The organism is Paenibacillus sp. FSL F4-0243 (genome assembly GCF_037963295.1).
GTDB lineage: Bacteria > Bacillota > Bacilli > Paenibacillales > Paenibacillaceae > Paenibacillus_AQ.
This window is the reverse complement of sequence record NZ_CP150151.1, coordinates 6,109,043-6,166,713: the sequence shown is the minus strand read 5'-3', so window position 1 is coordinate 6,166,713 and position 57,671 is coordinate 6,109,043. Positions and strand designations below refer to the sequence as shown.

56 protein-coding genes and 1 other annotated feature (2 of these 57 running past the window's edge) are annotated in these 57,671 nt (G+C 44.1%); of the genes, 50 read left to right on the top strand and 6 right to left on the bottom strand.

Annotated elements, in window-relative coordinates:
• From NSS87_RS27370 to arsC, 18 genes are all read left to right on the top strand, one after another.
• A protein-coding gene (locus tag NSS87_RS27370) for a beta-ketoacyl synthase N-terminal-like domain-containing protein (RefSeq protein ID WP_339243551.1) crosses the window boundary here: on the top strand, positions 1-58 show its final stretch. It extends 1,886 nt beyond the left edge of the window; only the last 58 of its 1,944 coding nucleotides appear in the window; its start codon lies off the left edge, out of view; the stop codon is at positions 56-58.
• Between the two features lie 27 nt (positions 59-85).
• The gene (locus NSS87_RS27365) at positions 86-1,018 is read left to right on the top strand and encodes an ABC transporter ATP-binding protein (protein WP_042191992.1); all 933 of its coding nucleotides are present in this window, start codon (positions 86-88) and stop codon (positions 1,016-1,018) included.
• A 10-nt stretch (positions 1,019-1,028) separates the two neighbouring features.
• Positions 1,029-2,150, top strand: coding sequence for an ABC transporter permease (locus tag NSS87_RS27360; RefSeq protein ID WP_339243549.1), 1,122 nt, complete (start codon positions 1,029-1,031; stop codon positions 2,148-2,150).
• Positions 2,147-3,250, top strand: coding sequence for an ABC transporter permease (locus NSS87_RS27355; RefSeq protein WP_042191988.1), 1,104 nt, complete (start codon positions 2,147-2,149; stop codon positions 3,248-3,250). The genes NSS87_RS27360 and NSS87_RS27355 overlap by 4 nt, the downstream gene beginning before the upstream one ends.
• A 181-nt stretch (positions 3,251-3,431) precedes the next feature.
• The gene (locus tag NSS87_RS27350) at positions 3,432-4,238 is read left to right on the top strand and encodes a CPBP family intramembrane glutamic endopeptidase (protein ID WP_149644848.1); all 807 of its coding nucleotides are present in this window, start codon (positions 3,432-3,434) and stop codon (positions 4,236-4,238) included.
• A gap of 119 nt (positions 4,239-4,357) precedes the next feature.
• Positions 4,358-4,585: a hypothetical protein gene (locus NSS87_RS27345; RefSeq protein WP_042191987.1), complete on the top strand. Its 228-nt coding sequence runs from the start codon at positions 4,358-4,360 to the stop codon at positions 4,583-4,585.
• 209 nt (positions 4,586-4,794) lie between these two features.
• Positions 4,795-5,715, top strand: coding sequence for a polyprenyl synthetase family protein (locus tag NSS87_RS27340; protein WP_042191985.1), 921 nt, complete (start codon positions 4,795-4,797; stop codon positions 5,713-5,715).
• A gap of 146 nt (positions 5,716-5,861) precedes the next feature.
• Positions 5,862-6,035 (top strand): competence pheromone ComX, encoded by a 174-nt coding sequence (gene comX / locus NSS87_RS27335; RefSeq protein WP_156113188.1) that lies wholly within the window; start codon positions 5,862-5,864, stop codon positions 6,033-6,035.
• Between the two features lie 29 nt (positions 6,036-6,064).
• Entirely contained in the window at positions 6,065-8,446 is a 2,382-nt protein-coding gene (locus NSS87_RS27330) for an ATP-binding protein (RefSeq protein ID WP_339243545.1), read from the top strand.
• The gene (locus tag NSS87_RS27325; RefSeq protein WP_042191982.1) at positions 8,424-9,080 is read left to right on the top strand and encodes a response regulator transcription factor; all 657 of its coding nucleotides are present in this window, start codon (positions 8,424-8,426) and stop codon (positions 9,078-9,080) included. The genes NSS87_RS27330 and NSS87_RS27325 overlap by 23 nt, the downstream gene beginning before the upstream one ends.
• Before the next feature lie 89 nt (positions 9,081-9,169).
• The gene (locus tag NSS87_RS27320) at positions 9,170-9,697 is read left to right on the top strand and encodes a DinB family protein (protein ID WP_339243543.1); all 528 of its coding nucleotides are present in this window, start codon (positions 9,170-9,172) and stop codon (positions 9,695-9,697) included.
• Between the two features lie 195 nt (positions 9,698-9,892).
• Positions 9,893-11,854 carry an ATP-binding cassette domain-containing protein gene (locus NSS87_RS27315; protein WP_339243541.1) on the top strand — a complete coding sequence of 654 codons (1,962 nt, stop codon included), beginning with the start codon at positions 9,893-9,895 and terminating at the stop codon, positions 11,852-11,854.
• Between the two features lie 27 nt (positions 11,855-11,881).
• The gene (locus NSS87_RS27310) at positions 11,882-12,550 is read left to right on the top strand and encodes a response regulator transcription factor (RefSeq protein ID WP_042191977.1); all 669 of its coding nucleotides are present in this window, start codon (positions 11,882-11,884) and stop codon (positions 12,548-12,550) included.
• Positions 12,551-13,876: a HAMP domain-containing sensor histidine kinase gene (locus tag NSS87_RS27305; protein ID WP_339243539.1), complete on the top strand. Its 1,326-nt coding sequence runs from the start codon at positions 12,551-12,553 to the stop codon at positions 13,874-13,876.
• Between the two features lie 49 nt (positions 13,877-13,925).
• Complete coding sequence (locus NSS87_RS27300) at positions 13,926-14,474, top strand: GNAT family protein (protein ID WP_339243537.1); 549 nt, start codon at positions 13,926-13,928, stop codon at positions 14,472-14,474.
• 82 nt (positions 14,475-14,556) lie between these two features.
• The gene (locus NSS87_RS27295) at positions 14,557-14,883 is read left to right on the top strand and encodes a metalloregulator ArsR/SmtB family transcription factor (RefSeq protein ID WP_339243536.1); all 327 of its coding nucleotides are present in this window, start codon (positions 14,557-14,559) and stop codon (positions 14,881-14,883) included.
• Between the two features lie 99 nt (positions 14,884-14,982).
• Complete coding sequence (locus tag NSS87_RS27290) at positions 14,983-16,272, top strand: arsenic transporter (protein ID WP_339243534.1); 1,290 nt, start codon at positions 14,983-14,985, stop codon at positions 16,270-16,272.
• A 21-nt stretch (positions 16,273-16,293) separates the two neighbouring features.
• Positions 16,294-16,713, top strand: a complete 420-nt coding sequence (gene arsC / locus NSS87_RS27285; RefSeq protein WP_042191970.1) for an arsenate reductase (thioredoxin) — start codon at positions 16,294-16,296, stop codon at positions 16,711-16,713.
• Between the two features lie 98 nt (positions 16,714-16,811).
• Here the strand turns inward: arsC and NSS87_RS27280 are convergent, their stop codons facing one another.
• Positions 16,812-18,020: an oxalate decarboxylase family bicupin gene (locus tag NSS87_RS27280; protein WP_042191968.1), complete on the bottom strand. Its 1,209-nt coding sequence runs from the start codon at positions 18,018-18,020 to the stop codon at positions 16,812-16,814.
• 169 nt (positions 18,021-18,189) lie between these two features.
• Here NSS87_RS27280 and NSS87_RS27275 point away from each other — a divergent pair, with 169 nt between their 5' ends.
• The 9 genes from NSS87_RS27275 to NSS87_RS27235 all read left to right on the top strand — a co-directional run bounded on the left by NSS87_RS27275 (position 18,190) and on the right by NSS87_RS27235 (position 28,309).
• The gene (locus tag NSS87_RS27275) at positions 18,190-19,044 is read left to right on the top strand and encodes a copper amine oxidase N-terminal domain-containing protein (protein WP_339243532.1); all 855 of its coding nucleotides are present in this window, start codon (positions 18,190-18,192) and stop codon (positions 19,042-19,044) included.
• A gap of 49 nt (positions 19,045-19,093) precedes the next feature.
• Entirely contained in the window at positions 19,094-20,650 is a 1,557-nt protein-coding gene (locus NSS87_RS27270; RefSeq protein WP_339243530.1) for a tetratricopeptide repeat protein, read from the top strand.
• A 68-nt stretch (positions 20,651-20,718) separates the two neighbouring features.
• Positions 20,719-20,979 (top strand) — a binding site (T-box leader).
• A 180-nt stretch (positions 20,980-21,159) separates the two neighbouring features.
• Positions 21,160-22,839, top strand: a complete 1,680-nt coding sequence (locus tag NSS87_RS27265) for a glutamine--tRNA ligase/YqeY domain fusion protein (protein ID WP_042191961.1) — start codon at positions 21,160-21,162, stop codon at positions 22,837-22,839.
• A 74-nt stretch (positions 22,840-22,913) separates the two neighbouring features.
• On the top strand, positions 22,914-23,120 hold the full coding sequence (locus NSS87_RS27260) for a DUF2933 domain-containing protein (protein WP_042191958.1): 207 nt from the start codon (positions 22,914-22,916) through the stop codon (positions 23,118-23,120).
• A 267-nt stretch (positions 23,121-23,387) separates the two neighbouring features.
• Positions 23,388-24,647: an Nramp family divalent metal transporter gene (locus tag NSS87_RS27255; RefSeq protein ID WP_042194556.1), complete on the top strand. Its 1,260-nt coding sequence runs from the start codon at positions 23,388-23,390 to the stop codon at positions 24,645-24,647.
• Between the two features lie 81 nt (positions 24,648-24,728).
• Positions 24,729-25,364: a TrkA C-terminal domain-containing protein gene (locus NSS87_RS27250; protein WP_231573348.1), complete on the top strand. Its 636-nt coding sequence runs from the start codon at positions 24,729-24,731 to the stop codon at positions 25,362-25,364.
• 194 nt (positions 25,365-25,558) lie between these two features.
• Entirely contained in the window at positions 25,559-26,698 is a 1,140-nt protein-coding gene (locus NSS87_RS27245) for an ABC transporter ATP-binding protein (RefSeq protein WP_042191955.1), read from the top strand.
• Complete coding sequence (locus NSS87_RS27240; RefSeq protein WP_339243527.1) at positions 26,695-27,351, top strand: ABC transporter permease; 657 nt, start codon at positions 26,695-26,697, stop codon at positions 27,349-27,351. Before NSS87_RS27245 ends, NSS87_RS27240 begins: the two co-directional genes overlap by 4 nt.
• A 43-nt stretch (positions 27,352-27,394) precedes the next feature.
• Complete coding sequence (locus NSS87_RS27235) at positions 27,395-28,309, top strand: glycine betaine ABC transporter substrate-binding protein (RefSeq protein ID WP_339243526.1); 915 nt, start codon at positions 27,395-27,397, stop codon at positions 28,307-28,309.
• Positions 28,310-28,381: 72 nt separating this feature from the next.
• On the opposite strand, the gene NSS87_RS27230 is transcribed toward NSS87_RS27235, so the two are convergent.
• Entirely contained in the window at positions 28,382-29,533 is a 1,152-nt protein-coding gene (locus NSS87_RS27230) for an N-acetylmuramoyl-L-alanine amidase (RefSeq protein ID WP_339243525.1), read from the bottom strand.
• 157 nt (positions 29,534-29,690) lie between these two features.
• On the opposite strand from NSS87_RS27230, the gene NSS87_RS27225 reads away from it, so the two are divergent.
• Together NSS87_RS27225 and NSS87_RS27220 are read left to right on the top strand one after the other, a co-directional pair.
• Positions 29,691-30,698, top strand: a complete 1,008-nt coding sequence (locus NSS87_RS27225) for a TIR domain-containing protein (RefSeq protein WP_042191948.1) — start codon at positions 29,691-29,693, stop codon at positions 30,696-30,698.
• Positions 30,695-30,931, top strand: a complete 237-nt coding sequence (locus tag NSS87_RS27220) for a hypothetical protein (protein WP_076285512.1) — start codon at positions 30,695-30,697, stop codon at positions 30,929-30,931. The genes NSS87_RS27225 and NSS87_RS27220 overlap by 4 nt, the downstream gene beginning before the upstream one ends.
• 370 nt (positions 30,932-31,301) lie before the next feature.
• On the opposite strand, the gene NSS87_RS27215 is transcribed toward NSS87_RS27220, so the two are convergent.
• Positions 31,302-32,387: an LLM class flavin-dependent oxidoreductase gene (locus NSS87_RS27215; RefSeq protein ID WP_339243523.1), complete on the bottom strand. Its 1,086-nt coding sequence runs from the start codon at positions 32,385-32,387 to the stop codon at positions 31,302-31,304.
• Between the two features lie 242 nt (positions 32,388-32,629).
• On the opposite strand from NSS87_RS27215, the gene NSS87_RS27210 reads away from it, so the two are divergent.
• From NSS87_RS27210 to NSS87_RS27160, 11 genes are all read left to right on the top strand, one after another.
• Entirely contained in the window at positions 32,630-33,967 is a 1,338-nt protein-coding gene (locus NSS87_RS27210; protein WP_339243522.1) for a PQQ-binding-like beta-propeller repeat protein, read from the top strand.
• A gap of 168 nt (positions 33,968-34,135) precedes the next feature.
• On the top strand, positions 34,136-35,419 hold the full coding sequence (locus NSS87_RS27205) for an ArsB/NhaD family transporter (RefSeq protein ID WP_339243521.1): 1,284 nt from the start codon (positions 34,136-34,138) through the stop codon (positions 35,417-35,419).
• 181 nt (positions 35,420-35,600) lie between these two features.
• Positions 35,601-36,377 carry an ABC transporter ATP-binding protein gene (locus tag NSS87_RS27200; protein WP_042191938.1) on the top strand — a complete coding sequence of 259 codons (777 nt, stop codon included), beginning with the start codon at positions 35,601-35,603 and terminating at the stop codon, positions 36,375-36,377.
• A gap of 104 nt (positions 36,378-36,481) precedes the next feature.
• Complete coding sequence (locus NSS87_RS27195; protein WP_339243520.1) at positions 36,482-37,285, top strand: ABC transporter permease; 804 nt, start codon at positions 36,482-36,484, stop codon at positions 37,283-37,285.
• 36 nt (positions 37,286-37,321) lie between these two features.
• A complete protein-coding gene (locus NSS87_RS27190; RefSeq protein ID WP_339243519.1) occupies positions 37,322-38,209 on the top strand; it encodes an ABC transporter permease in 888 nt (295 codons plus the stop codon).
• Between the two features lie 23 nt (positions 38,210-38,232).
• Positions 38,233-39,840, top strand: coding sequence for an FAD-binding protein (locus NSS87_RS27185; RefSeq protein ID WP_339243518.1), 1,608 nt, complete (start codon positions 38,233-38,235; stop codon positions 39,838-39,840).
• Positions 39,837-40,169: a ferredoxin family protein gene (locus NSS87_RS27180; RefSeq protein WP_339243517.1), complete on the top strand. Its 333-nt coding sequence runs from the start codon at positions 39,837-39,839 to the stop codon at positions 40,167-40,169. The genes NSS87_RS27185 and NSS87_RS27180 overlap by 4 nt, the downstream gene beginning before the upstream one ends.
• A gap of 48 nt (positions 40,170-40,217) precedes the next feature.
• Entirely contained in the window at positions 40,218-41,276 is a 1,059-nt protein-coding gene (locus NSS87_RS27175; protein ID WP_339243516.1) for an ABC transporter substrate-binding protein, read from the top strand.
• Between the two features lie 39 nt (positions 41,277-41,315).
• The gene (locus NSS87_RS27170; protein ID WP_339243515.1) at positions 41,316-42,926 is read left to right on the top strand and encodes an FAD-binding protein; all 1,611 of its coding nucleotides are present in this window, start codon (positions 41,316-41,318) and stop codon (positions 42,924-42,926) included.
• Positions 42,923-43,264, top strand: a complete 342-nt coding sequence (locus NSS87_RS27165; protein ID WP_076285502.1) for a 4Fe-4S binding protein — start codon at positions 42,923-42,925, stop codon at positions 43,262-43,264. The genes NSS87_RS27170 and NSS87_RS27165 overlap by 4 nt, the downstream gene beginning before the upstream one ends.
• 37 nt (positions 43,265-43,301) lie before the next feature.
• Positions 43,302-43,433, top strand: a complete 132-nt coding sequence (locus tag NSS87_RS27160) for a hypothetical protein (protein ID WP_339243514.1) — start codon at positions 43,302-43,304, stop codon at positions 43,431-43,433.
• Positions 43,434-43,468: 35 nt separating this feature from the next.
• Here NSS87_RS27160 and NSS87_RS27155 read toward each other — a convergent pair whose 3' ends face one another.
• Complete coding sequence (locus NSS87_RS27155) at positions 43,469-44,014, bottom strand: glutathione peroxidase (RefSeq protein WP_042191922.1); 546 nt, start codon at positions 44,012-44,014, stop codon at positions 43,469-43,471.
• Positions 44,015-44,694: 680 nt separating this feature from the next.
• Here NSS87_RS27155 and NSS87_RS27150 point away from each other — a divergent pair.
• The 6 genes from NSS87_RS27150 to NSS87_RS27125 all read left to right on the top strand — a co-directional run bounded on the left by NSS87_RS27150 (position 44,695) and on the right by NSS87_RS27125 (position 50,998).
• Complete coding sequence (locus tag NSS87_RS27150) at positions 44,695-45,771, top strand: bifunctional 3-deoxy-7-phosphoheptulonate synthase/chorismate mutase (protein ID WP_042191920.1); 1,077 nt, start codon at positions 44,695-44,697, stop codon at positions 45,769-45,771.
• A gap of 258 nt (positions 45,772-46,029) precedes the next feature.
• Positions 46,030-47,406 carry a SulP family inorganic anion transporter gene (locus tag NSS87_RS27145; protein ID WP_339248679.1) on the top strand — a complete coding sequence of 459 codons (1,377 nt, stop codon included), beginning with the start codon at positions 46,030-46,032 and terminating at the stop codon, positions 47,404-47,406.
• Positions 47,407-47,593: 187 nt separating this feature from the next.
• Entirely contained in the window at positions 47,594-48,076 is a 483-nt protein-coding gene (locus tag NSS87_RS27140) for an Rrf2 family transcriptional regulator (RefSeq protein ID WP_042191916.1), read from the top strand.
• A 21-nt stretch (positions 48,077-48,097) separates the two neighbouring features.
• Positions 48,098-49,096, top strand: a complete 999-nt coding sequence (locus NSS87_RS27135) for an LLM class flavin-dependent oxidoreductase (RefSeq protein WP_042191914.1) — start codon at positions 48,098-48,100, stop codon at positions 49,094-49,096.
• Between the two features lie 189 nt (positions 49,097-49,285).
• Complete coding sequence (locus tag NSS87_RS27130) at positions 49,286-50,059, top strand: hypothetical protein (RefSeq protein ID WP_042191912.1); 774 nt, start codon at positions 49,286-49,288, stop codon at positions 50,057-50,059.
• 105 nt (positions 50,060-50,164) lie between these two features.
• Complete coding sequence (locus tag NSS87_RS27125) at positions 50,165-50,998, top strand: prohibitin family protein (RefSeq protein WP_042191910.1); 834 nt, start codon at positions 50,165-50,167, stop codon at positions 50,996-50,998.
• Positions 50,999-51,094: 96 nt separating this feature from the next.
• Here NSS87_RS27125 and NSS87_RS27120 read toward each other — a convergent pair whose 3' ends face one another.
• Together NSS87_RS27120 and NSS87_RS27115 are read right to left on the bottom strand one after the other, a co-directional pair.
• Complete coding sequence (locus NSS87_RS27120; RefSeq protein WP_042191908.1) at positions 51,095-52,087, bottom strand: 3-oxoacyl-ACP synthase III family protein; 993 nt, start codon at positions 52,085-52,087, stop codon at positions 51,095-51,097.
• 10 nt (positions 52,088-52,097) lie between these two features.
• Entirely contained in the window at positions 52,098-52,439 is a 342-nt protein-coding gene (locus tag NSS87_RS27115; RefSeq protein ID WP_042191906.1) for a hypothetical protein, read from the bottom strand.
• 322 nt (positions 52,440-52,761) lie between these two features.
• Between NSS87_RS27115 and deoC the strand changes: the two genes are divergently transcribed.
• The 4 genes from deoC to aroB form a co-directional block, all read left to right on the top strand.
• On the top strand, positions 52,762-53,439 hold the full coding sequence (gene deoC, locus NSS87_RS27110) for a deoxyribose-phosphate aldolase (protein WP_143759565.1): 678 nt from the start codon (positions 52,762-52,764) through the stop codon (positions 53,437-53,439).
• A 312-nt stretch (positions 53,440-53,751) separates the two neighbouring features.
• Complete coding sequence (locus NSS87_RS27105; protein ID WP_042131076.1) at positions 53,752-55,044, top strand: homocysteine synthase; 1,293 nt, start codon at positions 53,752-53,754, stop codon at positions 55,042-55,044.
• Between the two features lie 209 nt (positions 55,045-55,253).
• On the top strand, positions 55,254-56,330 hold the full coding sequence (locus NSS87_RS27100; protein ID WP_339243513.1) for a hypothetical protein: 1,077 nt from the start codon (positions 55,254-55,256) through the stop codon (positions 56,328-56,330).
• A 648-nt stretch (positions 56,331-56,978) separates the two neighbouring features.
• Positions 56,979-57,671 carry the 5' portion of a 3-dehydroquinate synthase gene (gene aroB / locus NSS87_RS27095; protein WP_283909112.1) on the top strand. The gene runs 447 nt beyond the window's last position, so the window shows 693 of its 1,140 coding nt (coding positions 1-693); it begins with the start codon at positions 56,979-56,981; its stop codon lies off the right edge, out of view.

Sequence of the window (57,671 nt, the reverse complement as noted above, 5' to 3'; positions counted from 1 at the left end):
GAACAAGCTGAGCGTGCCGGTGTATCCCTTTAACCGTACTCGCCACTGGGCTCAATAATCAATTATCTAAGAGGAGTGAGAGTTAATGATATTGGAACTGAATGGCATCGTAAAACGCTACCAGAATAAAACGGCTGTAAATCAAGTAAGTCTGACGGTAAAAGAAGGCGAAATCTTCGGTCTGCTAGGCCCGAATGGTGCAGGGAAGACAACTTTGATTAGTACTATTTGTGGATTGAGTGATCCTGAGGAAGGCGAGATTCTTCTGTTTGGCAAAACGATGAAATCCGCAGGAACGGAAATCAAAAAGCAAATCGGTGTTGTTCCGCAGGATATTGCCGTAATCCAAGGGCTAACTGCCTACGAGAATGTAACGTTTTTCGGCAAGCTTTATGGATTGAAAGGAAAGCTTCTTAAGGAAAGGGTAGAAGAAGCATTAAATTTCACAGGATTATGGGACCGCAGAAAGGATAAGCCGGGCAAATATTCAGGAGGCATGCAGCGCCGATTAAATATTGCTTGTGCGATCGTACACCAGCCGAAGCTGATTATTATGGATGAACCCACGGTTGGCGTAGATCCCCAGTCCAGAAATCATATTCTCGAATCTATCTGCGAATTAAACCGGAGAGGCTCCACTATCATTTATACCTCCCATTACATGGAGGAGATTGAGGAGATTTGCAGCTCCATTGCCATTATGGATGAAGGTCGTTTAATCGCTTGCGGCACTAGTGAAGAACTAAAGGAACAAATTGCGAATGAGGAAAAGACTTTTATCGAAGTGGCTGCGACGAGTCAAATGTTTGCAGACAGTCTGAAGAATGTAGAAGGCGTAACTGAGTGCTTGGTAGATGAGAACAGGATTACAGTCGTTTCGACAAAAGGCAGCAATAACTTGACCCGTATGATTGAACGGTTAACCAGCGCACACGCCGAGATTATTACCATAGGTGTTGAGCGACCTAGCCTGGAAAGCGTCTTTCTTACTCTAACCGGAAGGACCCTTCGGGATTAGGAGGTACCTTATGAACATTTTATATATCGCGTATTACACGATCATCACGAACGTTAGGGATTACCGGACGTTTGTCAAAAGATTGTTTATGCCGCTGCTGATCACACTAATTCTAGGAACCGCGCTGCAAGGGGTTTTTGAGCCAACTAAGCTGGAGAAGACCTCCGTCGTATACTACAACGCGGATGCAGGGGATGTCTCCCGTAATTTCGATGAGTTTCTTAAGCTCGAAGCGATCACCACATTGCTTAACGTCAAAGAGGTGAAGAGTGAAGAGGAAGGGATGACGAGCGTAAAAGATGGCGATGCTTCCGCATTCATCTATCTGAATCAGGATTACTCGAAGGCGATTATGGATAAGAAAAAGAGCGCTATCTCTATCTATAGCAATAACGTGAAGAACAGCCGGGTAACGATTGTACAGAACATTGTAGACAGCTTTATCATCGGTGCTAATACTACAGAGGCACTTGCTAAGCTGGATTCCAAAATGAATTATGATGTCAAGTCTGGAGGGATAGAAGAGGTTCCCGTTTCTGTTGGTGGTAAGACACCGGGATCTATGGACTATTATGCAGTAACCATGCTCATGCTTACCCTGATGGCAGGGGCATTATACGGTAGTGATGAGATGTCACAGGACTTCACAGGCGCGCTTGGACGTAGGCTTCGCAGTTCGCCGATGAGACCTATGCAGCATTTTTTGGGTAAGATCATCGGTTGTGTCACCCTATTGTTCGTGCAGGCTATGATCGTCTACTTCTTTACTAAAGTAGCATTTGATGCGAACTGGGGAGCAAATCCAGGAATGATTATGCTGGTGGTGCTGACACTGGCCGTGCTTTCAACTGCCTTGGGAGTTATGATCAGCATGTTGTCTAAGGATCAGGCACGCTCCACATCTATTCTAAATATGCTGGTGCCGATCATGACTTTTATTGGTGGAGGATATGTCAAGCTAGACCTTGAGCAGCTCATGTATTTATCGCCTAATTATTTAGGGCAGACAATTATTTTCAATAATATTTATGGAGGTACAATAGGTTCGGCCTCATGCTTTATTGCCTTATGGACCATTATTGCGGTAATCTTTATCATTTCCGGATGGGGAGCTAGGAGGAAGTTAGCATGATCATTTTCCAAAATAATCTCAAGCGGTTGTTCAAGAAGAAGGGTAAGCTTATCACCATGTTGGTTATACCTATTGTGTTCACAATGATTATTATCGGAGGTTCCGTACAGCAGAGTAAATATAAGGTTGGTATTGCCGACGAGGATAAGACGCCTTACACTCAAATGATTCAAGACAAATTATCGAAGGACAGTCGGTTGATTGTACTGAAGAAAGAGGATATACAGGATCAATTAATTAATAACAAGATTGATTACGCGATTCAAATCGATCAAGGGCTCACGGAAAAATTGATTCAAGGGCAGGACGCCAAGATTAAGACCTTTAGTGTGGAGGAATCCGATGCGACGCTCCCCATCAAAATGGATATTCAAAGTTTTACTAATGCTGCTGCAAATATAGGGAAATCCTCTGGAGGGAGCAGCGAGAGCTTTTATGAGGGATTAAAGCTCTATCAGAACGGAAGCTTCACTTCCGAACTAAAGGTCATCGAAGACAAGGGGCGGGACCTCAGTCAATCGTTGCGAGCCTTGGGATTTCTGGTCATGAGCATGGTATTCTTGATTACAACTTCTACAACGATGATTATCGAAGATAAGACCTCGGGTGTATACAAGCGTCTCTTGTATTCACCCATGAAACAGAAGAGCTACATGCTTCAGAATATTCTGAGTTTCTTGGGCTTATCGGTCTTCCAGATTCTTATTGTGTTTTATGTCATGATTAAGGGCTTCAAGCTTGATATGGGAACGCATCTCGTAACACTAATCCTTTTCTTTATGTTATTCTCGCTAGTATGCATCTCCATGGGTGTACTAGTCAGCAGCTTCTCGTCAACAACCAGGCAGGCCAATGCGTTAATCGGTTTGATTAATGTTCCTATTTGTATGCTGGGTGGATGCTTCTGGCCAAGAGAAATGATGCCTTCTGTACTGAAAGGAATCAGTGAGTTTGTTCCGACGACCTGGATCCTTATCGCAGCGGAGAAAATTCTGAACGGCAAAGGTTTCTCTTCCCTTTATCTGGAGACGGGGGTATTGCTATTGTTCTTCCTATTGCTCTTCTTGTTAAGCAGTATTCGTAAGCCGAGAATCGTATAAATAAGCTAATCGAATATGCTGGAAAAGGGCCGTGCTCTAATGTGAATGATGTTCACTTTAGAGCACGGCCTTAATCTATTTTTTCTCTATGAATCTATCTTAATGTATAATTCTATCATATTTTGTATATAATGCATGTGTTGCTTATTCAAAATATAATAGACAAGGGTAGGTGAGGAGATTGATCTCGGATAAGAAACAATCCCTGATATTTATTGCCATTGTATGGGCCATGGCGCTTGGCATGCTGCTGCTCCCGGATTCATTACAAGGCATATACGGGTATACTCCGTTTTTTGCGGTGTGTATCATGATGTTTCTCGTTGTAAGGGATGGATACAGTTCGGCAGGCTGGAGAAGGCTGGGCTTTAAATTTAGAGGAGGACAAGAGTACATATTGGCTTTGCTCATTCCCTTATTTTCACTGGGAGCGGGCTATGCAGTTTATTGGAGTGGATGGAAATCAGGCTTGATTTCTCCCGATTCATGGATCGAGACGGGTGTTTACTTGGCTGTGTATATTGTGCTTGGTTCGCTGTCCGCCTTGGGAGAAGAAATAGGCTGGCGAGGCTGGCTCCTCCCGCGTTTTCAGTGGATGGGCAGAGTGAGCTCAAGTATAACAATGGGCTTCATTTGGGCATTATGGCATTACCCGGCAATTCTTGGCCCTCGTGCTTATCATTCTTCAGGGAACCGTTATATTGTAGTAGGCTTGTTCACCCTATCTGTTGTTTTTGCAGGAATCGTTATAAATGAATTACGCCTGACCTCAGGCAGTATCTGGCCGGCTGTACTTTTACATGGAACTAATAATGCTGTAGACAGCGTGTTTCGTAATATTTCATCTACTTCGTCACCAATGCTGGAATATATTGCGGGGGAGAGTGGGATAGTCCCCGTTATCATATACGGCGCTACGGCCATCTGGATACTTAATCACAACCGAAGAAAGAAGCGGCAAGCAGCTACATCCGATCTGATGATTTAACGAGCTTTGGATAAACGTAAAAGAATGGCGGGAGATTGCAATAAGGTTTTCGGTGTGAAGCAGCTACTTCTATCATATGATAACGGTATAACACTGCTCATTGAAAAGGAAGTGAGTGTATGCCTAGTTTATCGGATGAGGAGGAGCTGGGTGAGTACCAAGGAGATCTGGAGGATCTATCTACCCGGGAATTATTAGTAGGCACCCGCATGAAGATGGTTTACTCGCTAGTATTACAAATGCTGGGGAAATCACTATTTATGAATCGTCAGAATAATAGTCTCCCACAGGACTACTTGGAGGCTCATCCATCTAAGAAGGATGAGTTGAACGTCAGAGAACCCTAAGCCACAGTAAGCGTCATATTTTTCCTAGTCTTCATTATAGGAAAGGTGGCGCTTTTTTTAATATAAGCATTCTTATACTGTGCACTATTATCTTCATGTCGTTTCTTGTATTTTGAACTATAAGGAATAATATGGGTTAGGGTATATTATTTTCAAAATAATTGTTTTAAAATGGTAAAGTGGTTATTTTCTCAAGGGTGAGGGATCGAATGGAACAACTGAGGGAGAATGTTGAGGCTGAACTACGGGAATTACTCAAAAAATACTTTTTAGTAGGATACCTACATGAGACAGCTGTAGCTTTTCTGGAAGTGAAGTTGAAAGAAACCTTATTGTTCAGCAAGTTATGTGTCATTCACTACCGGATGTTTGCTGGTGAACAGACAGATATTTATCGTGCAGCCGCATCCATTGAGTTAATGATACTCGGACTGGACATTATTGATGATTTGCAGGATCAGGATCAACCCTCCACCATATGGTGCCAGACGCCACCTGAGATCTCCTTAAACATAGCGATAGGCTTCCTTACGCTGGCACATCAAGGTTTACTCGATTGTGACTTTCCGCAGGACAGGCTAATGAAGGCATCCGAAATTATGAATCGGCAGATGCTTACGGCCATCAATGGTCAGACCCTAGACCTTATGAATGAATCCAAGAACGAAGAAGAATACATAAGCATAATTGAACAAAAGTCTTCGGCACTGCTTATTTCTGCCTGTATGATAGGCGTTATTCTCGCTTGCGGGGATTGGAACGAAAAGGTAGCGGTTTATATCAATGAAGTGGGCATTGCTGCTCAAATGAAGAATGATCTCCGTGATTTGCTAAACTGGGAAGAGAAAAATGACTTTTTGCATCGCAAGAGAACAGTGCCTACCTTATATTTACTGAAAATGGCTGCTAATGAGGAACAGGATTGGTTGATTGATTATTTTAACGGTAAAGGCACAACAGAAGGGATATTAAGTCGTAGGCAGGAGATCGAGCAGATATGTAATGATTCTGGTACGTTGTTGTATTCGTCCGCTCGGATGCGTACACATTATTACAAATTTCTAGAACTCGTGGATCAGATGGAACTGGAAGCCCATTGGAAAGAGCTTTTACTTCTTCAGTTAAAATAATTACACAAGCTTCCTCACCGAGACCGCAAGTCCACGCAAGTGTAACCGCAATTAAAAACTGCGGTAAATATCAATCACATTGTCGTTTTACATCCCTATTTCTATTGATATATTGAGAGCAAGAAGAAAAAAGGGAGGAATTAACAATGTTGAAAGAATGGATCCAAGTTTTGTTAGAAGAGCCAATGAAGGTTAATGAGCTTCTGTCGGGAAAACTGCAACTTGCTGGTATGCCAGCTGCTGAGCAGCTAGCTTTAAAGGATACATTTCTTCGTAAGAATAGTAAGAGTGATGAATTCATAACGGATGCCTGGTTCTAAAACATTAAGATCAATTCGGGGGACCTCAAATGTCAGCTAAAATTCGTAATTACATCATAGCGGGATTGATTTGTTTGTTTTCTTTTCTTTTGATTCACTCTGTACAAGTAATATACTCTAATGTACTGCTCGGAGTGGGAATAGAGAAGAATACAGAGGGACAATATGTTATCTCTGAAATCAGCGCGTCTGAGGAAGGCTATAAACAGAATTTACGATTAGGAGATATCATAGTTCAGGTCAATGGTGTAGACGTCGAACTAGCGGATAAAGTGGTGCGGTATAATGTCCTGGCGCAGGTCCAATCAGTGGATATTATCCGCACCTCAAACGAAGGAAACTCCATTCATATGCATGTCAATATAAAGAATGAGTATTCACTTTATCACAAGTTTACACAGCTTGTAGTCCCTGGAGTAACGTTACTTTTTCTAATGATATTAAGTCTCTTTTTGTATCGCAAAAGGGCAGGAGAACGTTCGGCTGAATTGTTAATTTTATTTTTTTTGATGGTGAGCGTAACTTACTTTGCGGGTTATGCCTCAAGCAGATCAGATCTCATCGGTAGGATCACTTTAAGTTGTATGCTGCCTTTAATTCCGGTGGTGTTTATCCACTTTCTCCAAGTTTATCTGAAGCGGTTTAATATCCAATTTATATCTACTTTTCTACTCAAGTTATACTATGGATTAGTCATTCTTCTAAGTATACTTACAACCTTTAGTTTAGTCATATATTCGTGGGATAGATCTTTATATTCCTTTATGCGTCTGTTTGTTATCGGGTTCTTTGTGGTTGGCATCCTATACAGCATATTTAAGCTGTTATCTCTATATATCAATAATCGGAAATCAGCATTTAAATCTATGTTCAAAATTATGCTTACCGGACACGTTCTTGCGTTTACACCGTTTGTTCTCTTCTCTGCTGTACCCATTGTTTTTGGGGTTAGCTTGATTCCTTTCGAGGTCACCACAATCTTCTTATTTTTGATGCCGGTTACCTATTTTTATCTGCTAACTGCTAAACAACTATTTGATATTGATTTTGCTTTTAATCGCTTTAAATATTATCTGTTAATTGCCTTTCTTCCAGCACTAATGATTGTAGCTGTACTTGCGATCATACAGAGTAGGCAAGAGTATGATTGGATCAAATGGGTTCAGATGTTCTTGGTGGTTTATTTATCGATTACGGCCTTCTTATTTTTCAAGGAGAAAATAGATTATTATTTCCGACCTAGGCTTTTTCGTGAACTTTATCATTATCAAGGCAGTCTGGAGAGATTCTCCAAGCAAATTTCCAAAGTGATGAAGCGATCTGATTTGGAGGCTGCACTTTACAAGGAAATCAATGAGATTCTACCGGTTAATCGGTCGGCTTTTTTTGAGATAGATGAGGATTTGAGTAATCTCGCACAAATCGTGGACAATTCGGAACAAGAGATCAATATACAATTTGTTTCGATATCTCCAGTTCTTAAAGTAGGCGAAGTAGTCCAGCTTCAGCAGGGGATAGCACTCGTAATCGGCCGTCACAAAAAGAAATTCCACCTTTTATGGATTGATCATAAGAAGAATCACACCAAGTTTAATACAGATGAACTAAATTGGTTAAATACCATTGCAAACTATGCAAGCATTGTCTATGAGAATTTATATCTGATAGAAGGTCTGATTGAAGACCTTGAAGCTGAAATGAAAAAAGATCAACATGCGGCACCATGGGTTCTTCGTCTGATCTTTAACCTATCTGAGAATGAACGAAGAAAGCTGGCGGCGGATTTACATGATTCTGCGCTTCAGGATCAACTCATTTGGCTTCGTAGACTTGAAACGCTAATCTCGGATCATGTTATTCCCAATGAAATCCTACCTGAGTTGCTTCAAATTAAAGAAGGTTTATTAGATGTTATCCATCAAATTCGTGAGACCTGCAATGAGCTACGCCCGCCACTACTAAGAGAGACTGGAATCGTCAAGGCACTAGAAATTTTGTTTGAATATGCTCAGTTACAGTCCAATTATATTATTACCTTTAAATCAAGCCCAATAGGGGCGCTAAGCGAAGATCTAGTGATTGCCCTTTATCGAATTGTACAGGAACTTCTGAGAAATGCCGGAAAGCACGCCAAAGCGAATCAGATTGAGATTGAGCTTGACCAGCAAGAGCAACTCTATTTCCGTTACAAGGATGATGGAGTAGGCATGAATATCTTAGATATTAAAGAATCTTTTCAGCATATGGGTCTGTCCGGAATTAAAGAGCGTGTAGCAAGCTTAGAAGGAGAGTGCCTGTTTAACTCGGAGAAGGGTAAAGGGCTGGAGGTCATTATTTATTTACCGACAACAGCTTTTGCGGAAGGAAAGAACAGAGGAGGCGATGACGATGATACGTATCTTGTTGGTTGATGATCATCCTTCAGTAGGAGAAGGGACTAAAAATATGATTGAGCAGGATGCTGATATGGAGGTTACCTTTGTTTTGTCAGCAATAGAAGCTTTCGATATGCTGGAGAAGCAAGAATTTGACGTGATCTTATGCGATCTTAACATGCCTACGATCAGCGGACTGGAATTCACCAAAAGAGCTGTTCAGCTTGATCCTGAATCAAAAGTGGTGATTTATACCGGATATGAAATCAGTGCACATTATAACCTGTTGATGGAGTCAGGGGTTACAGGATTTATCTCTAAGACTGCATCCAGAGAACAATTATTAAATACGATACGCTGCGCTCTGAGGAATGAGGCTGTCATACCGGTTTCTTTACTCAAACAGCTTCGAAGAAATGATATTAAAATATCGGGCAATCGTGATAATCAGTTAATTGAAGAAGTGTCCATTAATCAAAGGGAACAGGAAATACTCCAGGAAGTAGCCAGTGGAAAAAGCAATAAGGACATAGCTAGCAAGCTCTTAATGTCACAAAGAACTGTGGAGTATAACCTGACGAGAATCTTTGAGAAGCTGAGTGTACATTCCAGATCCGAAGCAATTGTAGAGGGAAAGCGGCTCGGACTTGTTAGATCGGAGCAATTTTGATTTTCGTGTGTCATTACCTGTAATCAAAGCTTCAGAGCCATTCAGATAAGCCTATTTACATTTCCAAAATATGAAGGAGAGCACTCATTATGATAGACATGGACAAAATATATTTGATCACAGATATCCCCGGTTATCCGCCGCAAATTAGTCGCCTTTTATCCATGATGAATTATGCAAGACATACCACATTAGCGGCAGTTAAAGACTTAAGTGTAGAGCAGCTTGACTATTTATTGGATTCGGAGAGCAACTCTATAGGAGCATTATTATTACATTACGCTGCTGTAGAGTATGCGTATCAAGTTGCGACATTTGAGGGAAGAGACTTATCCGAAGAAGAGTTAGCGATATGGGGGCCGGCACTGAACTTAGGGGATGAAGGCAGGGCGATGATTAAAGGACATGATCTTAGCTATTATTTAGACCGTTTAAATGAAGTAAGGGGAAAAACATATGAATGGTTCGCAACCGTCGATGATGACTGGTTATATACAGAAGAGGAATTCTGGCATAACAAACAGGCGAATTACTACTTCATGTGGTTTCATGTATTCGAAGATGAAATTAATCACAGAGGCCAAATTAGATTGATACGAAAAAGAGCGCTAGCTTAAAGAAAGAAGGAGCATGATTGCTGTTCATGCAGAATCATATTACGCGGGACAAGACAACCTCAGTTATTGAAGGTTGTTTTTTTATATGCAAATCATGAAAGTTTTCAGTTCATTATCAGTTCACATAAATTTGTTAGGATAGGAAACATCAAAGGAAGAGATAAAGATCGTGACCCAGGAGAGGAAGAGATCGGAATGAACATATTAGAGGTTAAGAATGTTAAAAAATCGTATACTTTGTATGGTAAGGAAAAGGTTCCAGTACTCCATGATGTGAATTTAAGCTTTGAGACAGGTGAATTTGTCTCCATACTCGGTGAGTCTGGTTGCGGTAAGTCCACACTAATGAATATCATTGGTGGAATGGACTCTGATTATGAGGGCGATGTCCTTGTTCGCGGGAAGAATCTAAGCAAGATGACCGAAAAGGAAATGGATGATTATCGCAAGAACAACATCGGCTTCGTATTTCAAAACTTCAATCTGATTCCACACTTATCAGTCTTGGAAAATGTTACGGTTGCGATGCAGATGACGAATACAAGCGAGAAGGAACGTAATAAGCGTGCTATAGAGATTTTGACGGAGGTAGGATTAAAGGATCATCTGAAAAAACGTCCGAATCAACTGTCCGGTGGACAGAAGCAACGGGTATCCATCGCACGCGCATTGTCGAACAATCCAGATATTATACTGGCAGATGAACCTACGGGTGCGCTGGATAAGGATACAGGTGATCAAATCTTAGTTTTGTTGGACAGCATAGCGAAAAGAGGAATCTTGGTCATTACCGTGACCCACTCGCAGAAAGTAGCTGATTACGGTAGCCGTATCGTTAAGCTTGAAGAGGGATTGGTGAAAGACGATATTCATTTGAAGGAACGTTCCATGGCTACCTATGATGGGGGAGATGGTTCGGCCCGAAATCTCAGCTTAATGGCTTCTTTCAAAATGGCCCTTCAAAATATGAAGCTTAACGCCAAACGTAATGTATTGGTAGCATTGGGTGGATCGATAGGTATTTTAAGTGTACTCTTGATGCTTTCCTTAGGAAATGGGATCACTAGCTATATTAATAATGAAATTAATTCAAGTATGGACCCTTTGCTGGTAGATATCACTAAGCCAAATCCAGAAGCCAAAGACATGAAGGGCCCAGAAGCGATGATGTTACCCGGCGTTACGTTTACAAAGGCCGATGTTGAGACGATTCGTAACCTTCCAAATGTAGATCATGTAGAGACCATAACAACCATTACAGGCAAATCTACCACGGTTTTTGGGGAACAAACGAGTAGTCTTACACAATTAACCACCTTAAACGATACATTTGATAAAGCGACGATTAAAGCAGGGGCTTTACCGAAAGAAAATGAAGTATTATTACCAACGAAAATAGCGAGTCAATTAAGTGGAAATGACCAACCGAATGCTATGGTAGGGAAGTCTATTCATCTGTATATTAATGAAATGGATGCTCAACATAAACCGATAACATTGGAAAAAGAAATCACGGTCTCTGGTGTTTATGAAGCCACTGATCCAAGAGCGCAAATGTCACCAACAGGATATATTCCAACACAGACACTGGAGCAAATGTATACTGATAAAGGGATTACCATTGGCCCGATTCAGGTTAATGCTTTTGCAACGGATATGAAATATGTGAATGATATTAATAAAGCAGCTGTTGATGCGGGCTTCTCGGGCTCCCAAACGGCAAAAATCATGGAGCGTATCACGACTTATGTGGATATGGCTACGATCGTTCTATCTGGTATTGCAGGGATTTCGCTCATCGTATCAGGGATTATGATATTGGTTGTACTTTACATTAGTGTAGTGGAACGGACGAAAGAAATTGGGATCCTTCGTGCGATTGGAGCAAGAAAGAAAGATATCAAGCGAATATTCTTTTCCGAATCCGCATTATTGGGTATATTTAGTGGTGTCTTCGCAATAATCTTTGCAGCTATCATTAGCTTTGGTTTAAATATACTTTTGGAAAATGCTTTTGGCGTAAAGCTTATTAACTTATCTGGATCTTATATCGTATTCGGATTAGTTGTAAGTACAGGGATTAGTATTGTCGCTGGTTTGATGCCTTCATCGAAGGCTGCCAAGCTCGATCCAATGGAATCTCTGCGATACGAATAAATACAATGTTGGAAAGGAAATTGATGTATGAGCACAATTCTAGTGGTTGATGATGATTCCCATATCCGCAAATTAATACGATTATATCTTGAAAAAGATCAGTTTTCCGTAGTGGAAGCGGAAGATGGTCAAATAGCATTAGACATTCTAGCTCATACAAAAATAGATTTAGCGATTGTGGATGTGATGATGCCTCATATCGATGGTATTGAACTGACAGAAGATATTCGATCTTATATTGATATGCCGATCCTAATGGTTACAGCCAAAGGAGAGTCTAAGGATAAAGTCAGAGGATTTAATGCGGGGTCAGACGATTATTTAGTAAAGCCGTTTGATCCCATTGAATTGGTACTGCGTGTGAAATCTTTATTAAAGAGATATCATGTAACCCCTTCGAATGTTATTCAATTAGGGGGAGTAACGATTGATCTAGGGAATTTAACAGTCGCTAATGCCGATCAAATGGTTGAATTGAAAAAGAAGGAATGTGAATTGCTATTTGCTTTGGCGGGTTCGCCAAGGCAAATATTCACCCGCACTCAGCTAATAGAGAATATATGGGGAATGGATTATGAAGGCGATGAGCGGACGGTTGATGTGCATATCAAACGCTTGAGAGAACGTCTTGAACCCATCCCTCAGTTCATCATTTCTACAGTAAGAGGACTTGGTTATCGTCTGGAGCTAGCCTAGATGGTGAGAAAAAGCCTGCGTCTTCGAATCGTCGTTACGTTCATTGGTATTGTTTTAGTCAGTTTAATTATTTCCTTTTTTCTTTTTATGCAGTTTTCAGAAAAAAATAATACCCCAAACCATATGTTTATTAATATTGCTAAAGATATAGCAAAGGTGACAAATCTAATAGATGATCCGGAAAATGTAAACGCATTTGCAGATCTGCTTAATCGATTTGGTATAGATATAGCGGTTGTTAATGAGCCAAGTGAATCTGTTTTTTCTGTAGACAAGGAGAAAGTTGCTATCTTATTCAATTCCAACACAACAGATGCGGTCTTTCTATCGGGTAGGGGTGGACTTGCTATCGTAGGGGTTCCTAAGATAGATGATGGAAAAGGTGCTTTCATTATTAAGATTGATTTTTCATCGACTGTAAGAGGCTTGAGAATTACGCTTCTGTTTACACTATTAGCTGTACTAATCATCGGAAGCTTGCTTATCTTGTTCATGTCCAGGTATATTGTGAAGCCTATTAAGAAGCTAACTGTTGCAGCGAAGGAAATGGCGTCAGGCAATTTATCTGTCCGATTGACTTATCGTAATAAAGATGAATTTGGTGAACTGATGGAGAGCTTTAATCGTATGGCAAGTGAGCTGCAGAAAATGGACTCAGTTCGTGATGATTTTGTCAGCAATGTTTCTCATGAAATGCAGTCACCACTTACATCGATTAGAGGATTTACAAGAGCGCTGCAAGACGGTGTCATTCCATTAGAAGAGCAAAAAGAGCATCTGGATATTATCTATGAGGAAACCTTACGCCTATCTAGGCTTAGTGATAATCTGCTCCGATTAGCCTCACTCGATTCGGAGCACCATCCGGTTAATCCCACCACATTCCAATTAGACGAACAATTAAGAAGAACGATCGTATTAGCGGAACCACAGTGGGCACGGAAAGATATTATGATTGAATTGGATTTATTGCCTTGCGAGATCACGGTGGATAAAGATTTATTTGATCAGGTCTGGCAGAACTTAATAAATAATGCTATAAAATATACGGGGCAAGACGGTACCATTCATGTTGAAATTGAGATGAACGCGCAATTTGTGAAGGTATATATCAAAGATTCTGGTAAAGGCATTCCTGAGGAAGCACTTCCGCTTATCTTTGATCGATTTTATATGGTGGAGAAAGCGCGTAGCAGCGCTCTTAAAGGGAATGGACTTGGACTTTCCATTGTGATGAAGATTCTGAAAATACATGATTGTAATATTGATGTGGAGAGTAAAGTTGGAGAAGGAACCCAGTTTGTTGTAACGATTCCTAGAACCTAAACCACATGAATAGTTAATATGCTAAAGCTAAAGGTAAACTTTGAGGGGGATGATGATGAAAGATCTAAATCCTATCTATTTACGCGAATTGAAGCATACGGACTGGAAAGATGTTCATTCGTATTGTTCACAGGATCATGTGTGCCGTTTTCAAGCCTGGGGTCCAAATACTGCTGATCAAACTCGTTCATTTGTGAGCCAGGCACTAGATGACTCTCAAAAAGTTCCCAGAACTCGGTTCGCGCAAGCCATAGTTGCAGTAGGAACTGAAAATTTGATCGGCATGGTTGAATTAAATATTAGAAGCCATACGGACAGAAGCGGTGAAATCGGCTATATTGTCCATCCTGATGTCTGGGGACAGGGAGTCGCTACAGCAGCGGCCGGACTAATGTTGAAGCTTGGTTTTGAAGAACTGCATCTACATCGAATATACGCGACCTGTGACCCTCGAAATAGTGGATCATCCAAGGTGCTCACCAAGATTGGCATGACCTATGAAGGCAGATTAAGAGATGCTTTACTCATAAAAGATGGCTGGCGAGATTCTTTAGTGTTTAGTGTATTGGAGCAAGAATGGGATAAGGAAGTGCGCTAAAATAAAGTCTTGCTTCTAAATGTCTAGTTCATTACAATATAAGTATTCGCTTATATAAGTGTTGGAAGGAGGAGAAGTAGGGATGCAGTCACTGACGGATATTGCAGATGATTTGAAGCTTTTAGGAGATAAGACGCGACTGGCCATGCTTTCACTTTTGAAAGAACGGGAATGGTGCGTGTGTGAATTTCTTGATATTTTTGATATATCCCAGCCGGCGATTAGTCAGCATTTACGAAAATTGAAGAATAGAGGGATCGTGAAAGAAAGCAAACGAGGGCAGTGGGTGCATTATTCATTAAATATCGAGGATAAACCACATCTTAAGGCTGTTCTTCAACAAATGCCCAGCTCAGCCGCGATATTGGCTAGTTTGAATAAAGAAGTTAAAGCACCGTGCTGCGACTAAAATATAGTTGTAGTTTTTTAAAGTGTATATAACTATATAGTTATATGGTGATATAGGATTTATTAGGATTTATTCGTAGATTATAGGAGTGTTGAGAAAGTGGTCATTCTAGCCATACTTATTTTTATGGTAACTTTAATTTTTGTAATCTGGCAGCCTCGAAATTTATCGATTGGATGGTCAGCCTGCGGCGGAGCGATCATTGCTTTACTAGCTGGGGTAGTTAGCTTTAATGATGTTCTGGATGTAACACAAATGGTGTGGAATGCGACGTTGGCGTTTGTTGCAATCATCTTAATTTCCTTAATTTTAGACAGTATTGGATTTTTTGAATGGGCTGCGTTACATATGGCGCGAGCAGCACGGGGGAACGGAACACGAATGTTTGTCTATGTCATTGTTCTTGGTGCGTTGGTTTCTGCCTTTTTTGCAAATGATGGAGCGGCGCTAATACTTACCCCTATTGTACTTGCTATGGTTAGAGCGCTGAATTTTGATGAGAAAAAAGTATTTCCATTCATTATTGCTAGCGGCTTTATTGCGGACACCACCTCATTACCGCTTGTGGTTAGCAATCTTGTGAATATCGTATCGGCTGACTTTTTTGGAATTACCTTTATGGAGTATGCGGGAAAAATGATTGTACCTACGCTATTCTCATTGATAGCGAGTATCGTGGTGCTTTATTTCTTTTTTCGCAAAAGTATTCCGAAGCGATTTAATGATTCCGAACTAAAAGATCCGCAAGAGGCTATTAAAGATAAGAAGATGTTCCGTCTATCATGGATTGTACTGGCTATTCTTTTAATAGGGTATTTCGTTAGTGGATTCTTGAAGATTCCGGTATCAGTGGTTGTGGGAATCATTGCAATTTTGTTCATGCTCCTCGCGAGAAGAAGCCCTTCCGTCAAGGTGAAAGAAGTGCTTACTGGAGCACCTTGGGCGATTGTGTTCTTCTCCATTGGAATGTATGTCGTAGTATATGGACTTCGGAATGCGGGTCTAACTGATCTACTCGCTAAGGCGATAGGAATGATTGCTGATCAGGGTCTATTCGCTGCAACTATGGGTATGGGGTTCATTGCTGCATTGATCTCATCATTGATGAATAATCTGCCTACTGTAATGATTGACGCACTCGCAATTGATGCAACGCATACAACCGGAGTTATTAAAGAGGCATTAATATATGCGAATGTTATAGGTTCAGACTTAGGCCCTAAAATTACCCCAATTGGCTCACTAGCAACGCTGCTGTGGCTCCATGTGCTTTCGGCCAAAGGTGTGAAGATATCCTGGGGAACGTATTTTAAGACGGGGATTATATTAACTATCCCAACGTTGTTTATTACACTTTTAGGTCTCTATCTGTGGTTGTTGATTACTTAATTTGAAAAGGGGAAGATCAGGATGAACAAGAAAACGATTTATTTTTTATGTACAGGAAACTCTTGCCGGAGTCAGATGGCTGAGGGCTGGGCGAAGCAATATTTAGGGGGAGAATGGAACGTGTACAGCGCTGGAATTGAAGCCCATGGTCTAAATCCAAAAGCTGTACAAGCTATGAACGAAGTAGGCATAGATATCACTGGACAGACCTCGGATATGATTGATTCTAATCTGCTGAATAATGCGGATCTAGTCGTTACGTTATGTGGGGACGCTGCGGATAAATGTCCAATGACGCCTCCGAAGGTCAAACGGGAACACTGGGGCTTCGATGATCCGGCAAAGGCGCAAGGGACCGATGAAGAGAAGTGGGCAGTGTTCCAGCGTGTGCGTGACCAGATTGAGGTAAGAATCAAACGATTTGCGGAGACCGGCGAATAGTTACCAGGTGAAGCATCCTATTCTTTTAAAAATATAAGAAAGTATAAGTTTCACACTACACCGTATCCTTATATTTCTCGCAAAACGCTTACCGTCCTTTAGCCTTTAGGGACGCCGGAGGCGTTTTTGCTTGGCTTAGGATATTTCACAACGGGCCATTTCACTTTCCTTAAGGCGTTCATAACCTCTGGTCCAACGTTCAGATTACTTTGAACCAACTCATGAGGAGTGAGAGCCATCCATTGATTCAGAGAAACGTCCGCAAAACGATCGCTTTTAAACATTTCGAGGAACCACAAGGAGTCGTCGCCTGTATTCTGAATATAATGTCCAAACGCAAAAGGAACATATCCTACATCGCCTGCTCTGTAGTTGAAGGTACGTGCTACACCATTTCCAGCGAATACGGTCATGCGTCCTTTTCCGGTAAGATAATACTGCCATTCATCGTTATTTGGATGCCAGTGCAGCTCTCTCATCCCTCCGGGTTCAATTTCTACCAATGCGGCAGCGACGGTTTTGGAGATCGGAAAGTTACTGGAATCGACTATTCTGACACTCCCGCCGGGAGTCCTCAGCGGAGGTTGAGCCAATAAGGAATGTTTAAAGGTTTGTGGGATCTCTCCGTATGGAGATTCTACCCTTTGACTTTGCAATGAACCCGGAACCTGATCCTGATAAATATAGACCTGTTCGGTAGGAATGGAGTCAAATGCAGCGGCAGGCACCCCAAAGTTAGCCGAAAGCACTTCTTTCGGAGTATGGGCAAACCAATCGGAAATGGACAAGGTGTTTAGATCAGAGAAACTTCCATCGTCGAATACAAGCAGAAACTCACAGCCTTCTTCAAGACCTTGTATAGAGTGGGGAATACCTGGTGGGAAATACCATAGATCACCTGGCCCCACATCTGCTATGAAGTTTCGACCATTTTGATCTACGGCAGTAATTCGAGCTCGACCTAGCAGCATATAAGACCATTCCGCTTGCTGATGCCAATGGAGTTCACGTACTCCACCGGGGGTTAGGCTCATGTTGACGCCAGCTAGTGTAGTGGCGATGGGGAGGTCTCTGACTGTCACCTCTCTCGACCAGCCACCATGATTAAGCTGCATATGTGCATCGGAAAAAGAAAATTTTAAATTGGGGACGAGACCGGCATCGGTCACGGGAGGGACAAACATGTCGGGATTCTCCAAATCCCGCATTATATCACGTGGTCCTTTATCTAATCCCCCTGCGCCATCGCTTCGAATGGGCTGTGGGATATTTGTCTTTCTTGGCGAATCCTGTCCATCTGCAGTCATCCATCGCACTCCTTTCATGATTCTAAATAACTCAATGAAAATATATGCGGAATCCTGTCTTTTATGATGAATAACAAAAGTGGAACAAGTTGACATGCGCAAGGGGATCATTGATTATTACTAATAGAGGCTTTGTTCTAGACGGAGTAGAGAGGGAGAGGGGTTTGAGATGAATCACATTAAGGAGTCCTTACAACGATTAGGGAGAATAAGAGCTTATGTCATAGGTCTGTTGGTAATTATGTTCGCCGCGGGTTCCGCGGTTACACCTACATCGGTGTCGGCGGCTGTTCAGTTAGGGACTCAGGTAATGCCACTGTCATATGGGGGGTATTACGTCCTTTTTCCAGGTAAACTCGCTCCTTATTTTAAATCAGGTAAATTAATGGTGCCGATTCGGGCTTTCTCGAGTGCGATTGGTGCGGATTTGCTCTATGACGCATTAACGAACAGCGTTACGGTTTCACTACTGGATCGCTCTGTAGGGAAGATTAAAGCAGGGCAGCTAGAGGCAGAATTTAATGGGGAGAATGAAGATTCATTAGGGATCGCTCCAGAGATCAAGGATGGAATCCTGTTTGTTCCAGCATCCCCTATTCTAGAGGGGTTAAAGACATTTCGCTGGGAAACTCAGTTCAATAACGTGAATAAATTAACCCTTGGCATTGGCGCCAGAAAAGGGGAGGAATGGGCAAAGCCTGAGGCGGATCGAGCGCTTACCCCTTACCCAGTGGAAACAACAGCACATCCATATCCGTTATATCCGTTTAAGCTAACACAGACTCAATCTGGGAAAGAATACAGACTAACCTTAGGCGTGCAAAATACCTCTGGTTTTGTCATCCCTAAAGGGAATGCGGAACTGGAGCTGGTGAGTGTGGACAGTAAAGGGAACTCTTACTACCAAACGTTAAAAGGACCTGACTCTTTAACCTCCAAGGCGGCATTATTATCATTTTCCGTTTCCATTCCTACAGAGGCTGAATACGTCATTTTCAGATCACGTACATTGAGAGCGGAATAAGTATCATAGGTGTTCTAACAAGATATACAGAGAGCAGGTTAAGAAATAGATGACAGGTAACGAAGGGCAGCACTATCGCTTCAGTGAAGCACCCATTTGGGAGTTGCAGCGGGCTTATTATGAAGAACAGGGATTAAAGGCTTGGAATAATGATCAGGTTCCGCAGTATATTACGAGTAATCCTATGATTGCGACAGCATATGCGGAAATGATCTTCGGATTCCTGCAAGATCGGGCTGGACAAGGACATCTCTCTGAAACAGTCACTATACTGGAATTGGGAGCTGGGGCGGGTCGGTTAGCGTTCCATATCCTTAAGAAGCTATGCGAAATCATAGATTATGCGGGGACCCCACTTCCTCCTTTTCGTTATGTGATGAGTGATTTACCCGTTAAAAATATAACCAGCTGGCAGCAGCACCCTAGCTTACTTCCATTCGTAGAGCAGGGTATACTGGATTTCGCACGATTTGATGCTGTACAGGATACTGAACTGTATTTAGTGCGCGCTAAGCTCAGCATCAAACCTGGTGATTTACAGCAGCCGCTGCTGCTTGTGGCAAATTATTTTTTTGACAGTATCCCGCAGGAATTAATTTATGTGGATGAAGGTAAAATATTTGAATGTGAGGTGTCGATTCAGTATTCAGAGGCTGCAGGATCGGACAACCCCTCTGATGTACTCGGTACAATCATCCCACAATATCATTATGTTCGAGCGGCTAATTACGAAGTGGAAACCTACCCCTATCACGATGTTATAAAGCTCTACCAGCAGAAGCTGGAGGATTCCCATATTCTGTTTCCTGTTGTGGGGCTTACTTGTTTAGAGCGGCTAGCTAAGTTGTCTATAGAAGGGTTCGTACTCCTTACAGCGGATAAGGGAGATCACCGAATAGAGAATTGGGAATTTGCGGAACCCCCTTTGCTGATTCATCACGGTAGCTTCTCCTTAACAGCGAATTATCATGCAATTCAGTATATGTTGGAGCAAAAAGGAGCACACTCCTTATTTACCACTCATCATTACAAAAACTTGAATATCGGATGCATTCTTATGCTGGACGCGCCTATGAGCTATACGAACACTCGGTTAGGTTACAAGCGGTTTATAGAGCGTTTTGGCCCGGATGATTTCTTCAGTATGAAGGAATGGATGGATCAGCAATTAGATACAATGGGTCTCCAGCAGATTTTGGCTTTTTGGCGCTTAGGTGGGTATGATGCAGAATGGTTTATCCATAGTGCAGAACAGATTTCAGAGCTGCTGCCGGATGCCAGTGATGAAGAAATACTGGATCTTCAGCAGGGAATACGATTAATGTGGACAGGTTACTATCCGATGGAACAGAGCTATGACCTATCACTGGATGCTGGGTTACTGCTGTATGAAATGGATAAGTTCGAGGAGGCGTTAGCCTACTTAGCACGGTCTATGCATGCCAATTCGGAAGAACCATTAGCCTCGGTGCTTTATAGTATGGCGATTTGTAATTATGAGCTTGGAGCTGAAGGGGCTGCACTGGATTACGCGCGTAGAGCTTTGGCTGTAGAGCCTGATAATGAAGTAGTGTTGGAACTGATAACGGCTCTGAGCGAGGATTAAATTGTAAGAAGACAGAAGTACAGCACCATTTACACAGGACCCTCAATTTGGTATCCTATACAAAATAATTAAACGCGATGACGAGAAGAGTAAATAAAATCATTCCTTCACAGAGAGCCCTGAATGATGAGAACAGGGTAAGGGAGATTTTATCGAAACAAGCCTCTGAGCGGCATATCGGAACCGATCGACGGGGATGGTATGACGGGAGCTCCTGTTATAGAGCTAGAGTATAACCAATGCGTAAGATGCATTGCCGTACTTGATGAGATTAATATGGCGACATATTAATGAACCTGGGGTGGTACCGCGAGAATTTCGTCCCCAAGACCATAAGTCTTGGAGGTGAGGTTCTTTTTTATTTAAATATAAGAAAGTATAAGTTTCACACTATACTTTATCCTTATATTTCTCGCTTAAACACTTACCGTCCTTATAGGACGCCGAAGGCGTTTATGCTTGTGCAGAATAATCAGGCGGATATCACTTATAAACAGGAGGTAATACCAATGAACAAGGAACCGGAAGTATTAGCAGAGAGTTACATCGACAGATTGATTCAAGAAGAGCTGGAAGCTGGAACTTACAGTAGAGATATTTGCACGAGATTCCCACCGGAGCCTAATGGGTATTTGCATATTGGCAGTGCGTATGCTATTCACACGAACTATACGACTGCGAAAAAGTATGGCGGGAAGTTCCATTTGCGGTTCGATGACACCAATCCTTTAAAAGAGGATCTGGAGTATGTAAATGCTATTTGCGAAGATATGTTATGGATGGGCTACCCGCCAGACCATACTTTCTACGGATCAGACTATTCGGAAAAAATATATAATAGCGCGGTAAAGTTAATCCAAAAAGGAAAAGCCTACGTCTGCGATTTATCACCTGAAGAGGTGTCAGCTTATAGAGGAACGCTTACTGAGCCGGGAAAGAACAGCCCTTATCGGGAGCGTTCTGTGGAAGAGAATTTGAAGTTATTCACGGAGATGAGGAATGGAGCCTATCCGACGGGAGCCAGAGTATTACGGGCCAAAATAGATATGAGCTCACCTAATATCAACTTGCGTGATCCAGTGATTTACAGAATCATTCATGCGGAGCATTATAGAACCGGCAACGATTGGTGCATCTATCCGATGTATGATTTTGCCCATCCTATACAAGATGCAATCGAAGGGATTACGCATTCCCTATGTTCCATTGAGTTTAAGGATCATCGACCACTGTATGAGTGGGTGCTGAATGAACTGGATACCCCTGAGGCTCCAAAGCAAAGGGAATTCGGACGCGTAAATATCACCGGCGTCGTTACTAGCAAACGGTATATTAGACAACTGGTTACAGGACATTATGTGGATGGCTGGGATGATCCAAGACTTCCAACGCTTCGCGGACTGCGGAGAAGAGGTTTTACGCCGGAGAGTATTCGGAATTTTGTGAAGGAAATTGGATTTGTTAGGAATAGCACCATTGTAGATATTGCCATGTTAGAGCATTCGCTTAGACAAGATTTGAAGGCGAAGGCAACTAGCGTGATGGCTGTTCTAAAGCCTCTAAAGGTGGTTATTACTAACTACCCTGAGAATCAAAGCGAATGGCTGAAGATTGAGAATAACAGTGAGGATAAGACGCTTGGGGAAAGGGAAGTTCCTTTTTCACGGACGCTTTATATTGAACAAGAGGATTTCATGGAGGAGCCACCCAAAGGTTATCACAGGCTGACTATAGGGAATGAGGTTAGGTTAAAGGGCGCCTACTTCATTAAGTGCAATGAGGTGCTCAAGGACGAAGCAACTGGAGAGGTTATAGAGCTTCGCTGCACCTATGATCCGAGAACGAAGAGTGGAAGTGGATTTAATGAACGGAAGGTTAAAGCGACCATCCACTGGGTATCGGCAGAGCACGCGATCAAGGCGGAAGTTCATCTATATGAGCGGTTGCTAAAAGATAACGACGGTCCTAAAGAAGAGGATGAGCGCTGGGACGCGTATCTTAATCCAGATTCCCTAACCATTCTGAAGGATTGTTTGTTGGAGCCTTCCATGGCGAGTGCACTTCCAGAAGATAAATTTCAATTCATCCGGCATGGATTCTTCTGTGTAGATAAGAAATATACCACAGCAGATAAGCTGGTACTGAACCGAATTGTGCCGCTTAAGGATACATGGAAGAAAAATTCGTAATTCACAGCACATCCTTTCTCCACAACTTTTCTTTATGATATAGAGGTCATAATGAAATTGTAGGAGGTAATGCTATGAATTGGTCTTGGTTAATCACATTGATCTGTCCTTTGATGATGTTATTTATGATGTTCGGACTGGGTGGGAAACATGGACACGGGCACGGGCATGGGTCGAGAAAGCAAGCGTCGCCTGATTATCAGGAGCTTCAGAAAGAATTGAATGAGCTGAAAATGCAGAATGAACAAATGAGAAGAGATATTCAAAGTCTCACACCATAAGCATTTCGGATTAATTGGCTTAAGCTGGGCGAAGATCGGGTAATTTCTGATCATCGTCCAGCTTTTTTTGTTCTTGGTCGTAGGTGGACAAGCATATGAAAATTTCTAATGAAACATATTTACATTTTTCAGAAATGAGCATATACTTTAAATATAAGTTGCACAGAGGAAACTTTCGTGTATATAGACAACTTTTTTTGGGCAAGAGGAGGAATGGACATGTTGGAACAAACTTTAATAGAAAAACCACATATAGAACAACCGCATATGAGACAACATAAAAACTCCATTTCGGCGCAAGCCGTACTTAATGGGGAGACCAAAGGAATTAAAAGATTACTTCCTTTCTTAGGTCCAGCGTTTATCGCTGCGGTTGCTTATCTGGATCCAGGTAATTTTGCCACCAACATTACGGCAGGTTCAAAATACGGCTATCTTTTATTATGGGTGATTGTAGCCTCGAATTTAATGGCCGTTCTTATTCAGGCGTTATCCGCCAAGCTTGGTATTGCTACAGGAAAGAATCTGCCGGAGATCGCTCATGATCGTTTTCCGAAGAGTGTATCGATCTTCTTATGGATTCAAAGTGAACTGGTGATAATAGCTACCGATCTGGCGGAGTTTATCGGGGCAGCATTGGGGCTTTATCTATTATTTGATATTCCCATGCTGCCGGCAGCACTCATTACTGCGGTCGGTTCATTTGCTATCCTGGAGCTTCAGCGCCGGGGTTACCGTTCCCTTGAGGCCGGAATTGCTGCAATGATTCTTATAGTTGTATTAGCTTTTGCTTTTCAAGTAATTGTAGCTAAACCGGATATGGGTGCTGTTGCTGTAGGCATGTTCACACCTAAGTTTGAAGGGGTGGATAGCATTCTTTTGGCCGCAGGAATTCTAGGCGCAACCGTGATGCCACATGCCATTTATCTACATTCATCACTTACACAGAACCGTATTGTCGGAGTAAATGAAGCGGAGAAGAAACAAATCTTTAAACTGGAATTCATAGATATTATTATTGCGATGATTATTGCAGGGGCAGTGAATCTGGCGATGGTTATTGTCTCAGCCGCATTATTTTTTAAAAATGGTATCGTGGTTGAGGATTTGGATGTTGCGTTTCAGCAATTTAGTCACTTAGCTGGACCCGTAACGGCCATCTCCTTTGGCTTAGGACTACTCATCGCAGGACTATCGAGCTCTTCTGTAGGAACTATGGCTGGCGATGTGGTAATGCAAGGCTTCATCAACAAAAGAATTAACCTGTACTTACGCCGTGCGATTACGATTATTCCACCTTTGGCTATCATTGGTTTTGGTGTAAATCCAACGAAAGCACTCGTTATCAGCCAGGTGATCTTGTCCTTTGGGATTGCCTTTGCTCTGGTACCACTGGTTATGTTTACAAGCAATCGTCAGATTATGGGCGGGTTAGTGAATCGTAAGATGACAGCTGCTCTCGGCTGGCTTATCTCTGGTCTTGTTGTATCGTTAAATTTATTTTTGGTATATCAAATATTTGGATAAGGCAGGACATCTTTATTTGGTGAGTGAAAAAAGGTATACTTGAGCATGTTTATAATTCACGCCAGAGTAAGGAGATCGACAATGTCCATGCAAGAAATATCCGGTTATAAGTCTATAGCCCTTGATATTGCACAAAGAATTGTAAGCGGGGAATTTCCCGTACAGAGTAAGCTATCCGGGCGTTCTCTATTGGCAGGGCAATATCATGTTTCTCCAGAAACGATTCGTAAGGCTATGGGATTATTGAAGGATGAGAATATAGTGTTTGTTTCGCAAGGAAAAGAGATTATTGTCATCTCTGATCAAAAGGCGTATGAGTATATTACTAGGAATAACTATCTGAAATCAGCTTATTCGTTGAAACAGGATCTAGAGCAATTGTTGCTTGAAAAGAAGAAGCTTGACGGCAAGTTCGAGAGGGTACTAACTGGAATTATCGAGGCATCAGACCGGATGAAGAATTTAAAGCCGTACCACCCGGAAGAAATTACAATCCATGAGGAATCACATGTGGTTGGCAAAACCATTGGAGCATTACAATTTTGGCAGAATACAGGTGCTACGATTATAGCGCTTCGCCGGGGTGCGAACGTAACAATCTCCCCAGGTCCACATGTCATACTCAGAGAAAATGATGTACTTGTAGCAGTTGGTGATGAGAAAATGTACCAAAGAACAGAGCAATTTATTAATAAAAATGCAGAGAATCATTTATAATAATAGATCAAAAAAAGGCTATCCAGCGGGGTTTATCACTGGATAGCTTTTTTTATAATTACAATATTACATTTATTTACAAACAACTTATTATAATAATGTAGGTTGTCAGTTGGGGAGTTGTTTGTTATAGTTTAACTTACAGAGTCGCCCGGTGAGATGATCTGACGATAGAAATAAGAAGGAGAGACCCTATGCTGAAATTTGAAAAAGTAGGTAAGAAATACCCGAATGGTTATGAAGCAGTTAAGAATATTAGCTTTGAAATTGAAGCTGGAGAAATACTAGTATTGATCGGTCCGAGCGGTTGCGGAAAGACAACAACGATGAAAATGATAAATCGTCTTGTTCCGCATACTTCAGGCCATATTTATATCCACGGCAAAGATATCACCAAGGAGAACCCCGTAACCCTCCGCAAGAACATCGGTTATGTTATTCAACAAGCTGGTTTGTTCCCGCACTACACCATAGAAGATAATGTAGGCTTGATTCCCGACCTAAAGGGCTGGGATGTGAAGAAGAAAAAAGAACGGGTGCTCGAAATGCTCCGCCTAGTCGGACTTGATCCGGCCATATTTGCCAAGCGTTATCCGAAACAATTATCAGGTGGGCAGCAGCAGCGTGTAGGTGTAGCCCGTGCATTGGCTGCTGATCCCGAGATTATATTGATGGATGAACCGTTTGGTGCTTTGGACCCTATTACCCGTGAGCAGCTGCAGGATGAACTGCTGCGCATGCAACAAGAAGTGAAGAAGACAATAGTATTTGTAACACATGATATGGATGAAGCACTGAAGCTTGGAGATAAAATCGCTATTCTAAAAGATGGTGAAATCGTTCAACTAGATACACCTTATGAGCTGCTCAGCCGGCCTGCTAATGATTTCGTAGAATCATTTATCGGCAAAAACCGTATTTACCAAAACCCTGAGTATATCCCCGTAACAGAAGTTATGCGTGACAATCCATCTACATCTCTTCCCGGGCGCACGCTGGGTAAAGCTCTTACCTTTATGCGTCAACGCAAAATGGATACATTACTGGTTGGAAACGAGAAAGGTAAGCTGCTTGGCATAGTCTCCGCTTATGATGTTACCGCCAAAATGGAACAAAGCCTTACTATCGAGGAAATTATGACACCACCTGGGGTGGTGCTGCAGGATACAGCAACAGCAAGAGACGCATTATCATTGATTACGGAAGCTCCATACGGCATTATTCCGATTGTAACCGCTGAGGGGAACATTGCCGGGATTGTTACAAGAGGTAGTCTTCTGACGGCGTTTGCAGCACAATGGGGAGGCACGAAAGAGGAGGAAGTGTCTGTATGAGAGATCAATCGTTATGGCAACAACTCATATATCAATTAGATTTACGTAGGGATGATTTGATTCATTCTATGGGAGTGCATATGCAACTTGTGCTCTTGTCCATGTTATTTGCAATTATTGTTGGCATTGCGCTTGGAATCTTGATTACACGGGTTAAACCACTGAAAGGGATTACGCTTGGTGCTGCGGGGATTCTTCAGACAATACCTAGTCTGGCGATGCTCGGATTTATGATTCCTCTATTTGGCATAGGGATGAAGACGGCAGTTGTAGCTTTGTTTCTGTATTCACTGCTGCCAATCATCCGCAACACCTACACGGGAATTACTGATGTGGATCCGTCTATAGTGGAAGCGGCCCGGGGAATGGGAATGAAGAGCTGGCAAATTCTATTCAGGGTTCAACTCCCTTTAGCTTTAAGTGTAATTATGGCGGGGATCCGTACTGCTGCAGTTATTAATGTCGGGACAGCAACACTGGCAGCCTTTATCGGTGCTGGCGGATTGGGTGAATTTATTTTCTTAGGTATTCAACGGAACATCGAAGCTCTAACCTTACTTGGCGCTATTCCGGCCGCGATTCTTGCACTCGTGCTGGATTATCTACTCGGATTGCTTGAAAGATTAACGACTCCAAAGGGATTGAAAGTATAACTAAAACTCTAGTCTTGAAAGAATATAAAAGGGGAGATTATATATGAAAATTCCAAAATTGATGACAGGCGTTCTAACTACAGTATTAATGGGGACGTTACTTGCTGGGTGTGGTGGCGGGAATAATAACGCTGCTGCGGGTAACAGTGGAGAAATCACGATTGGCTCCAAAAACTTCACGGAGAATGTTCTACTCGCTCATATGATGGCAGATCTGATAGAAGATAAAACAGATATTAAAGTGAAGCGTCAGATGAACTTGGGAGGCTCTAATGTAGCTTGGAGTGCGCTTGAGAATAATAATATCCAGCTATATCCGGATTACACCGGAACCATTGTAGCCAATTACTATCAAGAGGAGACGGGAAACTCTGATGAATCGTTGGCAAAAACCAGAGAACTGCTTGAAAAAGATGGAATGGCCTTTCTGGATCCATTCGGCATAAATAATACCTATACTTTAGCTGTTAGTCGTGAAACGGCTGAGAAGTACAATCTAAAGACTTTCAGCGATTTGGCCAAAGTATCTGGAAATATGGTTCTTGGCGTAGAGTTCGAGTTCTTGGATCGTGAGGACGGATACCCCGGTATCCAAAAACTCTACGGAATGGATTTCAAGCAGAGCAAAGGAATGGACCATGGTATCATGTACCGTTCGATTGACGATGGGGAAACAGATGTAACCAATGCATACGCGACGGATGCACAAATTAAAGTACATGATCTGGTGATTCTGCAGGATGATAAGGAATTCTTCCCACCTTATGATGCAGGACCGATTATTCGTCAGGAAACGTTAGATAAATACCCTGAATTGAAAGGCGTCTTAAATCAATTGAACGGACAAATCAGTGACGAAGAAATGCAGCAATTGAACGCAGAAGTTGATGTGGATGCGCTCAAGGAAGAGGATGTAGCTCGTAATTTCCTGATCAAAAAGGGATTAATAGAAGGCTAAATATGAAATATAAACTAAAGCAGGCTAGGGAATTTCCTAGCCTGCTTCTTTGCTGATTATTTATAGGTCTGTCTAGTTTCTGAAGTAGTCTGCCAATCCTTCGGCGATAGCCTTGGCTGCTTTTTTCTGATAGGAGGATTTACGGACAATTGACTCATCTGTAGGGTTGGTAAGAAATCCGAGTTCAACTAAGGTAGCTGGAATTCGATTCTCCCTTAGGATGTGATAATCACCAAAGGATAACCCATTGCTCTTTAGACCGATGCCTTGTCCCAGCCGGGTTTCAATCGCCCGTGCCAGCTTTAGATCATCGGACTCGGAGTAAAAGAAGGTTAGTGTCCCAGATACTTTTTTCGGAGAGGAATTATAATGAATGCTTACAAATGCATTTGCACGCAGGTCCTCACTCATCTGAACACGCCGTGCGAGCGTAGGCTTCTGATCCTCCCGGGTACGTGTCATCTCAACTCGTGCACCTTTAGCTAAAAGGGCATCGCGGAGATAAAGTGCGGTTTGCAGATTCAAATCCTTCTCCATGGTGTTATATGTAGTGCCGAGCATTCCCGGATCACTGCCGCCATGACCGGGATCTACGACGATTAATTTTCCTCGTAAATTTCCTGTGTGCGAAATGCTGCTTGTAGTGCTTGTGCTTCTTGGCGTGGTTCCAGATCGGATGTATTGTGCTGCGACCCAACCGATGTCACCGCTAGCTGTTCGAATTCGTGCCCAATCGTCCTGACGAAGGAGGAGGATAGCTGTATCCTTAGCTTTTAAAGAACCGAGTACCTTATATTGTGTGCCTGGACCGCTTCGAACGCGTAGTGAATCTGCCGTAACTGTAACCTTTGTGGTACTACTCAAGGCGCTGGTTGAGGTGGAAGAAGTAGTGCTGGGTTTGGAAGCTACCGATGATCCAGAAGCGCCAGATTGCTTGGAGCTATTGTTCACCTTTTTAAGGTAATAGCCGGCTACCCAGCCAGAGGTGTTCCCCGTCTTAACCTTCAACCACCCGTGTTGTTCATCGGTCACAGTTACTTTTGCTCCGTTCTTAATAGATCCTACAACAGTTGCATTCTTTGCCGGCTCACTGCGTACATTTAAAGAGTTCGCGTATACCTGAGCGGTATAACTAACTGCTGCCGTTTTAGCTTCAGCAGGCTGTGACGCTGTTATACCCATAAGGCTTGCTGCAAGCAATGTGACACCTATCATTTTTTTCATAGTATCCTCGCTTTTTCAAAGTAGTCGTAATTTTTTACCCACTTTACGAGGTTTAGAATAATATTTTTTGAGAAATTTATGAGAACTTGGCCTCTTTTCTGGTGGTCTAAAGACTTGTATAATTATTACATATCGGGAAGGATGAAGGAGCACTGCCGTGACTAAACCAAAGCTATTCATTGGATCTTCCAGAGAATCCATACGTTATGCAAGAGCGATTCATGAGCAGCTGAAGAGGGATGCTGAAGTACATCCTTGGTATGCCAATGCCTTTCGAGCGAATGAATACACGATGGAGGCACTGGAGAGAAATTTGGATGAGAGCGATTTTGCCGTATTTGTGTTCTCGCCAGATGATGTCGCCAAAATACGCGGTAAATTTTATTATGTGACTCGTGATAATACGGGGTTTGAAATGGGATTGTTTTGGGCCAGATTACGGCGTAATCGCGTTTTTTGCTTAGTGCCGGATCAGGTGACTGCCCGCGACGATTTAATCCCTGGACAGAATGTTGAAGAATATCATCTGTTGTCCGATTTGTCGGGAATTACAGCTTTAGAGTATGAGATGCACCATGATAATCCTACGGCTGCTGTGGATGTGAGCTGTGGTAAGATTATTGATAGTGTCCAGGGGTTTGGAAAATTCCGTGACCCGGTGAAAGATTTAGAGCAGCTAAAGATGGAATTAAGGCGCAAAGAAAGTATCCTTCATTTTTTTTGGCAATATAATAGTAATGTGACCATCTCTGAGGATGGAGAGAAGTATCACGCACTCAGTGAGGCGATCCGCAATTCTTTCTTACCTCCGAAGCATTGTCGTGTGATCGGTGCTGCGATCTGGCAGGCTCAAGAGAAGGAACAGCTTGTTCAGGTGGGAGGAAATGTCGGACGTGGGCACTCCTATTCCTTGACTGTTACGAAAGGGAATGAGAAGCAGCCTAGTGTGGTAGATGCATTTTTATCGAGCAAATGGACTTTTTTTCAACGCACGGAAGTTGCGGAGGTATATATCCTATGCTATCCTCTAGGTAAGAAGTATGTTCTTTCCGTACACTTTTCAGGGAGTGATGGATTATCTGCGGATGATCTTAAGGCGGTAGTTGCGAATAATCAGGATTTATTCCGTACCATCAATCATTTAGTAGGGGAGGATTCAGCATGAAGCGAATAAAGGGTATTAACAACTTATCGGGTGCTGTTCTCCGCTCTGCAAGTGGTGGAAGCAGGAGTGCAGAAGATAATAAGAATACCACAAGCAAAACAGGGTCGAGCCATTCCGCTCAGCAACCAGCTTCAGCTCAAATTTATACTGCGCCTTCTTTAGATGGTGGAGACGATGAATATAAGAAGCTTATTAGCGGGAAGGTAGACAACAATAAACCATCCTTTGCGTGATGAGCATAAGTGCTGTCTCAAAAGTAGTGAATCTACTTAGGGGGCAGCTTCTTTTTTTTGAGAGTAATTAGGGAAAAGCTCCCTGAAAATAGCTGCTAATTACTCTAAATGAGTGAAATCAGGGAATTCCTCCCTAAAAATCGGGGGAATATCTATATTTACCGCCGAATCAGGTTAATTATAGGGAGGTATTCCCTAATTGTTAGTCTATTGAGTAGAAATCTCCGATTTTCAGGGAGATATTCCCTAATTCTTGAGCAGAGCTTCCGGTTCACTTCTTACAGCAAGACACAATGTTGCAACAGCACAAAAAGCACTTCTCCACGAGCGGGAGAAGTGCTTTTTTATTAACTGGTACAGCCCCTCAGTTCTATCGGCTATTCTTCTTGGCAATCTCGCGTCGTACGACAGGGGCGACCTCAGTTGCCAATAGTTCAATAGCTTTGGCTACCTTGGCGTAAGGAAGGCCGCCGATGTCGAGCTGAGTCATAAAGCGGCTATGGCCGAAAAGCTCATGCTGATAGAGGATTTTTTCAATAATTTGCTGCGGGCTACCTACAGCCATCGTGTTATCAGCAGATACATATTGCCCAAAGTCGTCACGAGATACATTGTATTCTTGACCAGGTTTTGGGCTGATGGAATTACGATAACTATAGTAGTATGGGTAATATTCATCGAGCGCTTGCTGTGAAGTTTCGGCAATGTAGCCGTGGCTAGTAATCGCAATCTTTAAAGATTCAGGGGCATGACCCGCCTGAATTCCAGCGCGTCGATAAGTTGCAGCAAGCTCTTGGAAAGGTTCTGGACTACCGCTAAGAATGGCGATGGCCATTCCAGTCCCGAGTACCCCAGCTTTTTCCGCGCTTTCAGGAGAACCACCTACACCTATCCATACAGGAAGGCTTTGCTGAAGAGGGCGTGGTGCAATCTCAGAATCCTTCAAGGATGAGCGGAAGGAACCCTCCCAGTTCATAATTTCATGCTTATTAAGCTCGAGAAGCAGATTAATATTCTCGGCGAATAGTCGATGATAGTCTTCAAGTTCGTACCCAAAGAGCGGAAAAGATTCCACAAAAGCACCACGTCCAGCAATAATCTCTGCACGGCCATCTGATAGTAAATCAAGTGTGGCGAAATCCTCGAATACGCGCACGGGATCAATGGTGCTTAATACAGTAGTGGCGCTCGTCAACTTGATTCTGCGGGTAACCTGGGAGATGGCTGCCAGCACGACTGGAACCGAAGAAATCGCAAAATCAAGACGATGATGCTCACCTACACCGAATACATCAAGCCCCGCCTCATCCGCCAGCTTGGCCGCAGCTACAATTTCGTCGAGTCGTTGTTTCGGGCTGATCTTATTCCCGGTATGACAATCAGCTACAATGTCTCCTAAGGTGTAGATACCGAATTCAAAATCGGATGCTGGTGCTGTGGTTACCTCGTTACTCATGATTACAAACCCCTTGTTATTCATATATTTGATAAAGCTTGTTCGTTTATAGAAGAATGTGATTATTATAACACAATAACTTACAAATTGTAAGTTTATGAGTAAATGTTTTGATTTCTGCTCTTTAGGATGTCAAAATGAGGAATAATAATCCATGTTCTTACATCCTGCTCGTCATTAGTATTATATTTTATTTTGAGAATCTATCCAATTGAAGCATTTATATGAGGAGGCGTGTGGTGGTGAGAGGAACATTATTGAAGTCATATCTTCGTACTGTGATTATTGGTTTAGGGGTATTGCTTATGGTAAACCCGGTACAAGCTGCTGCGGTTGATTCGCACACTTCCTTTATAGGCTCGAATTTAGATGATTATTATGTAAATTTGTCTGCTGCGAAGGTTGAGTGGTCCACTACGATGGATTTGCCAACGCTAGGAGATATAGCGACGGACTACATTATGGGCAAGGGCGTAGTTGCAGTCGGTGCGGGCAAAGCTTTTATCCTACAAAAGGGTCAGCTTTTAGCCATTAACGCTCAGACGGGAAAAGTAATGTGGAAATATGGCTCCAAATTAAAGACACCGTTACTTTACCAAGATGGAGTGGCCTATGTGACTTCAGAAGCAGGCACAATCTATGCAGTTAACGCGGCTACCGGAAAAAATAAATGGAGTTCATCGGCAAACAGCAAAGGCATCAGCCAATTAGTTATTGATAAAGATCAGCTTTTTGCTGCCAATGGTGATATTCAAGCCTACAATCTGAAGGATGGGAAACTGCAGTGGCGTGATAATTTCGGTGAAAAGCTGTATGAACCGTTCATGGTTGAGGGAAACCTGATATTAGCTCAAAACTCAGAATCCGGAGCGTATACGTATGACATTCTACATGCCTTTGATCGAACAACGGGTAAGGAGCTTTGGAATAACAAGGATCATTATTTTCCGATTACTGAGATTAATGGAACGCTTATAACACAACGTAAGGCTACCTTATTCGACGCTCTTCCTCTTACTACACTCGACAGTTTGGATGTTAAGACAGGTAAAGTAGTGAAGACGGTAGTTTATAACCCTGCTAATATTGACCCAAATGATCCCGAAGCACCAAAGGGGGGCATTGCTTGGAGTGACGGTGACAGAATTTTTATAACAGGACAAAAAGGTGTCTACAGCTATCCAGTCAATGCTGATCCTGCTACCGTAACACGCGATAATTATTCTTACGAATCCATCGGAGCTAAGTTATCCTACGCCGCTGGTCCTTATGATGGAAGAATTCTTTTTAGTAACGAACAGAGCATTTATGGTGTTAAAATGGCGAATAAATCAGCGGTTCAGTACAGTGGAATCAGCAATCCGATTGCCCGCTTCGATCTGCTCGGACATGGCATGTATGTAGCCCAGACTGACGGCAAATTAATCGCGATAGATTTGATTTCCGCAAAACCGGTTGTGCAGCTCAAAACATCAGGTAGAGTGTTCGGCCCAACCTTGCTGGAAAGCGGTATGATTATTGTGCAGAGCAAAGGTATTTTGACCGCTTTTAAGGAGCCTCAGGTTTTGAAAATGAAATAATCGACTCCATAAAAAAACGGCTCTCCGATAAATACTCGGCAGAGTCGTTTTTTATGGAGTAATCCACAATTCCAGTGCGAAAAATACAAATCTATTTTATGATAAATAGGTTATATAATGAGTAGGTTGTACCATTAATGAAATTAGATAGAAGGACCGGGGGATATCATGGAACAGCAAGCGATTTGGGCAATAGGTATTTTTCTACTGATTTATGGACTGATTATTTCTGAGAAAATTCACCGTACGATCCTAGCGATGTTAGGCGCTATTGTTATGGTAGCGATGGGCATTGTGGATCAGGAGACGGCACTACATCACATTGATTTTAATACCATCGGATTACTTGTAGGCATGATGATGATTGTAGGGATTACTGCAGAGACAGGACTTTTTAAATATGCGGCAGTGAAATCAGCAAAGCTGGCGAAAGGGAAGCCGAGAAGAATCCTGATTGCTTTGTTTGTTGTTACTGCTGTGGCATCTGCTTTCTTGGATAATGTTACAACAGTGCTACTTATGGTGCCTGTTACCTTCAGTATTACAAGGCAACTACGTATAAATCCGCTGCCTTTTTTGATGTCACAAATTATTGCATCGAATGTCGGTGGGACGGCAACATTGATCGGAGATCCACCGAATATTATGATCGGCAGTGCTGTGAAAGAGCTGACGTTTATGTCCTTTATCAGCAATCTAACACCTGTGATTATCATCATTATGTTAGCGTATATCCCGCTTTTACTACTGATGTTTAGTAAGCAAATTAAATCCACTCCGGAATTGCAGCAAAGTATCATGAACATGGACGAGAAGGCAATGATTACGGATCATAAGCTGTTGCGAAAATGCCTTACCGCACTTGGATTTACGATTATAGGCTTCTTTTTACATCAGGCGCTACATTTGGAGTCCGCTACGGTTGCCTTAGCGGGGGCTTTTTTACTGCTCTTATTAACTGGAGGAGAACACATGCTGGAAAAAGCTTTTCACAGCGTGGAATGGATTACGATCTTCTTTTTTATCGGACTGTTTGTTTTGGTATCAGGACTCGTCGAGACAGGTGTCATCGCGGAGCTGGCTGCCAAAGCGATTGATTTAACGGGTGGGGATGTGCTCATGAGCTCGATGATGATCTTATGGGTCAGTGCAATTGCTTCTGCGTTTCTTGATAATATTCCTTTTGTAGCAACGATGATCCCTTTGATACAGGAGATGGGGCAGATGGGGATTACCAATCTGGAGCCCCTCTGGTGGAGTCTAGCCTTGGGTGCCTGCTTGGGTGGCAATGGTACATTGATCGGTGCCAGTGCTAATCTGATTGTTGCTGGTCTAGCTGGAAAAGAGGGTTATCCGATTACATTCATGAAGTATTTGAAGGTGGGTTTCCCTTTAATGCTGCTGTCCATTGTGATCTCAAGCATATATTTATATTTAAGATATTTGATGTAAACAAGTGTGTCTGAAAAAAGTTTTATTGTTGACAGCTTTTCAAATGGATGATATTTTAAATATTATAATTCCAATTGATTTACTTTGAATAAAAATTACCGACTGTTCCTACAGAGGTATTGCGAATGTAAAAGCGCAATACCTCTGTTTTTTTGTATACAGAATTTAAGGAGGGGTCACGATGGGAGAAGCGTTGCTGTCGATTTCAAATCTAAATAAACGTTTTGAGACTACCGGAGGGCATGTTCAGGCACTGTATAATGTTGATCTCCATGTGCAAGAGGGTGAATTCATTACGGTCATCGGGCCCAGTGGCTGTGGCAAAAGCACGCTGCTGCGCATCGTGGCCGGTTTGGACAGTGGATATACGGGGAGCGTTACCTTAGGAGGGACGGAGATTGGGGGTCCCGGAATCGATAAGGGATTTATTTTTCAAGAGCATCGTCTCTTTCCTTGGCTCACCGTAGAGAAGAATATTGCTTCTGATTTGCCGCTAGGCAACAAAGAAATTAGACGTAAGGTCGATGAGTTGATTGATCTCGTCAAGTTAAATGGGTTTGAGAAATCCTATCCCCGGGAGTTATCGGGAGGGATGGCCCAACGGGTGGCGATAGCCCGTGCGCTACTGCGAAATCCCAAAATCCTGCTGCTGGATGAACCGTTTGGTGCACTGGATGCGTTCACTAGAGCGCATATGCAGACGGTGTTACTGGACATTTGGCGGGCCAACAAAACAACCATGATTTTTGTAACGCATGATATTGATGAGGCTGTATTTCTAGGTAATCGGGTAGTGATTCTAGAACCGCGCCCAGGGAAAATACGTAAGATTGTCCCGGTTGATCTGCCGTATCCACGCAAAAAAACAACGTCTTCCTTTCAAGAGCTACGCCTGAAGGTGCTGAATTATTTTGAAAAAGTTGATGAGCTTGAGCTTATTGACGGGGCAGGAATATAAATATGTCGACCATACCAATGGAGACCTCCGAAAGTGTTTAATATTCGAGGGTCTCTTTTTGTTATTTAAAGAGATTGTAAAGCTAAAAAAGGTGGGTGCAGAGCATGACAAACCGGGCTATAGCCGTAAGAACTTCCGGACGCCCCGGAAAGGTAACAAGATTTGGACTGGGCCTTCTGCTGCCGGGCACTGTGCTGATTCTGTGGCAGACCCTTGGACACTATGGAATGATCTCAGAGATGCTGTTCCCGACGCCGTATACCATTGCAGAATCATTTGTAACTTTGGCTGCTTCAGGGGATTTATGGCCGAACTTTAGGATCAGCTTGGTCAGAGCCCTTGCCGGATTCCTGCTCGGTGGTGGACTTGGTCTGCTATTAGGCATTCTCGTAGGTCTGTTCCGCAGATCAGAGAAATTGCTAGATCCATCCCTGCAAATGATTCGCATGATACCAAGCTTGGCTGTAGTGCCGCTATTCATTTTATGGTTCGGGATCGGTGAGGAGTCTAAAGTGCTGTTGATTGCTAAAGGAGCATTTTTTCCGCTTTATATTAATACGTTCATGGGTATTCGCGGCGTGGATAACAAGCTGTTCGAAGTATCTCGAGTGCTTGGATTCAGCCGGTTAAAGCAGGTTGTAAGACTAGTACTTCCAGCCGCATTGCCGAATATTATTCTCGGAGTGCGCCTTTCCTTGGGGCTCTCTTGGTTAGGTCTGGTAGTCGCAGAGCTGATTGCTTCCACTTCAGGCATCGGGTATATGATGTCGGACGCGCGTCAATTCGCGGATACACCTGTGGTGTTCGTGGGAATTATTATTTTTGCCATTGCAGGACTGGTGAGTGATTCTGTTGTTCGCTACATTGAACGCCGGCTGCTGAGATGGCAGGACAGCTATCGCGGATAAACAGAAAACGCGCAAGAAACGAAAGGGGGATGCGCCATGAGCGATGGAGTAGAAGCTATTTTGAATAACACTACAAGAGCAAGAGAATCGCTAGATAGCAGTGATATTGCTCCTTTATCGACTAAGAAATTGGAGAAATCCGCGGTACCTATAGTATGGAAATCTCTACTGTCAGATTGGGGAACGGGCGCTATCATTCCGGTGGTGACAATAGTACTTTGGCAGCTGGCAGGAAGCACCGGATTGATCTCCGCGCAGTTTCTGCCGACTCCATTGTCGATCGCCAGAGCTTTTACAGGCCTATTGGTGACTGGAGAGTTAACTCATCACCTAGGTGTCAGTATGGGGAGGGCGGGAGTTGGATTTCTTATCGGAGGCGTTCTAGGCCTTCTATTCGGAGTACTGACTGGCTTGTTTCGCAGTGTGGAATATGTGCTCGATCCTAGTGTACAGGTTCTTAGGCTTGTTCCTCATCTAGCTATAGCACCGCTAATTATTTTGTGGTTCGGCTTTGGGGAGATGTCCAAAGTAGTGATCATTCTGACAGGGTCATTCTTTCCGCTCTATATTAATACGTTTATGGGCATCCGCAATGTGGACAATAAGCTGTTTGAGGTGTCCCGGGTGTTAGGATTTAGCCCTTATCAGAGGCTGCGCAGGCTGATATTACCGGCAGCATTACCCGGGATTTTGTTAGGATTGCGGCTGTCATTGGCTGTAGCATGGATCGGTCTTGTTGTAGCTGAACTCATTGGATCACAATCCGGCATTGGATTCCTGATCAATGAGGCGAAGCAGAACTCTAATACAGAGGTTGTGTTTGTAGGCATTATTATCTTTGCTATTGTCGGCAAGCTAATCGATTCTTTGTTCCGAATCATTGAACGCAAGTGCCTGTTCTGGCGCGATAGTTACGAAGGGTAAATCATTTGAGGAGGTCTTGAGCTATGAGTGGATCGATACAAAAAGGGTTGTTGAATTTGGTGGCGGATGTGCTTGTTATAGGCGGAGGCCCTGCAGGAACATGGGCAGCCCTTACGGCCTCAGCGAAGGGGGCGAAAGTTGTCCTTGCAGATAAAGGCTACTGCGGTTCGAGCGGTGCAACGGCCCCCTCAGGAACAGGAGTCTGGTATGTGAAGCCGGATGAGAAGCTCCGGGAGGAGGCCAAAGCAAGTCGTTATACATTGGGCGGTCAGTTGGCTGAATCCCGCTGGATGGACCGAGTGCTAGACCGTACCTATGCCAATATGAACAAACTTGGCGTTTCAGGATATCCATTCCCTGTAGATGAGCAGGGTAACCAGTATCGTAAGAGTCTTCAGGGACCGGAATATATGAAATTAATGCGTAAGCTTGTGAAAAAAGCGGGCGTTAAAATTCTAGATCATAGTCCAGCCATGGAGCTCCTAGCGGATGAGCATGGCGTAGCTGGAGCGGCTGGAGTCCATACGCAGAGTGGTGACACCTGGACTGTTCAGGCAGGAGCGGTTGTCATTGCAACTGGTGGGTGTGCTTTTCTAAGTAAGGCTCTCGGCTGTAACGTGTTGACCGGAGATGGCTATCTATTTGCAGCTGAAGCTGGGGCGAACTTGTCCGGCATGGAATTCTCCAATGCCTATGCTATCTGCCCTACGTTCTCCTCTGTAACCAAGACAGCATATTACAACTATGCCAGCTTTTATTATGAGGATGGAAGCATTGTGGAAGGGGCGGGTTCCAAGAAAGGGCGTTCAGTTATCGCTCGGAATCTGCTAGCAGGCAATCAGGTGTATGCCAAGCTGGATGGAGCGCCCGAGGATTTAAGACCGCTGCTGCGGGTGGCGCAGACGAATTTTTTCTTGCCCTTTGATCGACAAGGGATCGATCCTTTCAAGGATGCTTTTCCGGTTACGCTTCGTCTCGAAGGAACGGTTCGTGGGACGGGTGGTATTCATATCACGGACGAAAGCTGTGGCACAGGTGTTCCCGGACTTTATGCGGCAGGAGATGCAGCTACCCGTGAGCTAATTTGCGGGGGATTTACTGGTGGTGGCAGCCATAATGCGGCTTGGGCTATGTCATCCGGCAGTTTTGCAGGAGAAGGTGCAGCTGTCTATGCGCAGAGCCTTGGCTCGAATGCAGCGTACCGTAATCCAGTCGGCTTATCATCTTCTCCACTGGTTCATCAAGAAGTGAAGCCTGGAGTATCAGCTCATACGTCAGAGGTTGTGTCTGCTGTGCAGGCTGAAGTGAAGCCGTATGACATTAATTTATTCCGTACGGATAAAGGGCTGACCTCTTCATTAGGTCGTCTGGATGAATTGTGGAAAGATCAGCGTAGCCGTGAGATTCAGCGAACACCTGAAGGGGTTAAAGCGCGTGAAGCTGAAGCCATGACTGCAACCGCCCGCTGGATGTACAATTCCGCGCTTGCCCGTACGGAGACGAGGGGCATGCATAAGCGTGAAGATTTTAAGGGAACGGATCAAGAACAGCATCATCGCTTGATTAGCGGTGGATTGGATCAGGTATGGGTGAAGACAGAAGCCGTGGCCAAGGAGGGTGTTCTATCATGATTGAGGTGATCAGCGCTGCCAGATGTGTAGAGTGCAACCAATGTGTATCGGTCTGCCCGACCAATGTCTTCGAACGGGTAGAGGATGGCATTCCTATTATTGCCCGGCAGAGCGATTGCCAGACTTGCTTTATGTGTGAGCTGTATTGTCCTGTGGATGCTCTCTACGTTGCGCCAGATTCAGAGAAAGTGATTGGGGTGACAGAGGCAGGGCTAGAGAAGCAGGGATTACTTGGTGGTTATCGTGAAAAGGTAGGCTGGGGCAAAGGCAGACAACCGGTAGCAAGTCATGACTTTATGTACAAATTGGCGTCGAGGGCAGGGTTCTGACCTTGATTAAGATTAAGATAAATAACATAAATCTAGGGGGAGAAAGAAATGAAACCAGCGTACAGAGAGATTCAAGGGAAACGTTCTAAAAGGATACGATTTGCACTTTTAACTACGATTATGATGGTTATGCTGGTTCTTCAGGCTTGCGGAAATAACGCTGGAGGAAATGGAGCATCTGCATCCGGCGGCTCTAGTACAGAGAAATCTGGAGGCAAAGCCGAAAGTAACGTTCCAGCGGTACTGAACTTTGGTTTTATAGGCTCTAATAAGCTGAATGTGCCAGGTGGCGCGGAGGGCTGGGGCTTTTATAAAGGGATCATTCAAGAAGAGTTGAAGAAATATGGCATTACTGAAGTGAAGCTTACGGGCTTTCCAAACGGTCCTGATCAGACAGAATCCTTAATTAGTGGTCGATTAGATATCGGCAGCCTTGGGGATACACCTGCTATTATTGCTTATGCTTCTGGCGCCAAGACACGTCTGATTTCACAATCCTCAGCCAACACTATCGGTTATCTAATCGGTAAGAAGGATGGACCAAAGACGGTGAAGGATCTGCAAGGGAAGACTATTGCCATTCAAAAAGGCTCTTTCATGCACCGCTATGTGGTTGGGTTACTTCAGGAGGAAGGCGTAACTGACTATAAACTCGTGCATATGCTCATTCCGGATGCTACCGCAGCTTTGGCCCGTGGAGATGTAGATGCTACGACTAATTTGGGTGTACCTGCGCTGAAGTTAATTGACCAAGGTTACACTCACTTAGACGATGCCTCGAAGCATCCGAACTTGCTCGGCACTAGTGCAACTGTCGTGTCCGAGGACTATCTGGCGAAATTCCCTGACTTTCCGAAGGCGTGGAACGAAGCCCGTGAGAAAGCCTTGGCGGATTTGAAACAACACGAGGATGAATATTATCAATTTTTGGCTGAAATCGGAGATACAACGCCAGAGCTGGCGAAGCAAGTAAATCCAATTAGTGATATCAAAGATACCGCGTTCACTGACGAAGGAACCAAGCTACTGGAGGGTACCAAGAACTTCCTTGTCGAAGAAAAATTAGCGAAAAAAGACTTCAATATTAGCGATTGGCAGCTGAAATAACAATTGCTTGGAAAGCGCAAATGCTTGGGAGGAAAAGATATGTCGCAGCTTAAGAAGGAAATGACAGTGGATGTGCTCGTGCTTGGCGGAGGTCCCGCAGGAGCTTGGGCGGCATGGAGTGCAGCGTCGCAAGGTGCAAAGGTAGTCTTGGCCGATAAGGGCTACTTGGGCACAAGCGGCGCCACTGCTCCGGGCGGTACAACGCTGCTCGTTATCCCTCCAATTGCCGAGCTGCGTGAGCAGGCGGTTCAATCCAGACTAAAATCTGGTGGATATCTGTCGGAGAATGCTTGGATTCACCGCGTGCTGGATCAGGTAGAGCAGAATCTGGCTCTAGTCGAGCAGTGGGGTTATCCTTTTCCGAAGGATGATGAAGGTAACTCACTGCGTACACATCTGCATGGACCAGAGTACATGCGGATTATGCGAAGAGTTGTCCGCAAAGCGGGGGTCGTGATCCTCGACCAGTCGCCAGCGCTAGAGCTTCTTCATGATGAACATGGGGTTGGCGGGGCGCGTGGGATCAACCGTCTGACAGGGGAGTCTTGGGAAGTGAAGGCCAATGCCGTTGTGATGGCAACCGGAGGCTGTGCTTTTCTCAGCAAAGGTCTTGGCTGCAACGTACTGACAGGAGAAGGGCTGTTGATGTCCGCTGAGGTGGGAGCCGATTTGTCAGGCATGGAATTCAGCCGCCAATACGCTCCGAGCTTTGCAGATGGAACTGTAACACGTGGCCGTATGCTAGCTTGGGCAACGCTTTATGATGCGGACGGTCATCCGCTGCATAAAGGGGATCGGACCTTTGGCAGCATCCCTGAAATGATGCTCAAGGGGCCGGTTTATGCTTCGCTCGATCTGGCAGATACAGCGGAGAAACAGGATTTTCTGCGAAAAGCGCATCCAATTTTCTTTATGCCGCTGGAGCGTGCGGGAATTGATGCGTTTAAGCAGAAATTCCCGCTTACCCTGCGCTATGAGGGCACGATGCGCGGCACTGGTGGTCTGCGCCTTACGGGCACGGACTGCCGGACGACCGTGCCCGGACTCTATGCGGCAGGAGATGCCGCATCTCGCGAGAAAGTGACCGGCGCCATCTCCGGCGGCGGGGCTTATAACGCTTCCTGGGCCATATGCAGCGGAAGCTGGGCAGGCCAGGGAGCCGCGCAGCATGCGCGGTCCTGCCGAGGGCAGGCGAACAGCCGCAATCTGACCGCAGCGGGACGCTACGGTTTGGCGGCTGGCACCGACACCTCGGAAACGCTGGAGGTGAAGCCGCTAGTCGCGGCGATCCAGCGTGAAATCTTACCGCTGCAGATTAATTATTTCCGCAGCGAGCCGGGCATTTCTTCAGCCTTGAAGCGGCTGAATGCCTTGATGCCCTTGTTGAACGGGCGCGTTCCCGCCACCGTACAGGGCATCGTGCAAGCACGTGAAGCCGCGGCTATGCTCGCGGTCGGCCGATGGATGTACACTGCCGCGCTGGCCCGGAAGGAGACGCGCGGCCTGCAAAAGCTCGCGGAATATCCGGAGCTTGATCCGCGTCAAACCCACCGGCTGATTGTATCCGGTATAGAGCAAATAAGCATCGGTACCGAGGCTGTGCCCCATGCTCATGAACTGAATCTACTAAAGGAGGGGCAGGCGATATGATTGAACTAATCAGCGTGGAACGCTGCGTGGGTTGTAAACTGTGTACGAAAGTATGTCCGACAAACGTATTCGAAATGCAGGGGAAGATTCCGGTTATTGCGCGTCAGGAAGATTGCCAGACTTGTTTTATGTGTGAAGCTTATTGCCCTGTAGATGCACTTTATGTAGCACCACAGGCAGATCAGCTTATCGGTGTAAATGAGGAGGCGCTAATCCAGACTGGGTTGCTAGGGAGCTGGCGGGCTGAGATCGGCTGGGGACCGGGCGCTAATGGCTCAATGGCTGAAAGGGATACCACCCCTTATTTTGAAGTGTTTACCGAGCAGTACCGTACGTGAAAAAGCCGCCCAGAGTTGGAGTCTGGGCGGCTTATTGTTGTATAGAAATTCAATCTATGTAGGTCTTTGTCCCGGGATTTCCACCGCGAAGAGCGGTGGAAATCAAGAAATCTGGGGACAACAGCGGCCGGAAGTCCAATTATTCACCGCAGTGACTACTGTGCTTTAAGTTGATATCATTAGTTCGGTATATATCTAAAAAAACTATAGCAGTGCTTCGATCGCTGGCTCAATATCCAGCGGATCCACAGTAGATTCGAATCTTGTAATTACATTGCCTTCGCGATCAATTAGAAATTTAGTAAAGTTCCATTTGATTTCGTCATTGTTCAGTGCTTCCGGATCTTTGCTCTCAAGCATGCTTTGAAGCAGCTTTCCTGAAGAATGGTTCATGTCGAAACCTTCAAATCCAGCCTGCTCAGTAAGGTGAGTGAAGAGGGGATGTTTATTTTCGCCCTTTACTTCAACCTTCTCAAAGAGAGGGAACGTAACGCCGTAATTGATTTGGCAAAATACATTCACTTCTTCATTGCTGCCAGGCTCCTGTTCCCCAAACTGATTGGAAGGGAAACCGAGAATTTGGAAGCCGCGATCTTCGTATCGCTCATAGAGCTTTTGCAGGTCGGAGTATTGGTGGGTAAACCCACACTTACTTGCTGTATTCACAATCAAAAGTACTTTACCTTTGTATTCCTCTAGTTCGATCTCTTTTCCTCGAATACTGCGTGCTGTATATGGATAAATGCTCATGCTGCTACATCCCTTCAGTTATGTATTGTCAACGCTAAAGCTGCCAGTGAATAAGAACAGGAAATATTTTCAATGATTTAATTGTAAACAATCAAAATATCGCTGTCAACTTCATACATAGAAAGGGATTGGAACCTTTTAAGCAGTGGCAGAATAGTATGGGTATGGGTTATTTCATACTTCAAAGCCTATTCTAGCGAGTTGTTATAAGAATAATTGTATCTCATATGATTTTATTGCGTTAAAGCTACTCAGCGTTCCATTATTATCTTGCATCGGAAACATTTTTTGATTAAGATAGCAGAAACCAGCGCAAAAGACGCGCTGACATAAATAAGACTATGACGAAGAGAGTAAGCATTATAGCGGATCTTAACAGGGAAGGCGTGCCGGAGACTGAGAGCACCCTCATGAGACGATTAATGCCGAAGTTCACTTCCGAGTCGGCCCCTGAAGTAGTTTGTCACAGGTCGTGACAGGTATGAGTAGGGAGGCCCGCGCCCCGCGTTACCGGGTTTAAGATAGAGTTAATCTTTAGTCGAGGGAATCCGATTTTCTATTCCTTTGTGCTAGTTTAAGGGTTAATTCTAAATAAGGGTGGTACCACGGCTCCTCGTCCCTTGCGACGGGGGGCCTTTTTGCGTTTCAAATTATAAATAAGAAGAGGGAGTGGAAGGGTAATGAGTAACGTAGAATTGGATGTTCTTAGAGGTCGTCTGGATGAAATTAATGGGCAATTACTGGAGCTGATCTCCGAGCGGGCTAAAATTGTGCAGGAGATTGGAGTAGTTAAAGAAAAGCAAGGTGTGCCTAAATTCGATCCAGAACGTGAAAAGAAAATGCTGGATCAGCTCGTAGCGAGCAACAAAGGACCTTTCACTAACGGAACCATCCGCAGCCTCTTCAAACAAATTTTTTCAGCATCTCTGGACTTACAATCCGATGAACATAAAAAAACTTTACTAGTAGCGCGTAAGAGTCACAAAGAAGACACTGTGATTGTTCTGCCGGGAGATGTTACTGTTGGCGGTTCTTCTTCACTGATGGTAGCTGGACCTTGCTCTGTGGAAAGTGAACTACAGACCCGCACCGTAGCTGCAGCACTGCAAAAAGCTGGTGTACGTGTTATGCGTGGAGGTGCCTTCAAGCCGCGGACTTCTCCTTATGATTTCCAAGGTCTAGGTATGGACGGCCTAAGAATATTACGTGAAGCAGCAAATGATTATGGTCTGCTGACCATCAGTGAAATTGTAGATCCAAGACATATTGAAGAGTCCTTAGATTATGTAGATATCATCCAGATCGGTGCACGGAACATGCATAATTTTGAGCTGCTTAAAGCGGTCGGAGAAGTCAATAAGCCTGTGCTGCTGAAACGCGGATTGGCTGCTACGCTCGATGAATTCATACATGCAGCGGAATACATCATGTCTCGTGGTAATACACAAATCATGTTGATTGAACGCGGAATTCGTACGTATGAAAAAGCGACCCGCAACACGCTCGATATCTCAGCAGTGCCTATTCTTAAGCAGGAATGCCATCTGCCAGTATTGGTCGATGTTACTCACTCCACAGGACGCAAAGATATTCTTATCCCTTGTGCAAAAGCCGCACTCGCAGCCGGGGCCGATGGTATTATGGTCGAGGTTCATCCTGATCCTGCAACTGCGTTGTCCGATGCTGCGCAGCAGCTGAATATTGATGAGTTCAACAACTTCTTTAATGAAGTGAAAGCTTCCGGACTATACCGGTAATCTAGAAATATAGAATTTGAATGATATTTCAAGGATTGGCTAGAAAATGAGGTGAATAAGCGCTTACAAGTCTATCTAATCTTTTTGTGAAGGTGAAGGCGGGTCGAGTACAATAAGGAACATTAGCGTTGCACCGGCCCCGGGTCTTTTTGAAAAGGCCTATATACCTTATTAGTCACAGGAGGAAATTAGATTTTGGAGCAGCTTACCTTAAATAATGGGTGGTTTTCTAACACTCGAACCGATATTTTATCGGGGATGACCGTAGCCGTTGCACTGATTCCTGAAGCGATCGCTTTTTCGATCTTGGCGGGAGTAAGTCCGATGGTTGGTTTATATGCCTCTTTTTGTATTGCAATTGTAACCGCACTTGCCGGAGGCAGACCCGGAATGATCTCGGCGGCTACAGGGGCTATGGCCCTATTAGTCGGAAGTCTCGTACTAGAGCATGGAATAGAGTATCTGTTCGCGGCAACTGTACTGGCTGGTGTGTTTCAGATATTGATAGGGATGCTAAAGCTGGGCCGATTCATCACTTTTTTGCCACAGCCGGTCATGACGGGGTTTGTCAACGCGCTGGCGATACTGATTTTCATGGCGCAGCTTACCCATTTTAAGGGACAAGGCTGGGTGATGTATGGACTGGTAGCTCTGACATTGCTTATTATCTATACGGTTCCTCGGTTTACCAAAGCCGTACCCTCAGCGCTTGTAGCGATTGTTATCGTTTCTATTCTTAGCATCGCTCTTCATCTGGACGTAAGAACCGTAGGGGATATGGGGAATATTACAGCAACTTTGCCACTATTCCATTTACCGCAGATCCCGTTCACGCTGGATACGCTGCTTATTATTTTGCCATATTCACTCTCGCTGGCCGTAGTTGGGTTATTGGAATCCCTGATGACTGCCACCTTAATAGACGATATTACGGGCACAGGTAGTGATAAGAACAGAGAGGCGAAGGGACAGGGGCTGGCGAATGTAGTCACTGGTTTTTTCGGAGGGATGGCAGGCTGTGCGATGATTGGCCAGTCAATGGTTAACATGAAGTCAGGAGGACGCACGCGTCTGTCCACGTTTGTATCAGGGATCTTTTTATTGTTCCTAATTATCGTACTTGGCGATGTGGTTAAGCAGATTCCGATGGGCGCGCTCGTTGGCGTAATGATAATGGTCTGTATCAGCACCTTTGAATGGGGCTCGCTTAAATCTCTAACCCGTGTTCCGCTTAGCGATGCGTTGGTTATGATTGTGACGGTGGTCACCGTGGTGGCTACAGACAATCTTTCTATTGGCGTTTTGTTTGGGGTTCTGCTAAGTGCTTTAACGTTTGCTTGGAAAATAGCTTCGATCCGCCTAACAGTTCAGGAAGCTGCCTCTTCCAAAACATATGCGGTTACCGGCCAGCTGTTCTTCGGCACGACAAGCCACTTCATTCATGAATTCGCCTACGATAGCGATCCCGATCATATTATTATCGATTTTTCACATTCCCATGTGTGGGACCAATCCGCAGTTCATGCCATAGCGAAGACGATGAGCAAATACGCCGTGCGTGGCAAAAAAGTCACCATTACCGGACTTAATGATCAGAGCTCACAGCTGGTTCAGCGGGTGGGACTATCCATATGAAAAAGATTGCGCTATATGCGCGATCTTTTTTTTATAGCAGATATTAACTGTAAGAGAAGACGAGCAGGGTTTTACTTTTGGTGCAAACTGATATAAAGTATAAAGTGGATAATGTTTATCCGCTTTATACGCGGTGGTATAGTCTACAGTTTATATTAAGCAATTTATGTAGATCGAGGTGCTGTACATGCATATGAAAACAGGGGTGGAACAGTCAGTGTATGCACTGGTTCTGCTTAACATGCTGCCGGACAAAGCGGTGTTGTCTGGAGAAGCGATTAGCCAGCAGCTCGGAGCATCGGCGACCTATTTTCAGAAACTGTTAAGAAAGCTGGTAACCGCAGACATCATCACGTCTGTTCCCGGCATTAAAGGTGGCTTTAAATTAAAGAAGAGACCTGAAGATATTCGTGTATATGACGTTTACCTTGCGGTGGAAGGACAGCAGTCGCTGTATTCATCCAATGGTATTCTGGTAGACATGTTGGATTTAGAGAAAGAAGATAGCTGCTGCCTGTTAACCAATCTGATGGAAGAAGCTGAATCCTCTTGGAAAGCTGTATTAAAGCGGGAAACTATTGCTTCGTTGTCGGAGGAAATGCGTGGTGAGCGCTTTAAAGATAAGATTGCAGCCTTAGAGGAATGGATCAGCAATAAAATGGTCATCTAACCAAAGAAGGGATGTATTCGCATGAGATTAAGCGTATTGGATCAGGCACCCGTGACAAGTGGTAACACAGCGGAAGGTGCTCTGAATAAAGCAGAAGAACTAGCTATTTTAGCAGATGAGTTGGGATATAGCAGAATGTGGATGGCAGAGCACCATGGCGGAAATACATTTGCTAGCTCAGCTCCGGAAGTAACGGCAGCCCGTTTAGCCGCTAAGACCAACCGTATTCGAATCGGCACCGGCGGTGTTATGATGATGCATTATTCTCCGCTTAAGCTGGCGGAAGTATTTAAAACGTTAAGTGCTTTTACCCCGGGGAGAATAGATTTCGGTGTGGGACGAGCTCCTGGTGGCGATACAAGTGCTATGTACGCTCTGTCTGAAGGCCGCGAGTTAATGCTGCATAACATGTATGATAAGCTTGGCATTACTATGCAGTTGCTTAGTGATCAGATTCCGGAAAGTGAGTTGTATGCCAAAAATCTTGCCGCTCCAACGAAGGTGGCGCTCCCTGAAGTGTGGTTGTTAGGCTCGAGCGGCAACAGTGCGCGAAAAGCAGCACAGATGGGAGTCGGATACTCCTTTGCGCAATTTTTTAATGGTGCGATGAGTAATGAGATTTTGGATGAATATCGGAATAACTACCAGCCTTCTATCTTCATGGACAAACCTGAGATTAGTGTATCCTATATGGTAACCACAGCAGAAACGAAGGAAGAAGCTGAGTATGAGGCATTACCGCAGGATATTTTTCGGTTGATGATGAGCAAGGGCAGAATTACTCAGGTGCTGACACCAGAAGAAGCTCAGAACATATCGTTATCGGAAATTGACCGGATGTCAATCAAGGAAAGCCGTAAGATTCATTTGGTTGGTGCGGTCAAAGACATCGCCGTACGCTTGCAAGAAGAACAAGCTCAATATGGTTTCCAGGAAGCGATGATATGCAGCATTCCGCATTCGCAGGAGAAACGTCTAGAGGTTTACCGACTACTGGCGCGTGAACTGCTAGGTTCTTGATTCTTTCTTCTCAAACCCGCATTTGATGCGGGTTTTTTGTATGCCCAATTTAGCTTTTTGATCGATGCATACCCTCAAAAGACAATAAATTAACCCTCCCGCCCCCTAAAAGTAACATTTGAAATTCTAACTTCATCTATGATTACTGAAAGATTTAATTTTAAAAAGAGGATAGGAAGTGAATAAGAGATGTTTCCTTTACATAAATCCGTTACGCTGACAGCTTTGCTTCTAATGAATCTGCTGGCAGGTTGCCAACATCAGGTTGACCCAACCCCCCTTCAATCGGCTAACGACTACCACACATCAAGACCGAAGCCAACAGACACCTCTGCTAACCTCATTAAGCTGGAGTGGATGCTGGTGGATACAATCCCCGTAGTCTCTCAACTAAGTGCTCCACCTACAGGCGCTACTTTGATTACAGAGAAGAAGCTGAATAATTTCGGAGGAGTCAAAGTGAAAGTGTATACGATGGTTAGTGACGAAGACTACGTGTATGCCAAAATTTCTACTTCCAAAGGACAATACAGTCTAGGGGCGATAGGAACTTATAATTATCGTCAGCCGGAGGATATCAAGGTAGAAGTGGTGGGGATTTTTAGCGAAAAGGTGCTGAAAATCACCGGTGGACTAGGAGCGAATAATTCGCTCACTAACTATTATTTAATCGACGAGAGTGGTAACCCCTCGGGATTGCTGCAGATAGATACCGGACATTCCAATGAGCTGGATGTTGATGGGGATGGATCTATTGAGGGTGTAGCCGCGCATGGAAATCCGATGAGTGCCTACATTTACCGCTGGAATGTTGATCACGCCGAGGTAACTTACGTTAATGATGCTTTGAAGGCGGACTCCGTGGTGCTAACGTATGAAGGAATATATGAAGCTTTTAATATCGGGGACAAGCAGAGCAAAAGATTCCGGTTGACCCTAGAAGGACTGATCCAAGAGCGGTAATGCCATGACTACTGCTGCTGAAATATTTCCTGCGACCAATTCCCTCGAACCTCCGTATAGACGATTAAGCTTAAATGATTATCCATAATCTAGGAGGGGTATTGGATGAATATGCAAATGAATCCGAAATTGAAACAGCTGCGACCGGGGAAAATAGTTAGCGGTGTTGCAGCGGTGCTCATTGTATTGTTGATTGGCGCGAACTCTTTTGTATCTGTGGAATATGGGCATGTAGGTTTGTACAAAACCTTTGGTAAATTAAATGACAATACGTTGTCACCTGGCATTCATTTTAAAGTTCCGTTTATTCAGACGGTGATTCAAGTCAATACGCAGGTAACGAAAGCGGAGACCGATACTTCAGCCTCTTCAAAAGATCTTCAGCCCGTATCCACACATGTGGCGGTGAACTATTCCGTAAATAAGGCTTCCGCCTTTAATCTGATGAACAATATCGGAGGTAATTTTGATAATGTAATTATCAATCCGGCCATTCAAGAAATCGTTAAAGAAGTGACAGCCAAATATCCAGCAGAGGATTTGATTACACGCCGAGATGTAGTGTCGAGTGAGATCAGTGAGCATTTAACCGCTAGGCTGGCAAAATATGATCTGATCGTCAACGACATTAACATTGTTAACTTTAAATTCTCGGAGGCGTTCAATCAGTCGATTGAAGCGAAGCAGGTCGCGCAGCAGCAGGCGCTGAAGGCCGAAAATGATCTCCGGCGGATTGAGATTGAAGCGAAGCAAAAGATCGCCCAGGCGCAAGCCGAAGCCGAATCTTTAAGACTTAAGAAGCAAGAGGTTACACCTGAGCTGGTGCAGCTGAAGCAAATAGAGGTTCAGGAGAAAGCGCTGGAAAAATGGAACGGCGTACTGCCATCTGTAACAGGGGGAGCCACTCCATTTGTGGATGTTCAATCTCTGACTAAATAATTCATTATTGGATTTCTGATTTATTTCACAAATTGCTAATATCTGCTCCTCTGATGGGGAAGCCCTACTTCTATAGAAGTAGGGCTTTTTATGCTATTAATATTGATAAAGCATTGTAGGAATTTGCCAACCAGCACCAACCGACCAGAAGAAGACATAATCGCCACGTTTGATTCGTCCGTCTTCGACTCCGCGTTGAAAGGCGATAAAAGGACTGCTTGTAGCCGTATACCCGAACTCGTCGCCTACATAGATGAATTTCTCATCAGTAAGTCCAAGCCCCTCTTGGATGAGTTCGATATTTTTGAGAGAGAATTGTGAAAGGCAGAAGGCAGATATATCATCTGTAGTCAGGCCGTTTCTTGAGAGAAGCTCTTTCATGTCTGCAACCGCCGCATTTACACAAACAGTACCGTCAAAGGGTGTCCAGCGTATCCGAATTTGCTCAGGTGTAATGTCCTCGTGATAAATATTCGATAAACCGCAAGCAGGGAACATAATATTCTCAGATCCCTCAGAATCAGTGTAATAAAGGGAGTCAATGAAGCCTGATTGCTCGCCACTTCGTTCCAGAATGACAGCTGCTGCGGCATCCCCGAAGTTAGGGTAAGTAATTTCATCATCCGTATTGCAGTGCACTGAGCTATAGTCGCTTCCCACGACGAGTGCGTACCGGATACTAGGATTAGCTTGCATATAACGACTTGTCTGCTCTACAGCAGACACCATTCCTGCACAGTTGGCATTGGAATCTTGCGTAATGGTCCGATGTTTACCATGTAGCATGTGGTGCAGCAGAAGTGCGTTGGTAGGATAGGTATATTCCGGTGTCTGTGAAGCGAACATGATCATATCCATATCTTCACCTTGTAAATTGGCTTCTTGTAGCGCTTTTTGGGCGGCCTTGAGTCCCATCGTTAGGGCATTTTCATCCTTATCGTTTACGATGTATCTCCGGTCACGACCCATGACTTCTAGGAATCGCTTAATGTCCTTGCCCATACTCTGGAAATGCTCCAGATAATAATCATTAGATACGACATGTTCCGGATGGTAATAAGCGGCTTGTCGGATGGTTATATGTCCCAAATGAAACCTCCTATGCTTCAATAATTTCGTAATTTTCTAATTTTGTTGCCCGGGCTACTCGGCTTAGCTGCATTTTTAGGACAGGGCTTTTGGCAATAATGAAGGTTACTTTTTTAAAACCTGATTCTTTATACAGTATGTAGCATTGCTCAAGCATAGGAAGAGTGTCGGGCGAGGATACGTTTAATGTCTTGCAATCTAAAATGATCTCATATTGTGCTGGGTCAAATGTACTTACGATTTGGTTGTACTCCTGAATGAAGCGCCCGGCGTCCTCCGGTGACATAGAACCTTCTACTTGTACATTCAGTTTTTGGGCTGCAGCGTTTGAGGTGAAATTAAAGTTTCCCATTTTAAATCGATCTCCTCCTAAATATGATGAAAGAAAAATTTAAATAAATAGGCTAAAAAACCCATTTATATAGATATTATCGTATTTTTTAATGGGAAAGTTTAGGGGGATTATCCTTTATATTTTAAAAAATACAAGAAGGTATAAAATTAACTTGAAAAGATAATTTAGTAAATAATGACCTTCTCTAAGTGTATTTATATGAGTTAATCGAGGTTAGGGTGGGTCTGATCGTCCAGTCGACTTTGCAAAGCAGAGTTCTATTGGTATGATTACAGAGATGAAAAAAATTCACTATCCAAATCATGGAGGAATGACAAAAATGAGCGAAATTACACTATCGCGGATCATTGATCATACACTGCTTAAAGCTGATGCACGGAAAGAAGATATCGTTAAATTGGCAGAGGAAGCAAAAGCATATAAGTTTGCTTCAGTCTGCGTAAACCCTGCTTGGGTAGCTACTGCCCATGAAGTGTTGAAGGATACGCCTGAGGTTAAAGTCTGCACAGTTATCGGCTTCCCGCTCGGATCCTCGACAACAGAGACCAAAGCATTTGAGACTACCAATGCTATCGCTAATGGTGCAGGTGAAGTGGATATGGTCATCAACATCGGAGCGCTGAAAGATGGTAACAATGAGTTGGTTAAACGTGATATTGCAGCAGTTGTAGACGCAGCTCGCGGCAAAGCACTGACTAAGGTCATTATCGAGACCTGTTTATTAACGGAAGAAGAAAAGGTTCGTGCCTGCAAGCTTTCTGTTGAAGCTGGAGCAGACTTCGTAAAAACATCCACAGGATTCTCTACAGGTGGGGCAACGAAGGAAGATATCGCGCTGATGCGTGCAACGGTTGGACCTAATGTGGGTGTGAAGGCTTCCGGTGGTGTTCGTAGTGCAGAAGATGCACATGTAATGGTACAAGCTGGTGCAAGCCGTATTGGTACCAGCGGCGGTGTAGCTATTGCTAAGGGTGAAACAAGCCAAAGCAATTACTAAAAGAAGATAAGTAAAATAGTAGCGGTGAGATGAGGTGGATAAGCTTTATCCGCCGCTATTCTATTTTTTATTGCGTAGATGTTCTGTGTCAGGTACATATTGTTATACATGTTTCTTCGGCTTAAAAATTTTTATTGAAAGCGTTATCTGATGTTCATCGGACATGCTTTCCTTCGAATAAATCAAAATATAATAATTCGCACCGGAATAATAAGATTTTTTTCTTTTCAAATGATGTCGTTTATGAGAGAATGGGTACAATTATTATTTGTTAAAGATTTCTATTCATATTTATAAAGGGAGGAAATACCTATGTCAGAAGACCGTAAGCTGTCATTTGAAACTTTGACTGTTCATGCAGGCCAGGAAATTGATCCAACTACTTTCGCACGTGCTGTACCGCTTTATCAGACCACGTCTTATGGATTCCGTGATGCTGATCATGCAGCGGATCTGTTTGCGCTCAAAGAATTCGGTAATATTTACACTCGGCTGATGAATCCGACTACAGATGTATTTGAACAGCGTTTGGCAGCACTAGAAGGTGGAGCAGGTGCACTTGCTACAGCTTCCGGGGCAGCGGCTATTTCTTTCTCCATTCTAAATATTGCGGGCGCTGGGGATGAAATTGTATCTGCGGCAAGCCTATACGGTGGAACTTATAATCTTTTTTCTACAACGCTGCCTAAGCTTGGCATTAAGGTGCATTTTGTGGATTCGGATAATCCAGAGAACTTCCGTGCTGCGATTAATGATAAAACCAAAGCTTTGTATGCAGAAACTATTGGTAACCCACAGGGGAATGTACTAGATATTGAAGCCGTTGCAGCGATCGCACACGAACATGGAATTCCTCTTATTGTGGATAATACGTTCCCAAGCCCATATTTACTGCGTCCGATTGAGCATGGAGCTGACATCGTTGTTCATTCGGCAACTAAATTCATCGGCGGGCATGGTACATCTATCGGTGGAATTATTGTAGACGGTGGTAAGTTCGATTGGAAGGCAAGCGGTAAGTTCCCAGGACTTACAGAGCCTGATCCAAGTTATCATGGCGTTGTTTATACGGAAGCTGTTGGACCGATTGCTTATATTATCAAAGCCCGTGTTCAATTACTTCGCGATTTAGGTGCTTCTATTTCACCATTTAACTCTTGGATGCTGTTGCAAGGGCTCGAGACACTCCATTTGCGGATGGAACGTCACAGCCAGAATGCACTAAAGGTTGCGCAATATTTGGAGGCACACGCAGATGTAGAATGGGTAAGTTATTCTGGACTTCCTACTCATCCATCTCATGAATTAGCGCAAAAGTATTTACCTAAAGGTCAAGGCGCGATCCTTACCTTCGGTATTAAAGGTGGAAGTGCTGCGGGACGCAAGCTGATTGAAAATGTGAAGCTGTTCTCGCATTTGGCGAATGTCGGTGACTCCAAGTCATTGATTATCCACCCTGCAAGCACAACACATGCACAGCTGTCGGATGAAGAGCAAACCACAGCGGGAGTAACTCCGGAATTACTCCGCTTATCGATTGGTACGGAATCTATTGATGATATTATTTATGATCTGGAACAGGCCATTGCCGCAAGTCAACAATAGAACAATGAAGTTCAAGGAAGGCATCTGCTGCTATGTGGCGATGCCTTTTTTGTGATTTAATAAGGCAAATTATTCATATGATTTGGCAACGCTTGCATATTTCATGGGAGGTTCCCGTATTTATAAGTGTGGTAATAAGATGTCGGTGGCATGATGTTTATTTACTAGGCGTACCGGCAGCAATCCAAAGATAAAGGGTGGGTGCGAAGATGAAGGGTGAACGTCAGCAGGATGGTTTTCGGAGTAGTGAAGAGCGCCCGTTCAAGTTCATGTATAAGGCCGGTGATCGGGCTGTTGGGATGGAAATGAGCCAAGCCGGATCCGTTGCCTCCGCTGCCGCAGAATTTATCAACGGAGTAGAGCAGAAGGATGTTGTAGAACCTTTGAACCGTTCATATTTTAAGCGGCCAGGGGAACAGTCGGCCTTCTTAGTATTGCGTGAAGGACGTGAAGAACGAGAAGAGCGTCCGATTACACGGGAAGGCGCAAGGTCCGTTCAAGCCGGTCCTTGTCTGATACGAAGTGAGGAATGGCTGCTTGAACCTGAACTGTTTTGTCTTTATGAGCATTGGTTATCCAGTGAGGATGAGCTGCAGGCTAATCGAATGCTGCAGCGGATCTATTACCGATTGCAAGCAGCCACCACAGCTCTGCTGGAATCACCGGATGGTGAATGGGCAGCAGTCACCCTGCTGCATCCAGAGGAGCTTGCGGCGCAGCCCGCAAAGCTCGCCGCGCTTCAGGACGCGCAGCTCGAAGCGCTTTTTACTGCGGTGGCGGAGAGCCAGCGTCAAGGCGGCGATTGCCGCCTTGACCTGCTGGTCGCCTACACCGCAAGCGGAGCCGAATTCGCCGCAAAGCGCGAATTCATCGAGGTCGTGGCCGATCAGACACTCGGCCACGCTTATGCGGCGGCGTGCCGCATCGGGGCGCTGATCGCGCCCGATGTGGAGCCCTCCGCCGCCGCGGAAATCGCGCGCATCGCCGATTTCCTAGTGCTCGACGGCGCGGCGAGCGAGCTCGCGCCGGAAGGGGCCGCCGCAGAGGGCTTCACCTTGGCGGCGGGGGAGATCCTTGCCGCCGTGCGGAGCGTGAAGCCGGCGGCGGTAGTTCTCGCCGCGGGGACTCCGGCGGCGTCGGCTTTGGCCGATCTGTATCAGATCGGCCTCAGCGGGATCTTTTGCAGCGCAGGTCAGCGGACCGAAGCGCTGCTTAGAGCAGCCTGTCTGATCTGGATCGCCAGGCAGCAGGAAACATTGGATACTGCCGCCGGTGGAAGGCAGTAGGACAACAACGAAGCGGCTGTCTCATAAGCCGCTTTCTCTTCTAAATCAAACGATTCGTTTCATTTAGAATCGATAAAAAAAGAGCAGTGATTCTCCCATTATCGGAGAATCACTGCTCTTTATTATTAAAGGGTCAATGCTCCTCGTTATTGAATGATCACTGTACTAGTTATTAGAGAATCAATGCTCCTCCGTTATGCCCGTTTTGACTACCTGCTTCAACTGTGTAAACATCATTCGCTTCAGCTGAGGCTCACGGACTCAGATGACCTTATTTGCATATTTTATGCTTTTTGAGCACAGTTTCGGACTCCAGAGACATTATTCAATAGAAAGAGGCTCATATTTGGTGTTTTTCAGACCAATAGCTGCAATGGGGTCAGTTACAATCCAAATTTGGGAAAAGCTGCGTTTAAGGTCCGCTCAGTCCGCAACGGCTCTTTCGCAAACTCTCCGCTTAAACAATATACTTGTATCCGCTAGCTGCTACGTCCAAGTAGATCTTATCTATTCAAATGAAACTAAATGTAGATCGAGTAGGGCTGTCCCGCGACCTGAACTTTCAGACCCTCATTCATTTTACATAAAAAGGATAATCGAATTGGCAGCTCGAATCTATTAGCATCCTACTGAAAAGAGGCGCTGTACATGTCCGCAAATTTTAGAGTTGCCCTGAAGAAGGTTGTTGATCATTCTTACGACATTGAGATCGGTGAAAGATTATTTAACTCATTAATAGAGGACTTAAAACGAGGAATCGTAGAGAATGTTAGCAAATTCGCGATTATTACGGATTCCAAAGTTGAAGCGCTATATGGACAAGCCTTGCTGGAACAGTTGATTCAGAACGGTTTTCGTGCAGAGCTGTTTTCTTTCCCAGCTGGAGAAATTTCCAAAACCCGTGAAACGAAGGCGCAGTTGGAGGATCAGCTTTTAAGTCGTTCTTATGGCCGAGATAGCTGTATTATTGCGATTGGAGGCGGGGCGGTAACAGATTTGGCAGGTTTTCTGGCAGGGACATTTGGCCGGGGAGTGCCGAGTTTGAACTATGCAACTACCCTATTAGCGGCAGCAGATGCATCCATTGGCGGAAAAACAGGCGTAAATACACCGGTCGCTACCAATCTAATCGGTGTATTTCATCAACCTAAAAAGGTATATATCGACTTAGTCACTTGGAGAACACTTCCGGTTCGTGAGTTCCGTAGTGGCTTGGCTGAAACGATCAAACATGCCTGTATCGCCGATGCGGGATTTTTCGAGTTTTTAGAGCGAAATATGGACAAAGTAGTCACCGCGGAAGGTGAATTGGTATTAGATCGAGAGGTTTGCGAACAGATT

Excerpts from the sequence above, each read along its gene's own strand:
- NSS87_RS27265 (WP_042191961.1), top strand. The coding sequence starts at position 21,160 with ATGAACAAGGAACCGGAAGTATTAGCAGAGAGTTACATCGACAGATTG.
- NSS87_RS27250 (WP_231573348.1), top strand. The coding sequence starts at position 24,729 with ATGTCCATGCAAGAAATATCCGGTTATAAGTCTATAGCCCTTGATATT.
- NSS87_RS27330 (WP_339243545.1), top strand. The coding sequence starts at position 6,065 with ATGTCAGCTAAAATTCGTAATTACATCATAGCGGGATTGATTTGTTTG.
- NSS87_RS27140 (WP_042191916.1), top strand. The coding sequence starts at position 47,594 with ATGCATATGAAAACAGGGGTGGAACAGTCAGTGTATGCACTGGTTCTG.
- NSS87_RS27170 (WP_339243515.1), top strand. The coding sequence starts at position 41,316 with ATGTCGCAGCTTAAGAAGGAAATGACAGTGGATGTGCTCGTGCTTGGC.
- NSS87_RS27195 (WP_339243520.1), top strand. The coding sequence starts at position 36,482 with ATGACAAACCGGGCTATAGCCGTAAGAACTTCCGGACGCCCCGGAAAG.
- NSS87_RS27310 (WP_042191977.1), top strand. The coding sequence starts at position 11,882 with ATGAGCACAATTCTAGTGGTTGATGATGATTCCCATATCCGCAAATTA.
- NSS87_RS27190 (WP_339243519.1), top strand. The coding sequence starts at position 37,322 with ATGAGCGATGGAGTAGAAGCTATTTTGAATAACACTACAAGAGCAAGA.
- NSS87_RS27305 (WP_339243539.1), top strand. The coding sequence starts at position 12,551 with ATGGTGAGAAAAAGCCTGCGTCTTCGAATCGTCGTTACGTTCATTGGT.
- NSS87_RS27180 (WP_339243517.1), top strand. The coding sequence starts at position 39,837 with ATGATTGAGGTGATCAGCGCTGCCAGATGTGTAGAGTGCAACCAATGT.
- NSS87_RS27300 (WP_339243537.1), top strand. The coding sequence starts at position 13,926 with ATGATGATGAAAGATCTAAATCCTATCTATTTACGCGAATTGAAGCAT.
- NSS87_RS27295 (WP_339243536.1), top strand. The coding sequence starts at position 14,557 with ATGCAGTCACTGACGGATATTGCAGATGATTTGAAGCTTTTAGGAGAT.
- NSS87_RS27325 (WP_042191982.1), top strand. The coding sequence starts at position 8,424 with ATGATACGTATCTTGTTGGTTGATGATCATCCTTCAGTAGGAGAAGGG.
- NSS87_RS27100 (WP_339243513.1), top strand. The coding sequence starts at position 55,254 with ATGAAGGGTGAACGTCAGCAGGATGGTTTTCGGAGTAGTGAAGAGCGC.
- NSS87_RS27320 (WP_339243543.1), top strand. The coding sequence starts at position 9,170 with ATGATAGACATGGACAAAATATATTTGATCACAGATATCCCCGGTTAT.
- deoC (WP_143759565.1), top strand. The coding sequence starts at position 52,762 with ATGAGCGAAATTACACTATCGCGGATCATTGATCATACACTGCTTAAA.
- NSS87_RS27270 (WP_339243530.1), top strand. The coding sequence starts at position 19,094 with ATGACAGGTAACGAAGGGCAGCACTATCGCTTCAGTGAAGCACCCATT.
- NSS87_RS27255 (WP_042194556.1), top strand. The coding sequence starts at position 23,388 with ATGAGACAACATAAAAACTCCATTTCGGCGCAAGCCGTACTTAATGGG.
- NSS87_RS27365 (WP_042191992.1), top strand. The coding sequence starts at position 86 with ATGATATTGGAACTGAATGGCATCGTAAAACGCTACCAGAATAAAACG.
- NSS87_RS27155 (WP_042191922.1), bottom strand. The coding sequence starts at position 44,014 with ATGAGCATTTATCCATATACAGCACGCAGTATTCGAGGAAAAGAGATC.
- NSS87_RS27245 (WP_042191955.1), top strand. The coding sequence starts at position 25,559 with ATGCTGAAATTTGAAAAAGTAGGTAAGAAATACCCGAATGGTTATGAA.
- NSS87_RS27220 (WP_076285512.1), top strand. The coding sequence starts at position 30,695 with ATGAAGCGAATAAAGGGTATTAACAACTTATCGGGTGCTGTTCTCCGC.
- NSS87_RS27340 (WP_042191985.1), top strand. The coding sequence starts at position 4,795 with ATGGAACAACTGAGGGAGAATGTTGAGGCTGAACTACGGGAATTACTC.
- NSS87_RS27345 (WP_042191987.1), top strand. The coding sequence starts at position 4,358 with ATGCCTAGTTTATCGGATGAGGAGGAGCTGGGTGAGTACCAAGGAGAT.
- NSS87_RS27240 (WP_339243527.1), top strand. The coding sequence starts at position 26,695 with ATGAGAGATCAATCGTTATGGCAACAACTCATATATCAATTAGATTTA.
- NSS87_RS27130 (WP_042191912.1), top strand. The coding sequence starts at position 49,286 with ATGTTTCCTTTACATAAATCCGTTACGCTGACAGCTTTGCTTCTAATG.
- NSS87_RS27175 (WP_339243516.1), top strand. The coding sequence starts at position 40,218 with ATGAAACCAGCGTACAGAGAGATTCAAGGGAAACGTTCTAAAAGGATA.
- NSS87_RS27315 (WP_339243541.1), top strand. The coding sequence starts at position 9,893 with ATGAACATATTAGAGGTTAAGAATGTTAAAAAATCGTATACTTTGTAT.
- NSS87_RS27205 (WP_339243521.1), top strand. The coding sequence starts at position 34,136 with ATGGAACAGCAAGCGATTTGGGCAATAGGTATTTTTCTACTGATTTAT.
- NSS87_RS27355 (WP_042191988.1), top strand. The coding sequence starts at position 2,147 with ATGATCATTTTCCAAAATAATCTCAAGCGGTTGTTCAAGAAGAAGGGT.
- NSS87_RS27200 (WP_042191938.1), top strand. The coding sequence starts at position 35,601 with ATGGGAGAAGCGTTGCTGTCGATTTCAAATCTAAATAAACGTTTTGAG.
- NSS87_RS27275 (WP_339243532.1), top strand. The coding sequence starts at position 18,190 with ATGAATCACATTAAGGAGTCCTTACAACGATTAGGGAGAATAAGAGCT.
- NSS87_RS27280 (WP_042191968.1), bottom strand. The coding sequence starts at position 18,020 with ATGACTGCAGATGGACAGGATTCGCCAAGAAAGACAAATATCCCACAG.
- NSS87_RS27125 (WP_042191910.1), top strand. The coding sequence starts at position 50,165 with ATGAATATGCAAATGAATCCGAAATTGAAACAGCTGCGACCGGGGAAA.
- NSS87_RS27150 (WP_042191920.1), top strand. The coding sequence starts at position 44,695 with ATGAGTAACGTAGAATTGGATGTTCTTAGAGGTCGTCTGGATGAAATT.
- NSS87_RS27260 (WP_042191958.1), top strand. The coding sequence starts at position 22,914 with ATGAATTGGTCTTGGTTAATCACATTGATCTGTCCTTTGATGATGTTA.
- comX (WP_156113188.1), top strand. The coding sequence starts at position 5,862 with ATGTTGAAAGAATGGATCCAAGTTTTGTTAGAAGAGCCAATGAAGGTT.
- NSS87_RS27360 (WP_339243549.1), top strand. The coding sequence starts at position 1,029 with ATGAACATTTTATATATCGCGTATTACACGATCATCACGAACGTTAGG.
- NSS87_RS27230 (WP_339243525.1), bottom strand. The coding sequence starts at position 29,533 with ATGAAAAAAATGATAGGTGTCACATTGCTTGCAGCAAGCCTTATGGGT.
- NSS87_RS27215 (WP_339243523.1), bottom strand. The coding sequence starts at position 32,387 with ATGAGTAACGAGGTAACCACAGCACCAGCATCCGATTTTGAATTCGGT.
- NSS87_RS27105 (WP_042131076.1), top strand. The coding sequence starts at position 53,752 with ATGTCAGAAGACCGTAAGCTGTCATTTGAAACTTTGACTGTTCATGCA.
- NSS87_RS27165 (WP_076285502.1), top strand. The coding sequence starts at position 42,923 with ATGATTGAACTAATCAGCGTGGAACGCTGCGTGGGTTGTAAACTGTGT.
- NSS87_RS27185 (WP_339243518.1), top strand. The coding sequence starts at position 38,233 with ATGAGTGGATCGATACAAAAAGGGTTGTTGAATTTGGTGGCGGATGTG.
- arsC (WP_042191970.1), top strand. The coding sequence starts at position 16,294 with ATGAACAAGAAAACGATTTATTTTTTATGTACAGGAAACTCTTGCCGG.
- NSS87_RS27115 (WP_042191906.1), bottom strand. The coding sequence starts at position 52,439 with ATGGGAAACTTTAATTTCACCTCAAACGCTGCAGCCCAAAAACTGAAT.
- NSS87_RS27135 (WP_042191914.1), top strand. The coding sequence starts at position 48,098 with ATGAGATTAAGCGTATTGGATCAGGCACCCGTGACAAGTGGTAACACA.
- NSS87_RS27235 (WP_339243526.1), top strand. The coding sequence starts at position 27,395 with ATGAAAATTCCAAAATTGATGACAGGCGTTCTAACTACAGTATTAATG.
- NSS87_RS27145 (WP_339248679.1), top strand. The coding sequence starts at position 46,030 with ATGACCGTAGCCGTTGCACTGATTCCTGAAGCGATCGCTTTTTCGATC.